Origin of the sequence: Citrobacter sp. Cpo091 (assembly GCF_030332645.1) — a bacterium.
In the GTDB taxonomy this organism is placed as follows: Bacteria; Pseudomonadota; Gammaproteobacteria; order Enterobacterales; family Enterobacteriaceae; genus Citrobacter; species Citrobacter portucalensis.
This window is the reverse complement of the sequence record NZ_JAOWHL010000039.1, coordinates 202018-259688: the sequence shown is the minus strand read 5'-3', so window position 1 is coordinate 259688 and position 57671 is coordinate 202018. Positions and strand designations below refer to the sequence as shown.

Here is a 57671-nt window from a genome sequence, read left to right as displayed (position 1 = left end):
AATCATCGCACTGTTCTATACCAGCGACCTCTCGCTGCTGTCGCTGGGCGTTGCCGCGTGCGCAATCCTTGTTTTGGCAGGATTGAATCTGTGCGGAGTGAGACGCACCGGTATTTATATTCTGGTCGGCGTAGTGCTGTGGACTGCCGTACTGAAGTCTGGCGTGCATGCAACGCTGGCGGGCGTGATCGTGGGCTTCTTCATTCCATTGAAGGAAAAACACGGGCGTTCACCGGCGAAGCGACTGGAGCATGTTCTGCATCCATGGGTGGCATACCTGATCCTGCCACTGTTTGCTTTCGCCAACGCGGGCGTTTCACTGCAGGGCGTCACTATTGATGGACTGACCTCGATATTACCGCTGGGGATCATTGCAGGTTTGTTGATCGGTAAGCCGTTGGGTATCAGTCTGTTTTGCTGGCTGGCGTTACGCCTCAAGGTGGCGCAATTGCCGGAAGGAACGAATTTCCAGCAGATTATGGCGGTCGGTATTCTTTGCGGTATTGGCTTTACGATGTCGATTTTTATTGCCAGCCTGGCGTTTGGCAACGTCGATCCTGAGCTGATTAACTGGGCAAAACTGGGGATCCTGATCGGCTCCTTGTTGTCGGCAGTGATAGGTTACTGCTGGTTACGTGCCCGGTTGAACGCATCAGCCTGACGGGATAACCCTTTCGTGACAATTTTCAGGGAGAGAGTATGTCTCATATAAATTACAACCATCTGTACTACTTTTGGCATGTCTATAAAGAAGGGTCAGTGGTTGGTGCAGCAGAAGCGCTTTATCTGACACCGCAGACCATTACCGGGCAGATTAAAGCGCTTGAGGAACGCTTACAGGGAAAATTGTTTAAGCGGAAGGGGCGTGGGCTGGAGCCCAGTGAGTTAGGCGAATTGGTTTTTCGTTACGCGGATAAGATGTTCACCTTAAGCCAGGAAATGCTGGATATCGTGAACTACCGCAAAGAGTCTAATTTGCTGTTCGATGTCGGCGTGGCGGATGCGCTATCGAAGCAGTTGGTCAGCAGCGTACTGGATGCCGCTGTGGTTGAAGATGAACAAATCCATCTGCGTTGTTTTGAGTCAACGCACGAGATGCTGTTGGATCAACTCAGCCAGCATAAGCTGGATATGATTATCTCCGACTGTCCGATTGATTCTACGCAGCAGGAAGGGTTGTTCTCAGTGCGGATAGGCGAGTGCAGCGTGAGTTTTTGGTGCACCAAACCGCTGCCTGAAAAACCATTCCCGGCCTGCCTTGAGGAGCGTCGGTTGCTGATCCCAGGACGTCGTTCGATGCTCGGACGTAAGCTGCTGAACTGGATCAACTCACAAGGATTGAATGTCGAAATCCTCGGTGAGTTTGATGACGCTGCGCTGATGAAAGCGTTTGGGGCAACGCATAATGCTATTTTTGTTGCACCTACTTTGTATTCGCACAATTTCTATGCCGATGATTCTATTGTTGAAATTGGACGCGTAGAAAATGTGATGGAAGAGTATCACGCCATATTTGCGGAAAGAATGATCCAGCATCCGGCGGTGCAGCGTATTTGCAATGCGGACTACTCGGCATTGTTCAAGCCACAGTAGACATACTTACCGTAATACTTCCGGCTGCGGTACTCACCCGCAGCCGGTTTCATGCTATAGCCTCAATAAGCTACGATACTGCCCACCTTCGCGGATAAATACCGGAATTTTGTTCAATGGCGCGGCATAGTGCAACGTTTGCCCTCCCGAATAACTCTCGCCGGTCGTAAGATCCGTCCATGTTTCCCCTTCCGGTAGCCAGATATCACGTTCGCGCATACCTTCATGCATTACGGGGGCAATCAGCAGGTCAGGACCAAAACAGTACTGGTCGGTGATTGCCCAACTTGTTTCCTGTTCGGGGAAATCAAAAAACAGGGGGCGCATCACTGGCGTATTGTGCTTATGGGTTTCCTCCATCAGCGCTTTGATATAGGGCTTCAGTTTCTCTCGCAACGCCAGGCAACCCGTCAGTACGTCGCACACGTCCTCACCGTAGCTCCAGACTTCGTTCGGTGCACCGGTAGGACACTGGGCGATACCATCCCGGTACGGTTGTTCCGGTAAAATCTGCGGATCGCGGTTGCCGTGCAGACGCATCACCGGGCTAAATACGCCCCACTGGAACCAGCGGATCAGCAGTTCATGGAAATGTGGGTCGTGAATATTACCGCCATGAAAACCACCGATATCCGTCGTCCACCACGGTATCCCCGCGATTCCCATATTGAGTCCGGCGGCAAACTGGTTGCGTAGCGATCTAAACGAGGAGTGAATATCACCTGACCAGACCAGTGCGCCGTACTTTTGACTGCCGGCCCAGGCGCAGCGTAGCAGGTTGATAACCTTGTCTTCACCATCGGCTTTCATACCATCAAAAAAGGTTTTGGCGTACATTCGCGGGTAGATATTGCCCACTTCCAGTACCGGCCCGGCATGGTAGCGATAGTTGTCATAGTCATAAACGCTGAACTCAGGTTCGGCTTCGTCTAACCAGAATAGCTTCACGCCCTTATCATAATAGTTGCGTTTGGCTTTGCCCCAGACGTAGTCCCGCGCACCCGGATGGGTAGCATCAAAGAAAGTGGTGTTGCCGAGGAAATCCATATTGATCGGCAAGCCACGTTCCGTCTGTACCAGCCAGCCGTTTTCGCGCATCTCCCGATAGCTTTCAGTGCGGTTATCCACCGTCGGCCAGACGGAGACCATCAACTCAATTCCCAGCGATTTCAGCTCGGCAATCATGGCATCAGGGTCGGGCCAGTCGCGCGCATCGAACATCCAGTCACCCTGATTCGGCCAGTGAAAGAAGTCGATAACGATCACCGAGATAGGCAGATTGCGGCGCTTATATTCGCGGGCAACCTCCAGCAGCTCTGCCTGCGTACGATAGCGGAGTTTGCACTGCCAGAAGCCCATGGCGTAGTCCGGCATCATCGGCGGTGTGCCGGTAGCCAGCGCATAAGCCCGGCTAATTTCTGCCGGGGTATCGCCAGCCGTGATCCAGTAGTCCAGCTGTTCGCTGACCTGTGCTTCCCATTCGGTAACGTTGTGGGCAAAGGTTACGCGCCCGACTGCCGGGTTGTTCCATAAAAATCCGTAGCCCAGACTGGAGAGCATAAACGGTACTGAGGCCTGGGAGTTACGTTGCGCCAGCTCAAGAACGCATCCTTTGAGATCCAGGTTAGCCTGTTGATACTGCCCCATACCATAAATTTTTTCCCCTTCGGTGGCTTCGAAGCGGGCTTTAAGTGAATATTTTCCACCCTGAATAGGGCGGAATTCGCGCCCTTCAAGGTTGAGTGCGCTGACGTACTGGCCGTGAGAAGATTCATCCTCGCCAATTTCGCCCCGCAGGCGCCAGAACTCCTGCAACAGAGGTTTGTGTGGATGGCGGTAAAAGGTAACTTGTCCTTTTTGATTGACGATAGCGATAATTTTGCCGTTGGTCAGCGTCGCCTGGTGGTGCTCATAATCAATGTGGCAGTGGCTTTCTGCGACTGGCTCAGTCAATGCCCAGTCTTCATTTCTCATTACCGGCAGATGACGGCCACTGCGTACGCGCAGGCTGTTCTCGCCCCAGGGTTCAATCCATAAATAGCGATCGTTTTGCTGCCAGACCAGGCGACGCGGGTCATGTTGCATAAATGGCATGGTGGTGCCTCCCATATTTCGAGGGTGAAGGTAAAGATCGTTCTTAGTTGATGGTTTCCAGATCGTGGCGAATCTTCTCTTCCATCGCTTCGTATTTACGAAAGAAAAGTAGTGGGATCGCTGCGAGCGCGAAGAGTAGGGCGGGTGCCCAGATAAAGGCCCAGGTAATTCCCTCCAGACCCGCAGCACTCTGGGCATGGTTGGGGACATAGCCAAAACTGTTCATGATCCAGGCAGCGAAAGCGGTACCGAGGCCACTACCCATCTTGATGCAGAAGGTGCTGCCGAAGGCGATAAGAATGCCGGTAGCCTTAATACCCGTCTTCCATGCGCCGAAGTCGACTGCGAAGCCCAGCATGGCAAACGGCATTGAGCAGGCGATACCGCTGCCGATATTGCCGAGTACCCAGGCGGCGATGAGAAAAGGAATGTTGTCCGCTGCCAGCCACATCATGATGCCGCCAAGCGTGGCGACCAGCAGACCGCCTACCCATATCCACGTTTTAGCCAGGTATTTGCTAAAGAAGGGGATAGCGATGATAAACAGGATCTGAATTGTCGCCAGGCTGTTAATCAGCGGAACCAGATCTTTGCGGTCGAGGTTGTAGGTAAGATAGTAGACAATCGTTGTGGAGCGTTGTTGTAGGGCAATCCAGAAGATCAGGTTTGCCAGCACCATCAGGATCCATGGCCAGTTGCCTTTCATTGCCGCAAAACTCTTTTTCATCGGCAATTTAGGTTCTTGTTGAATTTTATCCGTATTCATTTCTCGGATATTTTTAAAGGCGAAAAGCGTTAACGAACAGGATATTACGGCAAATATAATCGCCGTATAAATAAAACCCGCATGATCATTTCCGTTACCTAAAAAAGCAACTAACGGCAGTGCGGTCGCATTCATTAATAAAACCCCAATTTGCCCACCGGTCATTCGCCAGGAATTTAAAACCAGTCTTTCCTTAGGAGATAAGGTCATCAGGGGTAATATTGCACTGAGCGGTGTATTAAGTCCGGTAAATAGAACGCTGGCAATCATATAAGATATTGCTGCATAGATAGCTTTTCCGGTCATACTGATATCAGGAGACCAAAATGACAGGGCGCTGAATACGGCAAAAGGTAATGGCAACCATAAAAACCAGGGGCGGCATTTACCATAACGCGAACGTGTTTTATCGATGATGATCCCCCATATGGGGGCGTCTATGCCATCGACAATACGTGCCAGCAGCAGGATGACGCCTGCTACGGCGAGGCTAATACCTGCAACGTCTGTGTAGAAATATAAAATGTAAGTTGAACCGAAACAATACAGCAGATTACCCGCCACATCCAAAGAGCCGTAGCTAATACGCTGTAGTAAAGATAATGATGTTGACCCGCATGACTGGGTATCCTCAATAACAGAACTCATAATAATAACTCCGATACTGGAACGATACGCCCAGAAAAACAGCTTCTACTTTCCAAGCAAGTTTTAAATATTATTTTTATGTCGTTACTGAATTTAACCTCAGATTAAAATGAGTGAGTAAGGTGTACATGAAAAGTAGTTAACCCTACCGCAGCAATCAATTATCAAATCTTACATCAGGATTGCGTTTATTCGTTTTTGAATGAACGATGTTTCTATTTGCTAAGGTGGTCACAGTTTTTTTAATAATGAAATAAAAAAAGGAAAACAGTGAAAGAAAATAACTTTCACGTATTACGCGACGCGACTGAGGAAGGGATAGCTGAAAAAACAGGCTGGTCAGGAAGAGTGTGAACGAGCGAGAACAACATCAGTGGCTAAAGAGAAAAACGTCAGATAGCAGGCATAAAAAAACCCGCTTGCGCGGGTTTTTTCACAAAGCGACAACAAGCAGGCGATTAAGCCAGTTTGTTGATCTGTGCAGTCAGGTTTGCTTTATGACGTGCAGCTTTGTTTTTGTGGATCAGACCTTTAGCAGCCTGACGGTCCACGATTGGTTGCATTTCGTTAAATGCTTTCAGTGCAGTAGCTTTGTCGCCAGCTTCGATAGCTGCGTATACTTTCTTGATGAAAGTACGCATCATAGAGCGACGGCTAGCGTTGTGCTTGCGGGCCTTTTCAGACTGAACGGCGCGCTTCTTAGCTGATTTGATATTAGCCAAGGTCCAACTCCCAAATGTGTTCTATATGGACAATTCAAAGGCCGAGGAATATGCCCTTTTAGCCTTCTTTTGTCAATGGATTTGTGCAAATAAGCGCCGTTTAAATTGCAGCACTCGTTGCGTAGTGATGGCGCAGGATTCTACCAGCTTGCGTGCCGTGAATACAGCTTTTCCACGAGAAAAATTGCATTGGCGTGCCCGTGAAGGTCTGCAATTTGTTTCATAACAATGAAAACAATCCTCTTTCTGTTTCGTAGAAACAATCGCCGGTTAACGTTGACCGCGGTACAGGGTATACTTTCACGATTTTCACTGTTTTGAGCCAGACATGAAGCTGATACGAGGCATACATAATCTCAGTCAGGCCCCGCATGGGTGTGTGCTGACTATTGGTAATTTCGACGGCGTGCACCGTGGCCACCGTGCGTTGCTGCAGGGTTTACGGGAAGAAGGGCGCAAACGCAATTTACCGGTGATGGTGATGATTTTCGAGCCGCAGCCGCTGGAGCTGTTTGCGACCGACAAGTCACCTGCGCGCCTCACTCGCCTGCGCGAAAAACTGCGTTATCTGGCGGAATGCGGCGTGGACTACGTGCTGTGCGTGCGTTTTGACAGGCGCTTTGCGGCATTAACGGCGCAGACCTTCATCAGCGATCTGCTGGTTAAGCGCCTTGGTGTACAATTTCTTGCCGTTGGTGATGATTTCCGCTTTGGCGCTAGCCGTGCGGGCGATTTCTTGTTATTACAGGAAGCGGGCGCTGAGTATGGTTTTGATATCACCAGCACCCAAACCTTCTGCGAAGGCGGTGTGCGCATTAGCAGCACCGCGGTACGTCAGGCGCTGGCAGAAGATAACCTGCAACTGGCCGAAAGCCTGCTTGGGCATCCTTTTACTATCTCAGGACGTGTCGTTCACGGTGATGAATTAGGGCGCACCATCGGTTTTCCGACGGCAAACTTACCGCTGCGTCGCCAGGTTTCTCCGGTGAAAGGGGTTTATGCGGTTGAAGTGATGGGACTGGGCGATAAACCGTTGCCCGGCGTCGCCAACATCGGCACCCGCCCGACGGTAGCAGGCGTACGCCAACAGTTGGAAGTGCATCTATTGGACGTTGTAATGGACCTGTATGGTCGCCATATAGATGTAGTACTGCGTAAAAAAATACGCAGCGAACAGCGATTTGCCTCGCTGGATGAACTAAAAGCGCAGATTGCGCGTGATGAGTTGACTGCCCGTGAATTTTTTGGGCTAACAAAACCGGCTTAATGCCTATACGAGTTTTAAATACGGAACCGAGAATCTGATGAGTGACTATAAATCAACCCTGAATTTGCCGGAAACAGGGTTCCCGATGCGCGGCGATCTCGCCAAGCGCGAACCGGGAATGCTGGCGCGTTGGACTGATGATGACCTGTACGGCATCATTCGTGCGGCCAAAAAAGGCAAAAAAACCTTCATTCTGCATGATGGCCCTCCTTATGCGAATGGCAGCATTCATATTGGTCACTCGGTTAACAAGATTCTGAAAGACATTATCGTGAAGTCCAAAGGACTCACGGGTTATGACTCGCCTTACGTTCCGGGCTGGGACTGCCACGGTCTGCCGATCGAGCTGAAAGTAGAGCAGGAATACGGCAAACCGGGCGAGAAGTTTACCGCCGCTGAGTTCCGTGCCAAGTGCCGCGAATACGCAGCGACCCAGGTTGACGGTCAGCGTAAAGACTTTATCCGTCTTGGCGTACTGGGCGACTGGTCGCATCCGTACCTGACCATGGACTTCAAAACCGAAGCCAACATCATTCGTGCGCTGGGTAAAATCATCGGTAACGGTCACCTGCACAAAGGTGCGAAGCCGGTGCACTGGTGCGTTGACTGCCGTTCCGCGCTGGCGGAAGCGGAAGTTGAGTATTATGACAAAACCTCCCCGTCCATCGACGTGGCGTTCCACGCCGCCGATCAGGATGCGGTGAAAGCGAAATTTGGCGTTTCTGACGTCAACGGCCCGATCTCTCTGGTTATCTGGACCACTACCCCGTGGACGTTACCGGCGAACCGCGCAATCTCTCTGGCACCTGATTTTGACTATGCGCTGGTGCAGATTGACGGCCAGGCTGTGATTCTGGCGAAAGATCTGGTTGAAAGTGTTATGCAGCGTATTGGCGCGGCTGAATACACCATTCTCGGCACCGTTAAAGGCGCTGAGCTGGAACTGCTGCGCTTTACCCATCCGTTTATGGGCTTTGATGTGCCGGCTATCCTTGGCGATCACGTTACGCTGGATGCGGGTACCGGTGCGGTTCATACCGCTGGCGGTCACGGTCCGGATGACTACGTCATCAGCCAGAAATACGGTCTGGAAATCGCTAACCCGGTTGGCCCGGACGGCGCATACCTGGCGGGTACCTATCCGGATCTGGACGGCGTGAACGTCTTTAAAGCCAACGACAAAATCGTTGCGCTGCTGAGCGAAAAAGGTGCGCTGCTGCACGTTGAGAAGATGCAGCACAGCTACCCATGCTGCTGGCGTCACAAGTCACCGATCATCTTCCGCGCAACCCCACAGTGGTTCGTCAGCATGGATCAAAAAGGCCTGCGCGCACAGTCGCTGAAAGAGATCAAAGGCGTGCAGTGGATCCCGGACTGGGGCCAGGCGCGTATTGAATCGATGGTTGCTAACCGTCCTGACTGGTGTATCTCCCGTCAGCGTACGTGGGGTGTGCCGATGTCTCTGTTTGTTCACAAAGACACCGAAGAGCTGCATCCGCGCGCTATCGAACTGATGGAAGAAGTGGCTAAACGCGTTGAAGTTGACGGCATCCAGGCGTGGTGGGATCTCGATCCGAAAGATATCCTCGGTGACGAAGCTGACCAGTATGTCAAAGTCCCGGATACGCTGGACGTGTGGTTCGACTCTGGTTCAACCCACTCCTCCGTCGTGGACGTACGTCCTGAGTTTGCAGGCCATGCGGCAGATATGTATCTGGAAGGCTCTGACCAGCACCGTGGCTGGTTCATGTCATCTCTGATGATCTCCACCGCCATGAAAGGCAAAGCACCTTATCGCCAGGTACTGACTCACGGTTTCACCGTTGATGGTCAGGGCCGTAAGATGTCCAAGTCTATCGGTAACACCGTTTCTCCGCAGGATGTGATGAACAAACTGGGCGCGGATATTCTGCGTCTGTGGGTGGCTTCAACCGACTATACCGGTGAAATGGCCGTTTCTGACGAAATTCTGAAACGTGCTGCCGACAGCTATCGTCGTATCCGTAACACCGCGCGCTTCCTGCTGGCGAACCTGAATGGGTTCGATCCGGTTAAAGACATGGTGAAACCGGAAGAGATGGTGGTGCTGGACAGGTGGGCGGTAGGTTGTGCGCAAGCGGCGCAGGACGAAATCCTGAAAGCCTATGAAGCCTATGACTTCCACGAAGTGGTACAGCGCCTGATGCGCTTCTGCTCCGTCGAAATGGGTTCGTTCTACCTCGACATCATCAAAGACCGTCAGTACACCGCGAAAGCGGATAGCGTGGCGCGTCGTAGCTGCCAGACAGCGCTGTTCCATATCGCTGAAGCGCTGGTTCGTTGGATGGCGCCGATCATGTCCTTCACCGCCGATGAAATCTGGGGCTACCTGCCGGGCGATCGTGAGAAGTATGTCTTTACCGGTGAATGGTACGAAGGTCTGTTTGGCTTAGGCGAAACCGAAGCGATGAACGATGCCTTCTGGGACGAGCTGCTGAAAGTGCGTGGTGAAGTGAACAAAGTCATCGAACAGGCGCGTGCGGATAAGAAAGTCGGTGGTTCTCTGGAGGCTGCAGTGACCCTGTACGCTGAACCTGAGCTGGCGGCGAAACTGACCGCGCTGGGCGAAGAGTTGCGTTTTGTACTGCTGACCTCTGGTGCGACGGTTGCGGATTATGCGGCTGCTCCTGCTGATGCTCAGCAGAGCGAACTGCTCAAAGGTCTGAAAATCGTACTGAGCAAAGCCGAAGGTGAGAAATGCCCGCGCTGCTGGCATTACACTACCGACGTCGGCCAGGTGGCGGAACATGCAGATATCTGCGGACGCTGTGTCAGCAACATCGCCGGTGATGGCGAACAACGTAAGTTTGCCTGATGAGTAAGCCTCTTTGTTCAACAGGACTACGCTGGCTGTGGCTGGTGGTAGTCGTGCTGATTATCGATTTAGGCAGCAAATACCTGATCCTCCAGAACTTTGCTCTGGGGGATACGGTGTCGCTGTTTCCGTCGCTTAATCTGCACTACGCGCGTAACTATGGTGCGGCGTTTAGCTTCTTAGCCGACAGCGGCGGCTGGCAACGTTGGTTCTTTGCCGGCATCGCCATCGGTATTTGCGTCATCCTGATGGTGATGATGTATCGCTCGAAGGCGACCCAGAAGCTGAACAACATCGCGTATGCGTTAATCATTGGCGGTGCACTGGGCAACTTGTTCGACCGCCTGTGGCACGGATTCGTGGTTGATATGATTGACTTTTACGTCGGCGACTGGCATTTCGCGACCTTCAATCTGGCCGATACTGCTATCTGTATCGGCGCGGCATTGATTGTTCTCGAAGGCTTCCTGCCGTCGAAAGAGAAAAAAGCCGCATAAAAAAATGCCGGATGGCGCTATGCTAATCCGGCCTACAATATACTGCGATCCTTGTTGGCCCGGTAAGCGTATCGCCACCGGGCAAACAGGCGGCAGCAATTTTAAAGAGCAACCTGCATGTCTAAATCAGTACAGAGTAACAGTGCGGTGCTGGTGCACTTCACCCTTAAGCTCGACGATGGCTCAACCGCAGAGTCAACCCGCAATAACGGCAAGCCTGCGCTGTTTCGCCTGGGCGACGGTTCTCTGTCTGAAGGACTGGAACAACACCTGCTGGGGCTAAAAGAAGGTGATAAAACCACTTTTGCTCTGGAACCGGATGCCGCCTTTGGCGTGTCAAGTCCGGACTTAATTCAGTATTTCTCGCGTCGGGAGTTTATGGACGCGGGCGAGCCAGAAATTGGCGCTATCATGCTCTTTACCGCAATGGACGGCAGTGAGATGCCTGGCGTGATCCGCGAAATCAACGGTGATTCGATCACGGTTGATTTCAACCATCCGCTGGCCGGGCATACCGTTCATTTTGATATTGAAGTGCTGGAAGTCGAACCGGCACTGGAGGCGTAAAATGCAGATCCTGTTGGCCAACCCGCGCGGTTTTTGCGCTGGCGTAGACCGCGCTATCAGCATTGTGGAAAACGCGCTGGCTATTTATGGCGCGCCGATTTATGTCCGTCACGAGGTGGTGCATAACCGCTATGTGGTGGATAGCCTGCGCGAGCGCGGCGCTATTTTTATCGAGCAAATCAGCGAAGTGCCGGATGGCGCGATCCTGATTTTCTCCGCTCATGGCGTATCTCAGGCGGTGCGTAACGAAGCCAAAGGCCGTGACCTCACGGTTTTTGATGCGACCTGCCCGCTGGTAACGAAAGTGCATATGGAAGTTGCCCGCGCCAGTCGTCGTGGCGAAGAATCCATTCTGATTGGGCACGCCGGGCACCCGGAAGTCGAAGGCACAATGGGCCAGTACAGCAACCCGCAAGGGGGAATGTATCTGGTTGAATCACCGGATGATGTGCTGAAACTGAATGTGAAAAATGAAGGCAAATTATCCTTCATGACGCAGACAACGCTTTCCGTTGACGACACTTCTGACGTTATTGATGCGCTGCGTCAACGCTTCCCGAAAATTGTCGGGCCGCGCAAAGACGATATCTGTTATGCCACCACCAACCGTCAGGAAGCGGTTCGCGCGCTGGCGGAACAGGCTGATGTTGTGCTGGTGGTCGGCTCGAAGAACTCCTCTAACTCAAACCGTCTGGCTGAACTGGCCCAGCGAATGGGGAAAGCGGCGTATTTGATTGACGATGCGACCGACATCCAGGAAGCGTGGGTGAAAGAGGCGAAGTGCGTAGGCGTGACGGCCGGAGCCTCGGCGCCGGATATCCTGGTGCAAAACGTGATTGCTCGCCTGCAGGAGCTTGGCGGTGGGGAAGCTATTCCGCTGGAAGGCCGCGAAGAGAACATCGTTTTCGAAGTGCCGAAAGAGCTGCGTGTGGATGTTCGTGAAGTAGAGTAAGTCTTTCCGGTTACGATTATGAGAAGATGCCAGACTTAACGTCTGGCATTTTTTTATGGAGAAACCATGCGCTTACCGATCATTCTTGATACCGATCCCGGCATTGATGATGCCGCCGCCATTGCTGCTGCGCTGTTTGCCCCTGAGCTGGATCTGCAACTGATGACCACGGTAGCAGGCAATGTGTCGGTGGAAAAAACCACCCGTAATGCGTTGCAACTGCTGCACTTCTGGAATGCGGATGTTCCGCTAGCGCAGGGAGCATCAATGCCGCTGGTGCGGCCGCTGCGTGATGCCGCTTCCGTGCACGGCGAGTCCGGTATGGAAGGGTATGAATTTGTCGAACACGACCGCCAGGCGATGGCAAAACCCGCCTTCCAGGCGATTCGCGATGCGCTGATGCATGCCCCGCAGCCCGTGACGCTGGTGGCGATTGGCCCGCTGACCAACATTGCGCTGCTGCTGACCCATTATCCTGAATGCGTATTCAACATTCAGCGTCTGGTGATTATGGGCGGCTCTGCCGGGCGCGGGAACTTCACACCCAACGCCGAGTTTAATATTGCTATCGATCCCGAGGCCGCAGCGAAAGTCTTCCAGAGTGGGCTGGAGATTGTGATGTGTGGGCTGGATGTGACCAATCAGGCCATGCTCGCCCCGGACTATCTGGCGACGCTCCCCCAACTTAACCAGACGGGGAAAATGCTGCATGCGCTGTTTAGCCATTACCGTAGCGGCAGTATGAATACGGGGCTGCGAATGCACGACCTGTGCGCTATTGCCTGGCTGGTGCGCCCGGAACTGTTTACCCTGCAGCCGTGCTTCGTGGCGGTTGAAACCCAGGGCGAATATACCTCGGGTACGACGGTAGTGGACATTGAAGGACGCTTGGGGCATCCGGCAAATGCGCAGGTTGCGCTGGGTCTGAACGTTGAGGGGTTCCAGCAGTGGGTGGCAGAGGTATTTGCCCGCGCGCTGTAATCAGGTGTTGTGCAACGGCACCTTCTCGCTGAGATAATCAATCATCGCCCGCATTCTGGCGGGCATATGTTGATTGCGCGTCCATAGCAGCCACAGTTCCCCGCTGTAGTCGCTGATAAATTCCCATTCTGGCAGTACCTGGACAATCTCGCCATTGGCGAGTGCCTCGCTGGCGGTGAACAGTGGCAGGCTGCCGATTCCCAGATCCTTTTTTACCGCGTCCAGACGTACACCGGTGTGGTTGGCGGCGTAGCGGCCATGAGTCTGAATGGTCTCCATGAGCTCACCGCGTCGAAACTTCCAGCGTGAATCCGCAGGTGTCTCGCCAAGACTGATACAGCTATGCTCTCGCAGTGCCTGCGGGTGCTCGGGCGTACCGTGCTTGCGTAAGTATTCGGGGGTTGCGCATATCACATGGCTGACCGGCATCAGCGGTTTCCCGTACAGGCCCGGGGAGGGCGACTGACTGATGCGCAGTGCAAGGTCGACGCCGTCGTCGATTAAATCCATATACCGGTCTTCCAGCCGAAGGCAGACGTCCACTTGCGGGTAGCGCGTAAAGAATTCGGCCATCAGTGGATGAATGACAAATCGCCCCACCGCTTTCGGCACGCTGAGGGTCAGTTGCCCTTGCGCGATGGTTTGTCGACTGCTGCCTGAGTCGACGGCCATTTGTGCCGCATGCAGCATTTCCTGCGCGTGTGCATACACAATTTTGCCCGTTTCGCTGAGCGCCAGCTTGCGCGTCGTACGGTGCAGCAGCTTACTGCCCAACGCCTTCTCGAGGCGTGAAGCGCTGCGGCTAATAGCGGAAGGCGTAGCACCCGAGGCTTTGGCGGCGGCGGAGAAGCTCCCCTGGTCGATAATCAACACAAAGGTGGCAAGGTCGGGAAGAAGATTAGGGTTCATTTGTGCGTACCAGGCAAAGATGCATTGAACCAGCGCAGGATTATCGCCGTCAGTAAAGTGAATATACTCTTCCCATAAAGAGGAGAGCAATCATGACTGAACGTCTTTATTACACCAGCGATAACACTGAAGGCCAGGCTAACTTACTGAGTTGCTCGGCTGAGCCGGATGGACGGTACGCGGTGGTACTGGATAGAACCCTTTTTCACCCGCAGGGAGGCGGGCAGCCTGCGGATGCGGGCTGGATTGATGGTGAGCGGGTTGAAACAGTCCTCGCGCGCGGTGACGATGTGGTGCACATCCTGGCAAAACCGCTCCTCCCCGGCATCGTGAACCTGCGTGTGGATGCCGCGCTGCGTCAACTGCACGCCCGCCTGCACTCGGCAGGACATCTTATCGGCCTGGCGGGTACAGCGTTCGGCTGGCTCCCGGTGAAAGCACACCATTGGCCCAATGAGGGGCGCATTACTTTCGCCGCCGGTGAAAACGGTACGTTACCGGATACGCTATCGCTGCAGGAGAAAATCAACGCCTGGCAGGCAGACAATCTCTCCAGACAAGTGACGTTCACCGACGGGTTGCGGCAGGTTGGATTTGGTCATCTCCTCGCTTATCCCTGCGGAGGGACGCATGTTGCCCATCTCTCTGAGATTGGACCGGTGACGATTACTCAGGTGAAGATGAAAAAAGGGCAAATGATCGTCAACTATACACTCGTGCCATAAAACCACACTCGCGAAAATATCTACGCAGACTGGCTGGTTTCTGCTCGTATTTCCGTCGTTTTCCCATCATTTTGCGCCATACTGAGTAAGTTTGACTTCTTTCCTGTACTCCAGCAATGATTCATCCTGCGGGATGAATCATGTCTTTTACTGATATTCCCCTCTGTTTATCATTAAATTCTAATTATGGGTGTTTTCAGCTAGCGGCCTCCGGGCGCGCTGGTTACTCTGAAAACGGTTTACGCAATTTTTATAAAAGAGAATAGCTATGCATGAAGCACAAATCCGTGTCGCCATTGCCGGCGCCGGTGGCCGCATGGGACGGCAGTTAATCCAGGCCGCCATGGCGATGGAAGGTGTTCAATTGGGTGCCGCGTTAGAGCGCGAAGGCTCGTCCTTACTGGGAAGCGATGCCGGAGAATTAGCGGGGGCCGGAAAAACGGGCGTTACCGTGCAAAGCAGCCTTGACGCGGTGAAAGATGATTTCGATGTTTTCATCGATTTTACCCGCCCGGAAGGCACGCTGGCGCATCTGGCGTTTTGCCGCCAGCACGGTAAAGGGATGGTGATTGGCACCACCGGCTTTGACGATGCCGGCAAACAGGCTATTCGTGATGCCGCGCAGGAGATTGCGATTGTTTTCGCCGCGAACTTTAGCGTTGGCGTCAATGTCATGCTTAAGCTGCTGGAGAAGGCGGCGAAAGTGATGGGTGATTACACCGATATTGAGATTATTGAAGCTCACCACCGCCATAAAGTTGATGCGCCGTCAGGCACTGCGCTGGCGATGGGCGAGGCGATTGCCGGGGCGCTGGATAAAGATTTAAAAGAATGCGCGGTCTATTCGCGTGAAGGTTACACCGGCGAGCGCGTACCGGGCACGATCGGTTTTGCCACGGTGCGGGCGGGGGATATCGTCGGTGAGCATACCGCGATGTTTGCCGATATTGGCGAGCGTATAGAGATCACGCATAAAGCGTCCAGCCGTATGACCTTTGCCAATGGCGCAGTGCGATCGGCGATTTGGCTGAAATCAAAGTCAAATGGTCTTTTTGACATGAAAGATGTGCTTGATTTACGCAGTTTATAGCTTTCATTACCCTTCGTGATGTGGTTATTGTAATCATAATTATTTGATTACATAGGGCAATATTTTATTGCCCTTTTATTTTTGGCTTATGAATGTGTTTTTTCTTTTAATTGGTTATTTGTCTATGTTTTATTGGGTAATTCTGTTATCTCAATGTAAATTTTGACCAAGTGGTCCACTTTTTTCTCTCCCGCATTCTGTTTTTACACTCTTTGCCTACCGCAAGCGTTTTCTACCCTGAGTTAGCTGATCTTTTTGCCTGTTAAATCGTGTGTTTTATCCCAGTGGCGCAAAATAATAATAAAAAAAGCCCTTTTGGGTAGACTTTTGTGTGAGCTATCTCTAGAATGCCGCCGTTTGCCAGAAATCCATAGGTAAGCAAATTTGCATTGATTCATGAGGTGTTAATGAATTAATATGCAAATAAAGTGAGTGAATATTCTCTGGAGGGTGTTTTGATTAAGTCAGCGCTATTGGTTCTGGAAGACGGAACCCAGTTTCACGGTCGGGCCATAGGGGCAACAGGTTCGGCGGTTGGGGAAGTCGTTTTCAATACTTCAATGACCGGTTATCAAGAAATCCTCACTGATCCTTCCTATTCCCGCCAAATCGTCACTCTTACTTATCCTCATATCGGTAATGTCGGCACCAATGAAGCCGATGCAGAATCTTCTCAGGTACATGCGCAAGGCCTGGTCATCCGCGACCTGCCGCTGATTGCCAGCAACTTCCGCGATACTGAAGACCTCTCTTCTTACCTCAAGCGCCATAACATTGTGGCGATTGCTGATATCGATACCCGTAAGCTGACGCGTTTGCTGCGTGAAAAGGGCGCACAGAACGGCTGCATCATCGCGGGCGATAACCCGGATGCGGCGCTGGCACTGGAAAAAGCAAAAGCTTTCCCAGGCCTGAACGGTATGGATCTGGCGAAAGAAGTGACCACCGCGGAGCCTTATAGTTGGACGCAGGGGAGCTGGACGCTAGCCGGTGACCTGCCGGAAGCGAAATCTGCCGATGAAATGCCGTTCCACGTTGTGGCTTACGATTTCGGCGCCAAACGTAACATTCTGCGTATGTTAGCGGACCGCGGCTGCCGCCTGACGGTTGTACCGGCGAAAACCTCAGCAGAAGACGTTCTGAAGATGAATCCGGACGGTATTTTCCTGTCCAACGGCCCTGGCGACCCGGCACCGTGCGACTACGCAATTACCGCGATTCAGAAATTCCTCGAAACCGATATTCCGGTATTTGGCATCTGCCTCGGCCATCAGCTGCTGGCGCTGGCGAGCGGTGCGAAGACCATTAAGATGAAGTTTGGCCACCACGGCGGTAACCATCCGGTAAAAGATATTGATAACAATACCGTGATGATCACCGCACAGAACCACGGTTTTGCTGTAGATGAAGCCTCCATGCCTGCCAACCTGCGCGTGACCCACAAGTCACTGTTCGACGGCACCTTGCAGGGGATTCATCGTACCGATAAACCGGCGTTTAGCTTCCAGGGGCACCCTGAAGCGAGTCCGGGTCCGCACGACGCTGCACCGTTGTTCGACCACTTTATCGAGTTAATTGAGCAATACCGTCAGTCCGCGAAATAATCAGGAGTAAAAGAGCCATGCCAAAACGTACAGACATAAAAAGTATCCTGATTCTGGGCGCGGGTCCGATTGTTATCGGTCAGGCGTGTGAGTTTGACTATTCCGGCGCGCAGGCGTGTAAAGCCCTGCGTGAAGAGGGTTACCGCGTTATTCTGGTGAACTCCAACCCGGCAACCATCATGACCGACCCGGAAATGGCCGATGCCACTTACATCGAGCCGATTCACTGGGAAGTGGTACGCAAAATTATTGAGAAAGAACGCCCGGATGCAGTGCTGCCAACCATGGGCGGTCAGACAGCGCTGAACTGTGCGCTGGAACTGGAACGCCAGGGCGTACTGGCTGAGTTCGGCGTGACTATGATTGGCGCAACGGCGGATGCCATTGATAAAGCGGAAGACCGTCGTCGCTTCGATATCGCGATGAAAAAGATTGGTCTCGACACCGCACGTTCAGGCATCGCTCACACCATGGAAGAAGCGCTGGCGGTTGCCGCTGACGTTGGCTTCCCGTGCATTATCCGCCCTAGCTTCACCATGGGCGGCACCGGTGGCGGTATCGCCTATAACCGCGAAGAGTTCGAAGAAATCTGCGAACGCGGTCTGGATCTTTCCCCAACCAACGAGCTGCTGATTGATGAATCACTGATTGGCTGGAAAGAGTACGAGATGGAAGTGGTGCGTGATAAAAACGACAACTGCATCATCGTCTGCTCCATCGAAAACTTCGACGCGATGGGCATCCATACCGGTGACTCCATCACCGTAGCACCTGCCCAGACGCTGACCGACAAAGAATATCAAATCATGCGTAACGCCTCGATGGCGGTACTGCGTGAAATCGGCGTAGAAACCGGCGGCTCTAACGTCCAGTTTGCGGTAAACCCGAAAAACGGTCGCCTGATTGTCATCGAGATGAACCCGCGCGTATCCCGCTCCTCGGCGCTGGCGTCCAAAGCTACTGGCTTCCCGATTGCAAAAGTTGCCGCCAAGCTGGCCGTAGGTTACACCCTCGACGAACTGATGAACGACATCACCGGTGGCCGTACTCCGGCTTCGTTTGAACCGTCCATCGACTATGTTGTGACGAAAATACCACGCTTCAACTTCGAGAAATTCGTTGGTGCTAACGACCGCCTGACCACGCAGATGAAATCTGTCGGTGAAGTGATGGCGATTGGTCGTACCCAGCAGGAATCGTTGCAGAAAGCGCTGCGCGGTCTGGAAGTGGGCGCGACCGGCTTCGACCCGAAAGTAAGCCTGGACGACCCGGAAGCACTGACTAAAATCCGTCGCGAGCTGAAAGACGCTGGCGCTGAGCGTATCTGGTACATCGCCGATGCCTTCCGTGCTGGCCTGTCCGTCGATGGCGTGTTCAACCTGACTAACATCGACCGCTGGTTCCTGGTGCAGATTGAAGAGCTGGTACGTCTGGAAGAAAAAGTCACCGACCTTGGCATCAACGGCCTCGACGCTGACTTCCTGCGCGTACTGAAGCGCAAAGGCTTCGCCGATGCGCGTCTGGCGAAACTGGCCGGCGTTCGCGAAGCGGAAATCCGCAAACTGCGCGACCAGTACAATCTGCACCCGGTCTACAAACGCGTGGATACCTGTGCGGCAGAATTTGCCACCGACACCGCTTACATGTACTCCACCTATGAAGATGAGTGCGAAGCGAACCCGTCCGTTGACCGCGATAAAATCATGGTGCTGGGCGGTGGTCCAAACCGTATCGGTCAGGGTATTGAATTTGACTACTGCTGCGTACACGCCTCGCTGGCGCTGCGCGAAGACGGTTACGAGACCATCATGGTCAACTGTAACCCGGAAACCGTTTCAACTGATTACGACACCTCTGACCGCCTGTACTTCGAACCGGTCACGCTGGAAGACGTACTGGAAATCGTTCGTATCGAGAAGCCGAAAGGCGTCATCGTACAGTACGGTGGACAGACCCCGCTGAAGCTGGCGCGTGCGCTGGAAGCGGCAGGTGTACCGGTTATCGGTACCAGCCCGGATGCCATCGACCGCGCGGAAGACCGCGAGCGTTTCCAGCAGGCGGTTGACCGTCTGAAGCTGAAACAACCGGCGAATGCTACCGTAACGGCTATCGAACAGGCTGTTGAGAAGGCGAAAGAGATTGGCTACCCGCTGGTAGTGCGTCCGTCGTATGTTCTCGGTGGTCGCGCGATGGAAATCGTCTACGACGAAGCCGACCTGCGTCGCTACTTCCAGACCGCAGTCAGCGTTTCTAACGATGCGCCGGTACTGCTGGACCGTTTCCTTGATGACGCGGTTGAAGTGGACGTGGACGCTATCTGCGACGGTGAAATGGTGCTGATTGGCGGCATCATGGAGCATATCGAACAGGCGGGCGTGCACTCCGGTGACTCCGCATGTTCTCTGCCTGCTTACACCCTGAGTCAGGAAATTCAGGATGTGATGCGCCAACAGGTGCAGAAACTGGCCTTTGAACTGCAGGTTCGCGGTCTGATGAACGTCCAGTTTGCAGTGAAGAATAACGAAGTTTACCTGATTGAAGTGAACCCGCGTGCGGCACGTACCGTTCCGTTCGTCTCCAAGGCAACTGGTGTACCGCTGGCGAAAGTCGCGGCGCGCGTGATGGCCGGGAAAACGCTGGCACAGCAGGGCGTAACCAAAGAAGTTATCCCGCCGTACTACTCGGTAAAAGAAGTGGTGCTGCCGTTCAACAAGTTCCCGGGCGTTGACCCGCTGTTAGGGCCAGAAATGCGCTCTACCGGGGAAGTGATGGGCGTGGGCCGTACCTTCGCGGAAGCGTTCGCCAAGGCACAGCTGGGCAGTAGCTCCACCATGAAAAAACAGGGTCGTGCACTGCTCTCCGTTCGCGAAGGCGATAAAGAGCGCGTGGTTGACCTGGCAGCGAAACTGCTGAAGTTTGGCTTCGAGCTGGATGCGACGCACGGGACCGCGATTGTGCTGGGTGAAGCGGGTATCAATCCACGTCTGGTGAACAAGGTGCATGAAGGTCGTCCGCACATTCAGGACCGTATCAAGAATGGCGAGTACACCTATATCATCAACACCACCGAAGGTCGTCAGGCGATTGAAGACTCCAAGCTTATTCGCCGCAGCGCGCTGCAGTACAAAGTGCATTATGACACTACGCTGAACGGCGGTTTCGCCACAGCGATGGCGTTGAATGCCGATGCCACCGAGAAGGTAACCTCGGTGCAGGAAATGCACGCGCAGATCAAAAAGTAATAAACAAAAGGTCCGATGAATATTGCTCTAACCGGATCTGTAATATAATTTTGAAAGGGTTTCTGTAAAGAAACCCTTTTTTTGTCTTGCGTAAGGTCATTCCTGGACAGGTCCGTTTCCGTAACCACATTTTCAATGTAATAAGCACGATATTGCTCACACTAATCAACATTCAAGTCGCATACTATCCTTTATATCCACAATTTTAATATGGCTTAGTTTTTATTAATTTGGACAGGCCGTAGCCAGATTTTTAATTTGTGAAAATGGTGTGCTTATGTGTGAAAAATATGTTGAAAGACCGCTTTATTTGTTAATTGCTGACTGGATGATGGCCGAGGATCGTTGGATCACCGCAAAGGAAATTTCCCGCCATTTTGATATCGAGCACTGCAAAGCAATTAATACGCTCTCTTATATTCTGTCGGAAGTGGGAGAAATTGTTTGTGAAGTTAAGATGATCCCTAATCAGATTGCCGGTCGGGGTTGTCAGTGCCAGCGTCTGGTGAAAGTCGTGAGTATTGACTCTCATCTCTATAGCCGACTGAATCACAATTTGCAGGAGAAAAAGGTGAGCATGGCGAAAACGCCACGCCTGTCTGCCGTTCCTCCAACAGAGCTCAACCGTGAGCAGAAATGGCAGATGATGCTCTCCAAGAGTATGCGTCGCTAATAATCAGTTTGCCTGATGGCGGCATAAACGGTGATTGACGCGTAGGCCGGATAAGCGTGAGCGCATCCGGCATCAATTACTGTGCTGATTTGGGTTTTACGTCCGTTGTGCCTTTCAGGCGTGGCCGGTTTTCTTCGACCCGCGTTAAGGGCAGTGTTTCGTGTAGACCTGTGTGGCAGCGAGTTGCAAGATCCTGATACTCTTTGGTGTTTAGCCGTTTCCAGTGCAGTTCCTGGTCCGTGACTTCACGCAATACGCGAGCGGGTGAGCCAACCAGCATCTGCCTTGCCTCTCCCTGAAATCCGGCTTTGACAAAGCTCATGGCGGCGACAATGCTCTCTTCGCCAATCGCTGCGCCGTCCATAATGACGCTGTTCATGCCGATCAGCGCATCTCTGCCCACCACGCAACCGTGCAGGATTGCGCCATGGCCGATGTGTCCGTTCTCATGCACGATGGTGTCGGTGTCGCAGTAGCCGTGCATGATGCAGCCATCCTGCAAATTAGAACCTGCCTCCAGGATCAAGCGACCATAGTCACCGCGTAATGACGCGTGCGGACCAATATAAACTCCGGCACCCACAATGACATCGCCAATCAGTACGGCGCTGGGATGGACAAAGGCATCCGGATGTACCACCGGAATCAGGCCCTCAAAGGCGTAGTAGCTCATCGTTTTATCTCGGTTTTATTGCCGGATCAGCGAATCGCTATCCGGCATCGGCTCATTAACGACCTTTCCACACCGGGTCGCGTTTTTCGGCAAACGCCTGCGGACCTTCAAGCGCATCTTCCGAATGCAGTACAGATGGATAGTGTTTCAGCACGCCGCTGCGGATGTAGCGGTAGCCTTCTTCCACCGGCATTTCGCTGGTGGTGCGATAGATCTCTTTCAGTGCGGCGATAGCCAGCGGAGCGCTATTGACCAACTGCTGCGCCAGTTCACGCGCGCTATTCATCAGTTCGCCCTGGCTGACAACGCGGTTGACGATGCCCCAACGCAGCGCTTCTTCGGCGCTCATTCGCCTGCCGGTCATCACCATTTCGTTGACAATAGCCGGTGGCAACAGTTTAGGCAGACGCAGTACGCCGCCGCTGTCAGGTACGATCCCGAGCTTGGCTTCCGGCAGTGCGAAGCTGGCATTTTCCGCGCAGACAATAAAATCCGCCGCCAGCGCCAGCTCAAAACCACCGCCAAACGCATAGCCGTTTACCGCAGCGATGACCGGCTTATCGAGGTCGAAAATTTCGGTTAAACCGGCGAAGCCGCCTGGGCCAAAATCGGCATCTGGCGCTTCACCTTCAGCTGCCGCTTTTAAGTCCCAGCCCGCAGAAAAGAATTTCTCACCGCCGCCGGTGATAATCGCTACGCGTAATTCCGGGTCGTCACGAAAATTAAGAAACGCTTCACCCATGGCAAAGCTGGTTTTGGCGTCAATGGCATTGGCTTTAGGCCTGTCGAGGGTAATTTCCAGGATCGGGCCGTTACGGGTCAGATGTAATGAATCACTCATAGTTCATCTCCAGATAAATAGATTTCCCGGCAGGAGGAGTTCCTGTCGGAAGGGTTATTTCAGATTTTTTTTGATTATTTTTCCTGAACAATTGCGCGGCAGGTCGGTTCTTATCTCCATAAAAGAGGGAACCTTGAATTTCGCCATATTGTTTTCGCAGAAGCTGAAGAACTCGGCTTCGCTTAATGTTTCACCTTCATTAAGGACGATAAACGCTTTAATGGCTTCATCACGGATCGAATCTTTAATACCGACAACCACAATGTCCTGAATTTTGGGATGCGCAGAAATAATATTTTCCAGCTCGACGCAGGAGACATTTTCCCCGCCGCGTTTAATCATGTTGCAGCGCCTGTCGACGAAATAAAAATAGCCATCCTCATCCTGATAGCCCGAATCACCGGTATGCAACCAGCCCTCAGGTTCCAGCGCTTTGGCGGTAGCCTCCGGCTGCGCGTAGTACTCTTTGAAGATTGTTTTGCCCGGCACGCCTTTAATACAGATTTCGCCAATTTCTCCGGCGGGCAGGGGACTGTTGTGATCGTCACGGATTTCGGCTTCATAGCTAAATCCCACGCGGCCAATGGAGGGCCAGCGTCGTTTGTCACCGGGACGGTCGCCGATAATACCGACGATGGTTTCAGTCATACCGTAGGAGGTCAGCAGCCTGACGCCAAAGCGTTCGGTAAAATCGTCTTTTTCCTGCTCGGATAAATTGAGGTAGAACATCACTTCGCGCAGGTGATGCTGTCTGTCGGTTGGTGCAGCGGGCTGCACCATTAGCGTTCTGATCATCATCGGAATGCATTCGGTAACCGTAGCCTTATATCTATGCACCTGATTCCAGAACGCCCTGGCACTGTACTTCTCTAGCAGCACAAAGGTGCTGCCAGCGGAGAATGCGGGCATTGCGGCGGTACACTGACAGTCGATATGAAACGCGGGCATCACCGTCATGTAGACGTCATCATCGCGCAGGGCGATTTGCCAGGCAGAGTAGTAGCCTGCAAAACGCAGGTTGTAGTGGGTAATTACCACCCCTTTAGGCCGCGAGGTGGTGCCTGAGGTAAACAGAATTTCCGCCGTATCGTCAGTGGATAACGCGGGCGTATAGCACAGCGTGGTGGACTGGCGGGATTGCAGTTGGGTAAAGTGACTCACACCGTCGTCAGCCGGAAGCTGTTCGCCAATCAGACAGATATGATTAAGCGGGGTGCTATTTTCCAGTCGTATCTGGCGGTACATAGGATAAAACTGGGCGCTGGTGACCAGCAGACTTACCTGGCTGTTTTGCAGGATCCAGGCACTTTCTTCACCCAGCAAGCGGGCATTAATCGGTACCATGATGGCGCCAATTTTTGCCAGCCCAAACCAGCAAAAAATGAATTCCGGACAGTTATCCAGATGCAATGCGACCTTATCGCCCTTGCGGATCCCTAAGGAATGGAACAGGTTTGCCGTGCGGTTAATCTCTTCATTGAGCGAGGCATAGCTAAACTGCCGAACGATTCCTTCGCAGGATTCGAAAATTAACGCCGTTTTATCTCCGTACACCCCGGCCAGGTCGTCCCACATCTGACGTAAGTTTTGTCCGCCAACGATATCCATATTGCTTTATCCACTGAAATCAGGCGTGAGCGCTAACCATCGAGGGGTCAGCGCGTCGCGTTTATTCCTCAACTCTGGCCAGGCCTTTGCCGACCAGCTCATTTATGTCTGCTTCGCTATAACCAATATTTTTCAGAATGGCGGCAGTATCCATGCCATGTGACGGCATGCCACGCCAGATTTTCCCCGGGTTGTTTTTAAATTTCGGCATGATGTTTGGCCCTTTGCAGGTGCGGCCATCCATTGTTTGCCACTGAGTAATAGATTCACGGGCAACGTACTGCGGGTTGCCTTCCAGTTCAGGAATAGTCAGCACCTTCGCGCAGGCGATGTTCAGCTCAGCAAAGCGCGCCTGGACTTCGGCGATGGTGTGCGTTGCCAGCCAGGCGTCCAGTTTCTCTTCCACAAGCGGGCCGTAAGGGCATTCCACACGATGGATAAGCTGGGTGCCTTCCGGGACTTCCGGTGTGCCAAGAATGTGGGCGAGGCCAATATCCTTGAAGCATTCGTTGATTTGCGTGATGCCGACCAGCTCCATGACGATATAGCCATCGGCGCATTTATACAGGCCGCAGCCAGCGTAATACGGGTCTTTGCCTTTGGTCATGCGTGGGCAAATTTCGCCGCCGTTGAAGTAATCCATCATGAAATACTGACCCATGCGCAGCATCACTTCGTACATAGCGATATCGATGCTTTCACCTTTACCCGTTTCGCGCACTTTGTGCAGGGCCGCCAGCGCTGCTGTCGTTGCGGTCATCCCGGAGAAGTAATCGGCGGTGTACGGGAAGGCGGGCATTGGCTGATCCACGTCGCCGTTTTGGATCAGATAGCCGCTGAACGCCTGTGCGATGGTGTTATACGCCGGAAGATTGGTGTACTCCTCGGTACCAAACTGGCCGAAGCCGGAAAGGTGGGCGATAACCAGCTTCGGGTTATGTTCCCACAGCACTTCATCGGTAATACCGCGGCGGGCAAAGGCCGGGCCTTTACTGGCTTCAATGAAAATATCGGTGGTTTCCATCAGCTTCAGAAACGCTTCCCGGCCTTCATCTTTGAAAATATTCAGCGACAGGGCGTGCAGGTTACGGCGTGAGAGCTGCGGATAGTTAGGCTGTACGCGGATGGTATCGGCCCATGCGACGTTTTCAATCCAGATAACCTCAGCGCCCCATTCGGCGAACATCTGTCCAGCGAACGGACCGGCAATTTCGATCCCTGAAAAGACAACGCGTACCCCGGAAAGTGGGCCGAAGGCTGGCATTGGTAAATGATTCATCATTTTTCTCCTGGCATTTATGGGTGTCCATGTAGGCCGGATAAGGCGCTCGCGCCGCCATCCGGCATTGATTGCCTGATGGCGACGCTAAGGCGTCTTATCAGGCCTACAGGTTGCGTCGTTCTATCGGTATTGCTTGAGTACCGCACGACCCAACGTCAGGATCTGCATTTCGTCAGAACCACCAGAAACACGGTCAACGCGCAGGTCACGCCAGAAACGCGTGATGCGGTGGTTGCCCGCGATACCAACACCTCCCAGTACCTGCATGGCGGTGTCTACCACCTCGAACGCGGCGTTGGCGCAGAAGTATTTGCACATTGCCGCGTCACCCGAAGTAATGGTGCCGTTATCCGCTTTCCATGCGGCTTCCAACAGCATGTTTTTCATGGAATTCAGTTTGATCGCCATGTGCGCGAACTTCTCCTGGATCAGCTGGAAACGGCCGATCGTTTCGCCAAACTGTACGCGTTGGTTGGCGTAACGCGCGGCGTCTTCAAAAGCGCACATTGCCGTACCGTAGTTGGTCAGCGCGACGAGGAAGCGTTCATGGTCAAACTCTTCTTTCACACGGTTGAAGCCATTACCTTCCCGACCGAACATGTCTTTCTCGTCCAGTTCAACGTCATCAAAGGTGATTTCACAGCAGCTATCCATGCGCAGACCGAGTTTCTCCAGTTTGTTGACCTTGATACCCGCTTTGCTCATGTCAACAAACCACTCGGTATAAACAGGTTTATCCGGCGATGCACCATCTCTCGCCATCACTACGATGTACGGGGTATAGGCGCTACTGGTGATAAAGCACTTACTGCCATTAAGATAAACCTTACCATTTTTGCGTGTATAAGTGGTTTTCAGACTGCCAACATCCGATCCCGCTCCCGGTTCGGTGATAGCAGAGTTCCACATCTGCTTACCGGTGCCCTGGAACGCCATGATTTTATCAATTTGCTCCTGAGTCCCTTCACGCAGGAAAGTGTTAAAACCTCCCGGTAATTGGTACAACACGTAAGTCGGTGCGCCAAGACGTCCGAGTTCCATCCAGACGGCGGCAACGGTGACAAAACCGGCTTCCAGCCCGCCGTGTTCTTCCGGGATCAACAGGCTATCGATGCCCATATCCGCCAGCGCTTTTACAAAACGCTCAGGGTAGACGCTGTCGCGATCGCACTCGGCAAAATAAGCTTCCCAGTTCTCACTGGCCATCAGTTCACGAATACCGGCGACAAACAGTTCCTGCTCGTCATTTAAGTTGAAATCCATCTTTCAGCCTCTTGATCAATTGGGTTAATAAGAATTACTTGTCTTTCCAGTGCACTTTGGCGTCTTTAATAAAGGACAGCGTCACCATGATGTTGACGAAGAACAGCGGACATCCCCCGGCGATAATTGCGGTCTGAATGGGCTTCAGCCCACCCAGCGCCAGCAGAACGATGCCGATGACGCCGACCAGAACGGACCAACCGATACGCACCAACAGCGGCGGTTCTTCACCATCACGAACTTCGCGACAGGTGGACATCGCCAGGGTGTAGGAGCAGGCGTTAATCAGCGTGACGGTGGCAATAAAGCAGAGGATAAAGAATCCCCACATGGTGGCGGTGCTGAGCGGTAAAGCAGCCCAGGTTTCGATAATGGCGCGCGCCACGCCGTGTTGTTCAATCAGTTGCGGGATGTTGAGAATGTTTTTATCCATCAGCAGCAGCGTGTTGCTGCCAAGGACGGTCCACAGGATCCAGGTCGAAGCGGTCAGGCCCAGTACCATCCCGAAACACAGTTCACGTACGGTACGACCCCGAGAAATACGTGCCAGGAAGATACTCATCTGGATAGCGTAAATAACCCACCACGCCCAGTAGAAAACAGTCCAGCCCTGCGGGAAGCCGCCTTTGCCGATGGCATCGGTATAGAACAGCATGCGCGGCAGATGCATCAGCAGCATGCCGACCGAGTCGGTGAAGTAGTTCATGATGAAGCTGGCGCCACTGACGATAAACACCCAGCCGAGCATCAGGAAGCTCAGATAACTACGTACGTCGCTGGCGATTCTGACCCCTTTTTGCAGGCCGCAGGCCACGCAAATGGCGTTCAATATGATCCAGCAGGTAATGATGATGGCGTCGAGTTGCAGCGTATGCGGAATACCGAACAGCCATTGCATACACTCGGTTACCAGCGGGGTAGCGAGACCGAGGCTGGTGCCCATCGCGAAGATCAGCGCCACCAGATAGAAGTTATCGACGATGGTGCCGAACAAGCCCTTAGCATGCTTCTCGCCAACTAACGGTACCAGCGTGGAACTGGGGCGGATAACGTCCATTTTGCGTACAAAGAAGAAGTAGGCGAACGCGACTGAAAGGAAGCTGTAGGTCGCCCACGGCAGCGGTCCCCAGTGGAACAAGCTGTACGCCAGAGCTATCTCTTTTGCGCCAACGGAGTTGGGGGCGAGAGCAAACGGCGGGGTAGAGATATAGTAGTAGATCTCGATGGAACCCCAGAACAGCACCGCGGCGGATGTACAGGAAGCGAACATCATAAAAATCCAGCTGGCGGTACTAAACTCAGGTTTTTCGTCGCCTAATTTCTTTTTCGAATACGGGCCAAAGACCAACCAGAACCAGCCGAAGAGCATGACGACCATATACCATTCGAATGCCCAACCCCAGACGTTGGTGACATAACTGAATACCGCATTAATAACGACGTTAGCGGCATCAAGATCTCTTACTGTTAACCAACAAAGTATCCCAACAATTATTAATGGCGGAAAAAAAACCTTCGGTTCAATTCCCGACTTTCTCTTTTCATTTTTCATAAGTGAATTCCAGTGTGAAAACGAAATTTATTTAGCGTGCCCGTATGTGATCGTTTGTTTATTTATTATTAATGATTTGTTGATAACCTTTTAACCTCTGGGCGCCTCAGTGAGTAACTCATAATGGGTATTCATTTCCGGCTATTCTGTTATCTGTGTCACACTTTCTTATGCTGGTTATTTTGTCTGAAAATACAAATAATTATCTTATTAATCATAATGTTGATGTTGCTTTTTTAACTTTTTTAAGTGACTGACGTTCAATATTGTTGAACCAGCAAACAATATTGAAAATTTTCGTATTTGACATGTTTCTTTCAATATTGGTGAGGTGCATAACACTATTGAAAGTTACGAATATCAATGTGTGACATTTTCAATATTGGTGATTAATGTTTTATTTCCGAATTAAAGAGCGTGATATCTGTATTTAACACCGCCGATATAAATACGTTTCCTTCATGATTTCTGGAGATGCAATGAAGATAATTACTTGCTACAAATGCGTACCTGATGAGCAGGATATTGCGATTAATAATGCTGATGGAACACTCGATTTCAGCAAAGCAGATGGCAAAATCAGCCAATATGATCTGAATGCGATCGAAGCGGCTTGCCAGTTAAAACAGCAGGTGGGAGAGGCTCAGGTTGTGGCCATGAGCGTCGGCGGCAAAGCGCTGACCAATGCAAAAGGGCGCAAAGATGTGCTCTCCCGTGGCCCTGATGAACTGATTGTTGTCATTGACGATCAATTTGAACAGGCGCTGCCGCAACAAACCGCCACTGCGCTGGCTGCCGCCGCACAAAAATCAGGTTTTGATCTGCTTATTTGCGGCGACGGTTCTTCCGATCTTTATGCACAGCAGGTTGGTCTGCTGGTGGGCGAAATGCTGAACGTGCCGGCGATTAACGGCGTGAGTAAAATCCTCTCTCTTACCGACAGCACGCTGACGGTAGAGCGTGAACTGGAAGATGAAGTTGAAACCCTGAGTATCCCGCTTCCGGCGGTGATCGCGGTCTCTACCGACATCAACACCCCTCAAATCCCTTCCATGAAAGCCATTCTTGGTGCAGCGAAAAAACCGGTCCAGGTCTGGTCGTCTGCGGACATTGGGCTGAACGGCGCGCAAGCGTATTCCGAACAACAGGTTGCCGCACCGAAGCAGCGCGAGCGTCAGCGCGTTGTGATTGAAGGTGACGGTGAAGAACAGATTGCCGCGTTTGTCGAGAATCTTCGCAAAATCATTTAATTATCAGGGGATGTTATGAACAAATTTTCCAGTGTCTGGGTATTCAGCGATACCCCTTCTCGTCTGCCGGAACTGATGAATGGTGCGCAGGCTTTAGGTGAAAACGTTAACACGTTTGTGCTCAGCGATGAGGACAGCGCGGCGGCATGCCATTTAGGTGCGGATCATGTCTGGCTGCTCAGCGGCAAACCAGAAGACCGTATGGTTGAAGACTACGCCGATGCGATGGCCGAAACCATTCGTCAGCACAGCGAGGGCGGCGCGGTGCTGCTGCCGAATACGCGTCGGGGCAAGCTGTTAGCGGCAAAGCTGGGCTTTCGCTTGTCGGCTGCGGTCTCAAACGACGCCAGCGCAGTCGCGGTGCAGGACGGAAAAGCGGCGGTCAAACATATGGTCTACGGCGGCCTGGCGATGGGAGCAGAAACAATCGCTTCACCGTTTGCCGTGATCACTCTCAGCAGCGGAACGTTTGACGCGCAGCAACCGGATACCGCCCGCAGCGGCGAGGTGCACACCGTCCAGTGGCAGGCTCCGACTATCGCCGTGACCCGTACGGCAACGCAGGCGCGTCAGAGCAACAGCGTCGATCTCGACAAAGCCCGTCTGGTGGTCAGCGTGGGACGCGGTATTGGTAGCAAAGAAAATATCTCGCTGGCCGAAGCGCTGTGCCAGGCGATTGGCGCTGAGCTGGCCTGTTCCCGTCCAGTGGCGGAAAACGAGAAGTGGATGGAGCACGAACGCTACGTCGGCATTTCCAACCTGATGCTCAAACCAGAACTGTACCTGGCCGTGGGGATCTCCGGGCAGATCCAACATATGGTCGGCGCCAACGGCGCGCAGACGATTTTCGCCATCAACAAAGATAAAAATGCGCCGATCTTCCAGTACGCAGATTTTGGCATCGTTGGCGATGCGCTGAAGATCCTGCCTGCGCTGACGGCTGCTCTGGCGCGTTAAACCATTCGGGCAGGGTGCGAAAGTATCCTGCCACTGACAGGAGTACGTATGTCCGAAGATATCTTTGATGCCATCATCGTGGGTGCAGGTCTGGCCGGTTCGGTTGCGGCGCTGGTGCTGGCTCGGGAAGGTGCACAGGTGCTGGTCATCGAGCGCGGCAATTCTGCTGGCGCGAAGAATGTCACCGGTGGGCGCATGTATGCCCATAGCCTGGAACGCATCATTCCCGGCTTTGCTGAGCAGGCCCCCATTGAACGCATAATCACCCACGAAAAACTCGCCTTTATGACCGATAAAGGGGCGATGACCATCGACTATTGCAATGGTGAAGAGGCTGCATCGTCGCAGGTTTCTTATTCCGTCTTACGCAGCAAATTTGACGCTTGGCTGATGGAGCAGGCCGAGGAGGCGGGAGCCCAGCTTATCACCGGTATTCGGGTGGATAACGTTGTGCAGCGCGAAGGCAAAGTCGTGGGTGTGGAAGCCGACGGCGATATTCTGGAAGCCAAAGTGGTGATCCTCGCTGACGGGGTGAATTCTCTGTTGGCAGAAAAACTGGGCATGGCAAAGCGCGTTGAGGCATCGCATGTTGCCGTTGGCGTAAAAGAGCTGATCGAATTGCCAAAATCGGTGATTGAAGATCGTTTCCAGTTACAGGGGAACGAAGGTGCAGCTTGCCTGTTTGCCGGTTCTCCAACCGATGGGTTGATGGGCGGGGGCTTCCTCTATACTAATGAAACGACCCTTTCTCTGGGGCTGGTCTGCGGTCTTCATCATCTGAAAGATGCTAAAAAATCGGTCCCACAAATGCTGGAAGATTTCAAACAGCATCCGGCGGTTGCCCCACTGATCGCCGGTGGCAAGCTGGTGGAATATGCCGCGCACGTCGTACCGGAGGCCGGTATGAATATGCAGCCTGAACTGGTGGGTGACGGTGTGCTGATTGCCGGTGATGCTGCCGGAATGTGTATGAACCTCGGCTTTACCATCCGCGGTATGGATCTCGCCATATCCGCAGGCGAAGCGGCGGCGAAAACGGTGCTTTCCGCAATGAAGCGCGACGACTTCAGCAAACAGTCGCTGGGCGAATACCGTCAGCATCTCGATGATGGTCCAATGCGCGATATGCGCATGTATCAGAAGCTTCCCGCTTTCCTTGATAACCCACGCATGTTTACCGCCTATCCCGAAATGGCGGTCAGCATCGCGCGCGACCTGTTCACCGTGGATGGCTCTGCTCCGGTGCCAATGCGCAAAAAAATCCTGCGTCATGCGAAGAAAGTGGGCTTCATCAACCTGATGAAAGATGGCCTGAAAGGAGTGACCGTATTATGACATCTCCCGTCAATGTGGACGTCAAACTGGGCGTCAATAAGTTCAATGTGGATGAAGACAGCCCGCACATCATTCTCAAAACCGATCCTGATAAACAGGCGCTGGAAGTGCTGATTAAGGCCTGTCCGGCCGGACTGTATAAAAAACAGGACGACGGCAGCGTCCGTTTTGATTACGCCGGATGCCTGGAGTGCGGAACGTGCCGCATTCTCGGACTTGATACAGCGTTGGAAAAATGGGAATACCCGCGCGGGACATTTGGCGTGGAGTTTCGCTACGGCTAATAAGTACGAGGTTGTGCACCCGTAGGTCGGATAAGACGTGGTAGCGTCGCCATCCGGCAATCATGTGGCGCCAATGCCGGATGGCGGCCTAAACGCCTTATCCGGCCTACAGATGACGCTTTGCCCGTGTTGAAACAGGAAGTCGCTATGCAGCAGCCCAGGAACTTTGATGACATCAAATTTACCTCTATTCACCGCCGGATAATGCTGTGGGGAAGCGGTGGGCCATTTCTGGATGGTTATGTGCTGGTGATGATTGGCGTGGCGCTGGAACAACTCACGCCAGCGTTGAAACTGGACGCTCAGTGGATTGGTCTGCTGGGGGCCGGCACGCTCGCCGGTCTGTTTGTGGGGACGTCGCTGTTTGGCTACATTTCCGATAAGGTCGGGCGGCGAAAAATGTTTATCATCGATATTATTGCCATTGGCGTGATATCGGCGGCAACCATGTTTGTTTCCTCACCCATTGAGCTGTTGGTAATGCGTGTGCTGATCGGCATTGTGATTGGTGCCGATTATCCGATTGCTACCTCGATGATTACCGAGTTCTCCAATACCCGCCAGCGCGCTTTCTCCATCGGTTTTATCGCCGCGATGTGGTATGTCGGCGCCACCTGTGCCGATCTGGTCGGTTACTGGCTGTATGATGTTGAGGGAGGATGGCGCTGGATGCTGGGCAGCGCGGTGATCCCCTGTATTTTGATCCTGATTGGGCGCTTCGATCTTCCTGAATCGCCGCGCTGGCTGCTGCGTAAAGGTCGGGTGAAAGAGTGTGAAGCGATGATGATCAAGCTGTTCGGCGAACCGGTGGTGTTCGACGAAGAGGCGCCGCAGGAGACGCGCTTCCTACAGCTGTTTAACCGCCGTCATTTCCCGTTTGTCCTGTTTGTCGCCGCTATCTGGACCTGTCAGGTGATCCCGATGTTCGCCATTTATACCTTTGGTCCGCAGATTGTTGGACTGTTGGGGCTTGGTGCCGGGAAAAGCGCGGCGTTGGGCAATGTGGTGATAAGCCTGTGCTTTATGCTGGGGTGCATTCCGCCCATGTTCTGGCTCAATAGCGCGGGCCGTCGGCCATTGTTAATTGGCAGCTTTATTATGATGACGCTGGCGCTGGCCGTGCTGGGGTTAATTCCTGATATGGGAGCGTGGCTGGTGGTGCTGGCGTTTGCCGTGTACGCCTTTTTCTCGGGGGGACCGGGAAATCTTCAGTGGCTGTACCCAAATGAACTGTTCCCTACCGACATTCGCGCATCTGCCGTCGGGGTGATTATGTCCTTAAGCCGCATCGGCACCATTGTTTCAACCTGGGCGCTGCCGGTGTTCATTACCAAATACGGGATCAGCAATGTCATGCTGATGGGCGCAGGAATTTCGCTGATTGGCCTGCTGGTGTCCATCGCTTTCGCCCCGGAAACGCGAGGTCTGACGCTGGCTCAAACCAGTCAAATGACGATTCGCAGTAAGCCCGTGACCAGAGCGAGTTATTAGGAGTGTTCTGTATTTTCCCTGCAACTCAGTCAGTTAGCCTACAGTTAACTGGGTATATCACTGAAAACAACTGAAAAGCAGGGAGAACACCATGCAAAAACATATCCTGATCACCTCAATTTTTACCGCAGCAGCACTGTTTACCGTGGCCGGTTGTTCCTCAAACCAGGCGGTTAAAACCACCGATGGCAAAACAATCGTCACTGACGGCAAACCGCAAGTCGATGATGATACTGGCCTGGTGTCGTATAAAAATGCGCAAACGGGTAAGACGGAACAGATTAACCGCGATCAGGTTAAAGATATGAGTGAACTGGATAACTAGTTCAGTTTTCTCCATTCAGCCACTCAATAATATTGACTGTTAGCCTGTGGATTAAGTGACTAAACTCACTGTTATTACAATAATGCAGTGAAACAGGCTAATCATGATCCTCATCATTTATGCGCATCCCTATCCGCAGCATTCGCATGCGAATAAGCGGATGCTTGAACAGGCAAGGACGCTGGAGGGCGTGGAGATCCGCTCGCTCTACCAGCTCTACCCCGACTTCAATATCGATATTGCCGCTGAACAGGATGCGCTGGCACGCGCTGATTTGATCATCTGGCAGCATCCGATGCAGTGGTACAGCACACCTCCATTACTCAAACTGTGGATGGATAAAGTCCTTTCGCACGGCTGGGCGTATGGCCATGGCGGTACTGCGCTGCACGGTAAACATCTGCTGTGGGCGGTGACGACCGGCGGCGGTGAAAACCACTTCGATATTGGCTCCCATCCCGGATTTGATGTGCTTTCTCAACCCTTACAGGCGACGGCACTTTATTGTGGCCTCAAATGGCTACCGCCGTTTGCGATGCACTGTACGTTTATCTGTGATGATGAAACCCTGCAAGCGCAGGCGCGTCACTACAAACAGCGTCTGATGGAATGGCAGGAGGCACACCATGGATAGCCATACGCTGATACAGGCGCTGATTTATCTCGGATCGGCGGCACTGATTGTCCCCATCGCCGTACGGCTGGGACTCGGGTCGGTACTGGGGTATCTCATCGCCGGATGCATTATCGGCCCATGGGGCCTGAGGCTGGTGACGGACGCTGAATCCATCCTGCATTTTGCGGAGATCGGTGTGGTGCTGATGCTGTTTGTCATTGGTCTGGAGCTGGATCCGCAACGTTTGTGGAAACTGCGAGCCTCGGTGTTCGGCGGCGGCGCATTGCAAATGGTGGTCTGCGGAGGCCTGATTGGTGTGTTCTGTATGTTCCTCGGCCTGCGCTGGCAGGTAGCGGAGCTGATCGGCATGACGCTGGCGCTTTCCTCTACGGCTATCGCTATGCAGGCAATGAATGAACGCAACCTGATGGTGTCGCAAATGGGTCGCAGCGCGTTTGCCGTGCTGCTGTTCCAGGATATCGCTGCTATTCCACTGGTGGCGATGATCCCATTACTGGCAGCGAGTGGTGCATCAACAACGCTTGGGGCGTTTGCATTGTCTGCCCTTAAGGTAGCGGGCGCACTGGTGTTGGTGGTGCTGTTAGGTCGTTATGTCACACGTCCTGCCTTGCGTTTTGTCGCCCGTTCGGGCCTGCGGGAAGTGTTCAGTGCCGTTGCGCTGTTCCTCGTGTTTGGCTTCGGTCTGCTGTTGGAAGAGGTTGGATTGTCGATGGCGATGGGGGCATTCCTGGCCGGGGTGCTGCTGGCAAGCTCTGAATATCGCCACGCGTTGGAAAGCGACATTGAACCATTTAAAGGACTGCTGCTGGGGCTGTTTTTCATCGGTGTAGGGATGTCTATCGACTTTGGTACGCTGATTGATAATCCCTTGCGCATTATCATTCTACTGGTCGGTTTCCTGGTTATCAAAACCGTCATGCTGTGGTTGATAGCGAAACCGTTGCAGGTGCCGAACAAGCAGCGTCGCTGGTTTGCCGTATTATTAGGGCAGGGCAGTGAGTTTGCCTTTGTGGTGTTTGGCGCGGCGCAAATGGCAAATGTGCTCGATCCTGACTGGGCGAAATCGCTGACGCTGGCGGTGGCGTTGTCGATGGCGGCTACGCCGATTTTGCTGGTGATTTTGACGCGTCTGGAAAAATCGGCGACTGAGGAAGAGCGCGAAGCCGATGAAATCGATGAGGAACAACCTAGGGTGATCATCGCCGGGTTTGGGCGATTTGGCCAGATAACCGGTCGTTTGCTGTTGTCGAGCGGGGTCAAAATGGTGGTTCTTGATCATGACCCGGATCATATCGAAACGCTGCGTAAATTCGGGATGAAGGTTTTCTATGGCGACGCGACCCGGATGGATCTGCTGGAGTCTGCCGGGGCGGCGAAAGCTGAAGTCATTATTAATGCCATTGACGATCCGCAAACCAGTCTGCAATTAACCGAAATGGTGAAAGAGCATTTCCCGCATCTGCAAATTATTGCTCGTGCGCGCGACGTGGATCATTACATCCGCCTGCGCCAGGCGGGAGTGGATATGCCGGAACGTGAAACCTTTGAAGGTGCACTGAAGAGCGGACGTCTGGCGCTGGAAGGTCTCGGGCTTGGGCGCTATGAGGCACGTGAGCGGGCTGACGTATTCCGCCGATTCAATACCATGATGGTAGAGGAGATGGTGAAAGGGGAAAATGACGCGACTTCCCGCGCGGCCGTTTATAAACGCACCAGCGCAATGCTGAGTGAAATTATTGCGGAAGATCGTCAGCACTTATCGTTAATTCAGCGCCATGGCTGGCAAGGCACGGATGAAGGTAAGCATACGGGCGACGTCGCCGATGAGCCGGAAGTGAAACCGTCAGCATAGGGTAAAAAATGTGATGTTCTGCAAACTTTACTGCTAATTGGCTGTTTTTGAACTACTGTAATGCTGGCGTACCACCTTAAATAGGTCGGTTCGCCAGCAGAACGGAAAATTTTCCTGTTCATCCTCTTTCCGCCAGTCGACGAAAGATTGCGCTTTCCGTATAGTGGCGACAATTTTTTTGTATCCGGGAAATATTCAATGATCAGTCTGATTGCGGCGTTAGCGGTAGATCGCGTCATCGGTATGGAGAACGCCATGCCGTGGAACCTCCCTGCCGATCTCGCCTGGTTTAAACGTAATACCTTAAACAAACCGGTTGTCATGGGACGCCACACCTGGGAATCCATCGGGCGACCGTTACCTGGGCGTAAAAATATCGTCATCAGCAGTAAGCCTGGCACCGACGATCGCGTGCAGTGGGTGAAGTCTGTGGATGAAGCAATTGCGGCCTGCGGCGATGAGCCTGAAATTATGGTAATTGGCGGTGGGCGTGTGTATGAGCAGTTCCTGCCAAAAGCGCAGAAACTGTATCTGACGCACATTGATGCGGAAGTGGAAGGGGATACGCATTTCCCGGACTACGAACCGGATGACTGGGAATCGGTGTTCAGTGAATTCCACGATGCCGACGCGCAAAACTCTCACAGCTACTGCTTCGAGATTCTGGAACGTCGTTAATACTGTAAGTGCCGGATGGCGGCGAAACGCCTTATCATCCAGCTAATGTAGGCCGGATAAGGTGCGAGCACCGCATCCGGCAAACGACTATCAGGCGTTGACCGCTTCGCCAGGATCCAGATTCAGATGGCGATTTGACGGCTGCACGAAGTACTGTTTGTCTTCCCAGCGCAGACAGGTGAGATCGCCTCCCCAGCAACACCCCGTATCCAGCGCGTAAATGCCTTCTGGCGTGCCTTTACCCTCCAGCGATGCCCAGTGCCCGAATGCAATGTTGTATGCTTCACTGACAGGTCCAGGAATGGCAAACCACGGCTTCAGCGGAGCAGGTGCGTCTTCTGGTGACTCTTTGCTGTACATATCCAACTGACCGTTAGGGAAGCAGTAACGCATGCGGGTAAAGGCGTTGGTAATAAAACGCAGGCGCGCCAGCCCGGTGAGTTCCGGGGTCCAGTTATTCGGCATGTCGCCGTACATCGCATCAAGGAAGAAGGGATACGAGTCGCTCGACAACACGGCTTCAACATCGCGAGCACAGTCTTTTGCTGTCTGCAGGTCCCACTGTGGGGTGATACCGGCATGCGCCATCACCAGCTTCTTCTCTTCATCTACCTGCAACAGCGGTTGACGGCGGAGCCAGTTAAGTAATTCGTCGGCATCCGGTGCTTCGAGCAGCGATGTGACCCTGTCTTTAGGTTTATTACGACTGATACCAGCAAATACGGCCAGCAGGTGTAAATCGTGATTACCCAATACTAACCGCACGCTGTCGCCCAGTGATTTCACGTAGCGCAAAACGTCCAGCGAACCCGGTCCACGAGCGACCAGATCGCCGGTGAGCCATAGGGTGTCTTTTTCGGAATTAAAGTCTACCTGATGCAGCAAGGCTACCAGTTCATCGTAACAGCCGTGAACGTCGCCAATAAGGTATGTCGCCATAGTTATTGTTTTAATGAATGAGTGTTGGAACGGCGAGTCGGAATACGGGAATATCGATGGTAAAGGCGATGCCTTGTTCATCGATCATTTCGTAATGACCCTGCATGGTGCCCAGCGGTGTTTCAATCACCGCACCGCTGGTGTACTGGTACTCTTCGCCGGGTTCGATGTGGGGCTGGACGCCAACCACGCCTTCACCCTGAACTTCGGTTTCGCGGCCATGACCATTAGTGATCAACCAATAACGCCCCAACAGCTGCACAGGCGCTCGCCCCAAATTGCGGATAGTTACGGTGTAAGCAAAAACGTAACGTTCATCATCAGGTGAGGATTGCGCCTCAATGTAGACGCTTTGTACCTGAATGCACACTCGGGGCGAATTGATCATGTTTAACTCTCCTTCGATGGCGCGTTTTCTGACAGATAGTTAGCCATCCGGCAGTATTGCGCGACAGAGATATTTTCCGCTCGCATCGCCGGATCAATGCCCAGCTCTGTCAGTACTTCAACGCTAAACAGGTTGCCGAGACTGTTACGTACCGTTTTACGGCGCTGATTAAACGCTTCGGTGGTAATACGGCTCAGCACACGAACATCTTTAACCGGGTACGGCATCGTCGTATGAGGGACCAGACGCACAACGGCTGAATCAACTTTAGGCGCTGGCGTAAATGCGGAAGGCGGTACTTCAAGCACCGGGATCACATTGCAGTAATACTGTGCCATGACGCTTAATCGACCATACGCTTTACTGTTTGGCCCTGCAACCAGACGATTCACCACCTCTTTTTGCAACATGAAATGCATGTCGGCAATGGCATCAGTATAGGAAAAAAGATGGAACATGAGCGGCGTGGAGATGTTGTACGGCAGGTTGCCGAATACGCGCAGCGGCTGTCCCATCGTTTGTGCCAGTTCGCCGAAGTTCATGGTCATGGCATCTTGCTGATAAATCGTCAGCTTAGGCCCTAAAAACGGGTGTGTCTGTAGGCGTGCTGCCAGATCGCGGTCGAGTTCAATGACCGTGAGCTTGTCCAGACGTTCGCCTACTGGTTCGGTCAATGCCGCCAGGCCCGGGCCGATTTCGACCATAGCCTGACCTTTCTGCGGGTTGATAGCAGAGACAATACTTTCGATCACAAACTGATCGTTGAGGAAGTTCTGCCCGAAACGTTTACGGGCTAAATGGCCCTGATGGACTCGATTATTCATTGGTATTAACAATCATTTTGATGGCGAGATTAAGCGCCGTAATAAAACTGCCGACATCTGCTTGTCCACGGCCCGCGAGTTCAAGTGCGGTGCCGTGATCGACGGATGTGCGAATAAAGGGCAGGCCCAGCGTGATATTCACACCGCGACCAAATCCCTGGTATTTTAGCACGGGGAGACCCTGATCGTGGTACATTGCCAGCACGGCATCCGCGTGGTCGAGATATTTGGGCTGAAACAGCGTATCTGCGGGCAGCGGACCGTTTAATTTCATTCCCTGCGCACGCAGTTCATCGAGTACCGGAATGATGGTGTCTATCTCTTCCGTTCCCATATGTCCGCCTTCACCAGCATGCGGGTTTAGACCGCACACCAGAATATGCGGATCGGCAATGCCGAATTTGGTGCGTAAATCATGATGCAAAATGCCGATCACTTCCTGAAGCAGGGCGGGCGTAATGGCGTCGGCAACGGCTCTGAGCGGCAAATGCGTGGTTGCCAGGGCAACGCGCAGCTCTTCGGTCGCCAGCATCATAACAACTTTCTTTGCCTGTGAACGCTCTTCAAAAAACTCGGTATGTCCGGTAAACGGGACGCCAGCGTCATTGATAACGCCCTTGTGAACCGGGCCGGTGATCAGCGCCGCAAACTCACCTTGCAGACAGCCATCGCAGGCGCGAGCCAGCGTATCCACCACATATTGCCCGTTTTCTACCGCCAACTGACCCGCGACAACAGGTGCCCGCAGCGCAATCGGTAACAGCGTCAATGTGCCTGCTGATTGCGGTTTGGCTGGGGTATCTGGAGAGTAGGGGAGGAGTGAAAGCGGTAAACCGAGCATCGCTGCCCGGTCACTGAGGAGTGCTGCATCCGCACAGACAACGAGTTCTACAGGCCAATCGCGCTGGGCGAGCTGAACCACCAGGTCCGGGCCAATCCCGGCGGGTTCGCCGGGAGTGATAACAACGCGTTGAGCACGAGTCATTAGTTGCTCAGAACTTTAACGTAAGCGCTGGCGCGCTGTTCCTGCATCCAGGTTGCTGCTTCTTCCGAGAATTTACGGTTCATCAGCATACGGTAAGCTCTGTCTTTCTGCGCTGCGTCAGTTTTATCAACGTTACGCGTATCCAGCAGTTCGATCAGATGCCAACCGAAAGAGGAGTGCACCGGGGCGCTCATCTGGCTTTTGTTAAGTTTGGTCAGCGCATCGCGGAAAGCAGGGTCGAAAATATCCGCTGCAGCCCAGCCCAGATCGCCGCCCTGGTTGGCAGAGCCTGGATCCTGAGAAAACTCTTTAGCGGCTGCCGCGAAGGTAGTTTTACCGCTCTTAATATCTGCCGCGATTTGTTCCAGCTTCAGACGCGCCTGCTGATCGGTCATGATCGGCGACGGCTTAAGCAGAATGTGGCGAGCATGAACTTCAGTCACGGAGATGCTCTGGCTTTGGCCACGCATATCGTTGACTTTCAGGATGTGGAAGCCGACACCTGAACGAATTGGGCCGATGATATCGCCTTTTTTCGCCGTGCTTAACGCCTGGGCAAAGATACCCGGCAGCTCCTGAATACGTCCCCAGCCCATCTGGCCGCCTTTCAGCGCCTGCTGGTCAGCGGAATAAGTAATAGCCAGTTTGCCGAAATCACTACCGTTACGCGCTTCATCAACAACAGAGCGCGCCTGGCTTTCAGCCGCGTTAACCTGGTCAGACGTTGGGTTTTCCGGTAATGGGATCAGAATGTGGCTCAGGTTCAGCTCGGTGCTGGCATCGTTTTGGTTGCCCACCTGTTGCGCAAGGGCATCTACTTCCTGAGGCAGGATGGTGATGCGACGGCGAACTTCGTTGTTACGCACTTCGGAGATGGTCATCTCTTTGCGGATCTGGCTACGATAGGTTGAATAGCTTAAGCCATCCTGTGCCAGGCGGCTGCGCATCTGATCCAGCGTTATGTTGTTCTGCTTGGCGATGTTGGCAATAGCCTGATCCAACTGCTCGTCAGAGATTTTCACCCCCATCTTCTGACCCATTTGCAGGAGGATTTGATCCATGATCAAACGTTCCAGGATCTGATGACGCAGCGTAGCGTCATCCGGTAATTGCTGACCTGCCTGACCTGCATTCAGTTTTACTGACTGCATTAAGCCATCGACGTCGCTTTCCAGAACGACGCCGTTATTGACGACGGCTGCAACTTTATCGACTACCTGTGGGGCAGCGAAACTGGTATTCGCGATCATGGCGATACCGAGAAGCAGCGTTTTCCAGTTCTTCATACTTTTTCCATTTCAATTAACCGCAATGCGGATTACGTTGTAAATCAATCAGATCATAAAGAGCTTTGATACGGCAAAATGTTCGAACGCAGCATTTGGTTGGTGCCGAGACCGTAGTTGGAGCTCAGACCGCGCAGTTCGATATTAAAGCCGATCGTGTTGTCATAAATCGCGTGTTGCTGGGTATTATCCCAACCGTTCAGCTTACGCTCGTAGCCGAAGCGAATGGCGTAACAGCAGGAGTTGTACTGTAAGCCCAGCATTGAATCTGCTTCTTTGTTCACATTGGTATCGAAGTAGTAAGCGCCAACAATCGACCAACGCTCAGCAATTGGGAAGCTTGCCACCGCGCCCACCTGCGAAATCCCGTTTTTATACTGATCTGCCGTAGAGTAGTAAGACGGTAGAGTCGCCTGGATATATTCCGGGCTGGCGTAACGGTAATTCAACTGCAGCATCCGGTTTTCATCGCGACGGTATTCGATACTGCTGCTGCTGTTGGCGATACTATCCAGACGCGTGTCGTACTGGATCCCACTGCGTAAACCCCAACGATCGGAGATGCGCCAGTAGGTGTCGCCCGCCCATACCAGTGAACCCGTTTTGTCGTCATTCTCCCATTTAATGTTGTCATCGCCGGTGCGAGACTCGGTGAAATAGTAGATTTGACCCACAGAAATATTAAAACGTTCAACGGCAGCGTCATCATAAACGCGAGATGTGACCCCGGTCGTCACCTGGTTGGCAGAAGCAATACGGTCCAGACCGCCATAAGTACGGTCACGGAACAGGCCGCTGTAGTCAGATTGCAGCAAGGATGAGTCATAGTTATAGATATGACTCTGGTCGCGATACGGTACGTACAGGTACTGCGCGCGTGGCTCCAGCGTCTGGGTATAGCCCGGTGCCAGCATTTGCATGTCGCGCTCGAATACCATTTTGCCGTCAACTTTAAACTGCGGCATGACGCGGTTGGCTGACTCGTCGAGCTTGTTAACGTTACTCGGGTTGTTGTTGTACCAATCCAGATTGGTCTGCTGATAGTGTGTCGCCAGCAGCTTCGCTTCGGTATTGATACTGCCCCAGTTATTCGACAACGGCAGATTGATCGTCGGTTCCAGGTGAACACGCGTTGCTTCCGGCATGTTGTCATTGGTATTGACGAAATGGACCGCCTGGCCATAAATACGGGTATCAAACGGACCAACGTCGTTTTGGTAGTAGTTGACGTCTAACTGCGGCTGAGCAGAGTAGCTATTACTGTTTTGTGCGTCGAAGACCTGGAACTGCTTGGTCGATACCGTAGCGTCAAAGTTTTGTACCGCGTAGCCGACGCTGAATTTCTGCGTGGCGTAGCCGTCGGTACTGGAACCGTATTTATTATCGAAATCGTTAAAGTAGCTGGTGTCGCTGACCTTGGTGTAGTCGACGTTGAAACGCCACACCTGGTCCAGTACACCGGCGTGCTGCCAGTAGAACAGCCAGCGGCGTGAATTGTCATCCTTCGGATGTTCGTCCTCGTACACTTTATCGGAATTCAGATAGTCGAACTCCATCAAGCCCGCACCCGCCTGGGTGAGGTAGCGGAATTCGTTCTCCCACATGATCCCGCCACGACGGTGCATATAATGTGGCGTGATAGTGGCGTCCATATTGGGCGCAATGTTCCAGTAATACGGGAGGTAGAACTCAAAATAGTTATTGGTGGAATATTTTGCGTTCGGGATCAGGAAACCGGAACGGCGTTTATCGCCGACGGGTAACTGTAAATAAGGACTATAAAAGACCGGAACCGGACCCAGTTTAAAACGGGCGTTCCAGATCTCCGCGACCTGTTCTTCACGGTCGTGGATAACTTCGCTACCGACGACGCTCCAGGTATCGGAACCTGGCAGACAGGAGGTAAAGCTACCGTTTTCCAGAATGGTATAACGGTTTTCCCCACGCTGTTTCATCAGGTCGGCTTTCCCGCGCCCCTGACGGCCCACCATCTGGTAATCACCTTCCCAGATGTTGGTATCTTTGGTATTCAGATTGGACCAGCCCTTCGGTCCCTTCAGAATAACCTGATTGTCGTCATAATGGACATTGCCCAACGCATCGACGGTACGTACTGGCTCCGGCTGGCCTTCAGCCTGCTTCTGATGAAGCTGTACTTCGTCGGCCTGCAGGCGGCTGTTACCCTGTGCGATATCCACGTTGCCGGTAAACACCGCGTCATCGGGATAATTCCCTTTTGCGTTGTCGGCATTGATGGTGACGGGTAACTCATTAGTCTCGCCCTGTACCAGAGGACGGTCATAGCTCGGCACGCCCAGCATACACTGTGAGGCGAGATCGGCTGCCAGGCCCTGATGGCTATAGAGGGCGCTGGCAATCATGGTGGCCAGAAGAGTGGGAATACGTTTTTTCATACGTTGTATTTATTGTTCCATCATCAGTAGCGTCGCGCGTGACAAACGGTCACAGCCTAACTTATCTCATCTTCACTTCGCTAGTATTAATCCTGCCCATTTTATACCCGCCACCTTTAAAGCTGCATCTTCGTTGTCTTCCTCGTTCACCCCAGTCACTTACATGGGTAAGCTCCAGGGGACTCACTACGTTGCCGCCTTGCTGCAACTCGAAATCCAACGGGTATAGCGTTTGTGGTGTTAGGCACGGCATTGAATGACAGGTATGATAATGCAAATTATAGGCGATGTCCCACAATTGACCGCAGCCGTAAATCGGTAAAAGCACCTTATATTGTGGGACATAGCCTGGCTGAGAGCGGAAAGATTTGGGGAGTCTATGCAGTATTGGGGAAAGATAATTGGTGTAGCCGTGGCCTTAATGATGGGCGGCGGCTTCTGGGGTGTGGTTCTGGGGCTGTTAGTTGGCCACATGTTCGACAAAGCCCGCATGCGCAAAATGGCGTGGTTTGCCAACCAACGTGAACGCCAGGCGCTGTTTTTTGCCACCACTTTTGAGGTGATGGGACATCTGACCAAATCCAAAGGTCGCGTCACGGAAGCCGATATACATATCGCCAGCCAGTTGATGGATCGGATGAATTTGCACGGTGACTCGCGAACGGCTGCACAACATGCCTTCCGGGTAGGAAAATCGGATAATTACCCATTACGTGAAAAGATGCGTCAGTTTCGCAGCGTCTGTTTTGGTCGATTCGATCTGATCCGCATGTTTCTGGAGATTCAGATCCAGGCGGCATTTGCCGATGGGTCGTTGCATCCTAACGAACGTGAAGTGCTGTATGTGATTGCTGAAGAGTTGGGGATCTCACGCACCCAATTTGATCAGTTCCTGCGCATGATGCAGGGCGGCGCACAGTTTGGCGGCGGATATCAGCAGCAGTCTGGCGGCGGTGGCTGGCAGCAGGCGCAACGCGGCCCGACGCTGGAAGACGCCTGCAATGTGCTGGGTGTGAAAACGACCGACGATGCGACCACCATCAAGCGGGCTTACCGTAAGCTGATGAGCGAGCACCATCCGGACAAACTGGTCGCGAAAGGTCTGCCGCCAGAGATGATGGAAATGGCGAAGCAAAAAGCGCAGGAAATCCAAAAAGCTTACGAGCTGATTAAGGATCAAAAAGGATTCAAGTGATTGAATTGCCGGATGCGGCTAGCGCCTTATCCGGCCTACGTTAATGAATGTAGGCCGGGCAAGCGAAGCGCCCCTGGCATAAATTGGCTCAGAATTTAAAAATCTGCCGGGACTTTAAACGTCATACTGTTGCCGTATTCGGGATGCGTGATGGTTAACATCTCTGCATGCAGCAACAGGCGCGGCGCTAACGCCAGAGCTTCCGGCGGAGCATAGAAGCGGTCGCCCAGGATAGGATGCCCTAAAGCCAGCATATGCACACGCAGCTGGTGGGAGCGTCCGGTAATGGGCTTGAGCACTACCCGGGCGGTGTTATCCGCCGCGAACTCCACGACTTCATACTCGGTCTGCGCCGATTTCCCGGTCTCATAACACACTTTTTGCTTTGGCCTGTTCGGCCAGTCGCAAATCAGCGGTAAATCAACCAGACCCTCGGCCGGAGCAGGATGCCCCCAGACGCGTGCGACATACTGTTTTTTCGGTTCGCGCTCGCGAAACTGGCGTTTTAGCTCGCGCTCTGCCGCTTTGGTTAGCGCGACTACAATCACGCCGCTGGTTGCCATATCCAGACGATGCACGGATTCAGCCTGCGGATAATCGCGCTGAATACGCGTCATCACGCTGTCTTTGTGCTCATCCAGACGACCTGGCACAGACAACAAGCCGCTCGGCTTGTTGACCACCATAATGTGGTCATCCTGATACAGGATGACCAGCCAGGGTTCCTGCGGCGGATTGTAGTTTTCCATCCCCATGTATGGCTCCGTTACTGATGCGTCACGACGATCAGGCGCAGGGCATCGAGACGCCAGCCCGCCTGATCCAGGCTTTCCATCACCTGCTGACGGTTGCTTTCAATTGCGCTAAGTTCGTCATCACGGATGTTCGGGTTAACGGCACGCAGCGCTTCGAGACGGGAAAGTTCTGCCGTCAGCTTCTCGTCAGCTTCTTTACGCGCTGCGTCAATCAGCGCACGGGCTGATTTTTCCACCTGCGCTTCACCGAGTTGCAGAATGGCATGAACATCCTGCTGCACGGCGTTGACCAGTTTGCTGCCGGTGTGGCGGTTAACGGCGCTGAGCTGACGGTTAAAGGTTTCGAACTCAACCTGTGCAGCAAGGTTATTGCCGTTTTTATCCAGCAGCATGCGTACCGGCGTTGGTGGCAGGAAGCGGTTTAGCTGCAGTTGTTTCGGCGCTTGCGCTTCAACAACATAGACCAGCTCAACCAGCAGTGTACCAACAGGTAATGCTTTGTTTTTCAACAACGAAATAGTGCTGCTTCCGGTGTCGCCGGAGAGGATCAGATCCAGACCATTGCGGATCAGCGGATGCTCCCAGGTAATAAACTGGGCATCTTCACGCGACAGGGCGACATCGCGCTCGAACGTAATGGTGCAGCCATCTTCCGGCAGCCCAGGGAAATCCGGCACCAGCATATGATCGGACGGCGTCAGCACGATCAAATTGTCGCCACGGTCATCCTGATTAATACCGACGATATCAAACAGGTTCATGGCGAAGGCGATCAGGCTGGTATCGTCGTCCTGTTCTTCAATACTCTCAGCCAGCGCCAGTGCTTTTTCGCCGCCGTTAGAGTGGATCTCCAGCAGGCGATCGCGACCTTGCTCCAGCTGTGCTTTCAGCGCGTCATGCTGTTCGCGGCAGGTTTTGATCAGATCGTCAAAGCCCTCGGTATTTTCTGGTTCAGCCAGGTAGCCGATCAGATTGTTATAGACCGTGTCATAGATGGTACGGCCGGTCGGGCAGGTGTGTTCGAACGCATCCAGACCTTCGTGGTACCAGCGCACCAGCACAGATTGCGCGGTTTTTTCCAGGTACGGAACGTGAATCTGAATATCATGCGCCTGACCAATACGGTCCAGACGGCCAATACGCTGTTCCAGCAGATCCGGGTTGAACGGCAGGTCAAACATCACCAGATTGCTGGCGAACTGGAAGTTACGCCCTTCGGAGCCGATTTCAGAACACAGCATTACCTGGGCGCCGCTATCTTCTTCGCTAAACCATGCTGCGGCGCGGTCACGTTCAATGATTGACATCCCTTCATGGAATACGGCAGCGCGGATACCTTCGCGCTCGCGCAGAACCTGCTCCAGCTGAAGCGCGGTGGTGGCTTTTGCACAGATAACTAATACTTTTTGCGAGCGGTGGCTGGTCAGGTAGCCCATCAGCCATTCCACGCGCGGGTCAAAGTTCCACCAGGTGCCGGTGTCACCTTCGAATTCCTGATAAATCTGTTCCGGGTAAAGCATGTCGCGTGCCCGGTCTTCTGCACTTTTACGCGCGCCCATAATGCCGGAGACTTTAATCGCCGTCTGGTATTGGGTCGGCAGCGGCAGCTTGATGGTATGCAGCTCGCGTTTCGGGAAGCCTTTCACACCGTTACGGGTGTTACGGAACAGCACACGGCTGGTGCCATGGCGGTCCATCAGCATCGAAACCAGTTCCTGACGCGCGCTCTGGGCATCTTCGCTATCGCTGTTTGCCGCCTGCAATAGCGGCTCAATGTCCTGCTCGCCAATCATGTCGCCTAACATGTTCAGCTCATTGTTACTCAGCTTGTTGCCTGCCAGTAGCATGGCGACGGCGTCGGCGACCGGACGATAATTTTTTTGCTCTTCAACAAACTGGGCGAAATCGTGGAAACGGCTCGGGTCCAGCAGGCGCAGGCGTGCAAAGTGACTTTCCATGCCCAACTGCTCCGGTGTAGCGGTTAGCAGCAGGATGCCCGGCACACGTTCTGCCAGTTGTTCAATGGCCATATATTCGCGGCTGGGCGCGTCTTCGCTCCACACAAGGTGATGAGCTTCATCGACAATCAGCAGATCCCACTCGGCGTCACACAGGTGCTCCAGACGTTGTTTATTACGACGGGCAAAGTCCAGCGAGCAGATGACCAGTTGTTCGGTTTCAAACGGGTTGTAGGCGTCGTGCTGCGCTTCTGCATAACGCTCATCATCAAACAGTGCAAAACGCAGGTTGAAGCGGCGCAGCATTTCGACCAGCCACTGGTGCTGTAATGTCTCCGGGACGATGATCAGCACGCGCTCTGCGGCGCCGGACAGCAGTTGCTGATGCAGGATCATCCCGGCTTCAATGGTTTTACCTAAACCCACTTCGTCTGCCAGTAAAACGCGAGGAGCATGACGACGGCCAACATCATGGGCAATGTTAAGCTGGTGAGGAATCAGGCTGGTACGTTGGCCACGCAAACCACTCCACGGCATACGGTATTGTTCGCTCTGAAATTTACGGGCGCGATAGCGCAGAGCAAAGCGATCCATGCGGTCAATCTGGCCAGCAAACAGGCGATCTTGTGGTTTGCTGAATACCAGTTTGCTGTCGAGCAGTACTTCACGCAGCATGACACCGGTTTCTTCGGTATCCAGGCGGGTTCCGATATAGGCAAGCAGGCCGTTTTCTTCTTTTACTTCATCGACATGCAGCTGCCAGCCTTCATGGCTTGTTATCGTATCGCCAGGATTGAACATCACGCGGGTCACGGGGGAATCACTGCGCGCATACAGACGGTTTTCGCCCGTCGATGAGAAAAGTAAAGTGACGGTTCGCGCATCCATGGCGACAACAGTACCAAGTCCCAATTCGCTTTCTGTATCGCTGATCCAGCGTTGACCAAGTGTAAAAGGCATATATGTTCGGCTCTATATCTTTAATTGCAGGCAATACTCGTCATTTTCCGGGCTAATCCCCGTTATTGAGAGCATACGACCCCGCTACCAGGCTAATAAATCAGTGGTAGTGGTGTTAAATGGGTCCAGGAATGGAAAGGGCGCTATGGTACTGGATGGCGGCGGTTTCGTCACGCGTCAAAATAACCCCAGTTGTCCTGTGAGTAGTGTAGCAAAATTATCGTCAATAAAGGGAAGAATTCCCTCGGCAACGGGTTGGATCTGGCGGGTCAGATAATGCTCGTAGTCGAGCACAGATAGCTGATAATCAACAGGTTCTGGGCCATTGACCGTCCAGACATATTTTATGGTTCCGCGATTCTGATACTGCGGTGGACGCCCCAGTTTTACATTCTGCTCATCGGCAAGTCGCGCGGCACGAACGTGTGGTGGAACATTTCGCTGGTATTCGCTTAACGGGCGGCGCAGGCGCTTGCGGTACACCAGTTGTTCATCCATTTCACCGGCCATCAGACGGGCAATAGTCTCGCGAACAAACTCCTGATAAGGTTCGTTACGAAAAATTCGCAGGTATAGCTCCTGCTGAAACTGTTGGGCCAGCGGCGTCCAGTCGGTTCGTACCGTTTCCAGTCCCTTAAACACCATACGTTGCTCTGCACCGTCCTGAATCATCCCCGCATAGCGTTTTTTACTGCCGGTATCTGCACCGCGAATGGTCGGCATCAGAAAGCGACAAAAATGGGTTTCAAATTCCAGCTCCAGCGCGCTGGTCAGATTTTGTTGCTTCAGCGATTGCGCCCACCAGGTGTTGACATAGCTCACCAGTTCCCGACCAATTCGGGCTGCATCGTCTTCTGAGTGCGCCTTTTTCAGCCAGACAAAGGTGGAATCGGTATCGCCATAAATGACATCGTAACCCTGAGCCTCAATTAACGCTTTGGTCTGGCGCATGATCGCATGGCCGCGCATGGTAATGGACGAGGCCAGTCTCGGGTCGAAAAAGCGACAGGCGGTGGTGCCCAGCACGCCGTAAAATGCGTTCATGATGATTTTCAACGCCTGCGAGAGTGGCTTATTGCCACGGCATTTTGCTTCTTCGCGCCCGCGCCAGATCTGAGTAACGATTTCCGGCAGGCAGTGCTTTTCGCGTGAAAACCAGGCGTCAAGGAAACCTTCGGTGCTGTGTTCCGGATCCGGCTGCGCCATCCCTTCGATAAGCCCCACCGGATCGATTAAAAAAGTACGAATTATTGAGGGATACAGGCTTTTGTAATCCAGCACCAGTACGGAGTCGTATAAGCCTGGGCGCGAGTCCATCACATAGCCGCCGGGACTGGCGTGCGCGGGGACTTCACCGAGATTCGGCGCCACATAACCCGCCCGGTGCATGCGCGGAAGGTAGAGGTGGCCGAAGGCGGCAACCGAACCACCGTGACGGTCGACCGGCAGACCGTTGACCGTCGAGCGCTCCAGCAGAAATGGCATGATCTCGGTTTTATGAAAAATGCGCGTGACCAGCTCACAGTCTTTGAGATTGTAGGTGGCGAGCGCGGGTTTATCCTGGGCAAACCGACGGTCAATTTCGTCCATTCTGTCCCACGGATTATCAATCGACTTCCCTTCGCCAAGCAGCTCTTGCGATACCGTTTCCAGTGAAAATGACGAGAAATTCCAGAACGCGGATTTGAGCGCCTCAATACCGTCGATAATCAGGCGCCCCTTAGCCTGAGCGAAGAATACGCCGTTCTTGAAGCCATGCTCGCGCCACTCAAGCTCGCTGCTATCACGACCAAAACGCAGGGGAATGCGGTAACGTTCGGCGTGCTTTTGCAGGACGCGTAAATCGAATTGCACGACGTTCCAGCCGATTATCACATCAGGATCGTGACGGGCAATCCAGTCATTGAGTTTTTCCAGCAACTGCGGGCGGCTTGCTACGTACTCAAGTTCAAAATCAAGCGTAGAGGCGTCGCCGTTTGGCGGGCCGAGCATGTAGACAATACGCTGCCCGCAGCCTTCAAGACCGATGCAATAGAGTTCGCCGTGGCGCGTGGTTTCAATATCCAGCGATACCCATTTTAGCGGTGGTCGATAGTCAGGGTTCGGCTTCAGGCGGGCATTCACCAGCATGTCATTATGTCTGTCGCCTTCGACCCAAACAGGGGAGGTGATAAAGCGCTCCATCAGATACCGCTCAGGTGGGCGTACGTCGCCCTCATAGACGGTGACTGCGTTTTCGCGCAGCAGTTTTTCCAATCGCATGAGCTGGCGATGTGAGCGGCAATACAGTCCGGAAACAGGCTGGCGGTGGAAGTCTTGCAATTGCAGCGATTTCAGGCGATAGCCGTTTTCAGTGCGTAATAATGACATTACGCGAGGAACCTGACTGGTGGGAATAAACGCGACCGACTCCTGAGGCGCGAGCGTGACCAGCAGCGGCCCATCGTCTGTAGCCAGCCAGAATGAGACCTCAGTTCCCTGCGGGGTGTCCCGCCAGTGCCGGGTTAAAATAAAACCTGCTTGCGCCACGCTGCGTATCCGTCAAAAAACCAGGCATTATTATAGCCTGGTTCTGATAGATTAGCTGTGATTTTATACAGTTGTCATGCTCAGAAGAGGTTACTGCCCGAAATACGCTTTCCTGAGTAAAATAATTATTCCTACCTGACAATGTTATCTTCATATGCAATATATGAATAAAATAGCTTTGATAGGCTACAGATAGATATGTTATAGCTGGTATTTGTACATTAGTTTCCATTAATTACGCTGTTTATGTTTTAATTGTTAATTACAAGTTCGTTTTCATACTTTTTATGATTTTTAGGAATAGTGCTCATTTGATTTTGCTACATATTTCTCGGATTAGTGAAAAAATTATATTTTTATTTGTTTTTATTAGCTGTTAGTGTAAAACTTTCATTCGAAATGTTTGGGTCATTATCTTAAGTATAATATATTTAAATGGGATTGTTATTGTTCTAAATAAACAATTTCAATTCAATTTTGTCGGGAAATTCTCTGTGAATATAATTTTATTTTTTTTCGATGGCTTGTGCATTTTTTTGTCCTTTTGATATTATTTTTGAAAAAATGGAGTTTTTATGAACGTACTTTCCAAACATCAGCTTGGCATTAAATATCAGAACTATATGTTTGTTAACACAATGATTTCTAATCCAGCGATTAAAACTGTGAGCAAGTATATTTTATATAAAACATGGGACGGTAAGTTGTGGAATGCTGAAATTATTGAAAATGGTAGCGCTTTTTTTCACTGGCAGGGTAATGACAAAAGTAAGGGACACAAAGATACAGTGATTAATTATCTGCTGAACGGGCAGAAGTGGCAGGCGACGATTACAGATTATATCTTTTTCCATTGTCTGGAAGGAAATAAGGCTCATGGACACTATGATAATGTAATTGATTATATCTGTTCAAATGATTGTGTATACCAAGGTTCATTCGCCGAATATTATAGCGAATAACTATAAAGGAGCGCGTAGATTATCTGCGCGCTTATTTCTTTTACTGCCCGTAATACGCTTTTGCACCGTGTTTGCGCAGGTAGTGTTTATCTAGCAGGGTTTGCTGCATATCCGGTAATTGCGGCGCGAGCTGGCGGCAGAAAATCCCCATATAGGCTACTTCTTCCAGCACGATGGCGTTATGCACCGCATCTTCGGCATTTTTTCCCCAGGCAAATGGACCGTGAGAGTGCACCAGCACGCCAGGCATCTGTGCGGCGTTAATACCTTGTTTTTCAAAGGTTTCAACGATTACGTTACCGGTTTCCCATTCATATTCGCCGTTGATTTCTTCGTCGGTCATTTTGCGTGTGCAGGGAATCGAACCGTAGAAATAGTCCGCATGGGTGGTCCCCGTTGCAGGAATCGACTGACCCGCCTGCGCCCAGATGGTTGCATGACGCGAATGGGTGTGAACAATGCCGCCAATGGTCGGGAATGCCTGATACAGCAAACGGTGTGTTGGGGTATCTGAGGAAGGTTTCTTCGTACCTTCTACAACTTCACCCGTGGCGATACTGACTACCACCATATCGTCGGCGGTCATTACGCTGTAATCGACTCCCGAAGGTTTAATCACAAACACGCCGCGCTCGCGATCGACGGCGCTAACGTTTCCCCAGGTCAGCGTCACCAGGTTGTGCTTTGGCAGCGCCATATTCGCTTCCAGTACCTGACGTTTAAGATCTTCTAGCATGTTAACTCCTGAATGCCGGATGGCGCTTCGCTTATCCGGCCTACGTAATTTGTAGGCCCGGTAAATGAAATGCCACCGGGCAATCCGTTTCACCAATTAACGTTTGAACCCGTAATACACTTCGTTCCAGCGCAACGCGTCCTTAAAGGCCGGCAGACGGGTATCGTTATCGATCACTGCGATCTCGATATCATGCATTTCAGCGAGCTGGCGCATATCGTTCAGATCCAGCGCGTGGCTGAAGACGGTGTGGTGCGCGCCACCGGCAAGGATCCAGGCTTCAGAAGCGGTTGGCAGATCCGGTTGAGCTTTCCACAGTGCGTTAGCGACAGGCAGTTTTGGCAGGGAGTGCGGCGTTTGTACCGTGTCGATGCAGTTAACCAGCAGGCGATAGCGATCGCCGAGATCGATCAGGCTGGCAACCACTGCCGGGCCGGTTTTGGTGTTGAAGATCAGACGGGCAGGATCGTCTTTACCACCAATGCCGAGGTGCTGTACGTCGAGGATCGGTTTCTCTTCCACCGCGATGGACGGGCACACTTCCAGCATGTGCGAGCCGAGCACCAGATCGTTGCCTTTCTCGAAGTGGTAGGTGTAATCCTCCATAAATGAGGTGCCGCCCTGCAGACCGGTTGACATCACCTTCATGATGCGAAGCAGAGCGGCGGTTTTCCAGTCGCCTTCGCCCGCAAAGCCGTAGCCTTGCTGCATCAGACGCTGTACGGCCAGACCAGGGAGCTGTTTCAGGCCGTGTAAATCTTCAAATGTGGTGGTGAAGGCGTGGAATCCGCCCTGTTCCAGGAAGCGCTTCATCCCCAGTTCAATACGGGCCGCTTCCAGGACATTCTGACGTTTTTCACCGTGGACTTGCGTCGCCGCCGTCATGGTATAGGTGCTTTCGTACTCATCGATTAGCGCGTTGATTTCACCGTCGCTAATTGCGTTCACTACCTGCACCAGATCGCCCACGGCCCAGGTGTTTACCGAGAAGCCGAACTTGATCTGCGCAGCGACTTTATCGCCATCGGTGACCGCAACTTCACGCATGTTGTCGCCAAAACGGCAGACTTTCAGGTGGCGGGTATCTTGTTTGGACACGGCCTGGCGCATCCAGGAGCCAATGCGTTCGTGCGCTTGTTTATCCTGCCAGTGACCGGTGACCACGGCATGCTGCTGACGCATACGCGCGCCGATGAAGCCGAACTCACGACCGCCGTGCGCAGTCTGGTTCAGGTTCATAAAGTCCATATCAATGCTGTCCCACGGCAGGGCGGCATTGAACTGGGTGTGGAACTGCATCAGCGGCTTGTTGAGGATAGTCAGGCCGTTAATCCACATTTTGGCTGGGGAGAAGGTATGCAGCCAGACCACCATCCCTGCACAGCGATCGTCGTAATTCGCGTCACGACAGATAGCGGTAATCTCATCAGGGGAAGTGCCCAGCGGTTTTAATACCAGTTTGCAGGGCAGTTTGGCTTCAGTATTCAGTGCGTTAACGACGTGCTCGGCATGTTGGGTTACCTGACGCAGGGTTTCAGGGCCATACAGATGCTGGCTACCAATCACAAACCACACTTCATAGTTATCAAAAATCGTCATTGTCGTGTCCTTAATGTGTCAGGGTTGCCAGGTCTACCGGGGCTTGTTGCGCCGGAGCGGCAGTCGGAAGGTATTGCTGTTCAGCGCTTATCGCCCATTGCTGATAGCGGCGGTAAAGCTGTTCAAAACGTTGAGCCTGCTCTGGGCGAGGTTGCAGCGTGTTTTCCACGGCGCTTGCCATCTGCTGTTGAGCGGCAGGGATATCGGCGTGTACTTTCGCGGCAACGGCGGCGAAGATAGCCGCACCGAGTGCGCAGCACTGGTCTGAAGCGACAATCTGTAGCGGACGGTTCAGCACGTCACAGCAGGCCTGCATGATGACCGGGTTCTTGCGCGCGATACCGCCAAGCGCCATCACGTTGTTAACCGCAATGCCTTGTTCGGTGAAGCATTCCATAATGGCGCGCGCGCCAAAGGCGGTGGCGGCAATCAGGCCACCGAACAGCGCTGGCGCGTCGGTTGCCAGGTTCAGATCGGTAATCACACCTTTCAAACGCTGGTTGGCATTGGGCGTACGGCGACCGTTGAACCAGTCGAGCACGACCGGCAGATGCTCCAGTGATGGATTTTTCGCCCATGCTTCGGTGAGTGCAGGCAGCAGCTGTTTTTGACTGGCTTTAATCTGGGTCTGCAGTTCCGGATGCTGTGCGGCAAGCTGTTCCAGCGGCCAGCTCAGCACGCGGCTAAACCAGGCATAGATATCGCCGAATGCAGACTGACCAGCTTCGAGACCAATAAAATTAGGTACCACGCTGCCATCAACCTGGCCGCAAATGCCTTTCACCGCACGCTCGCCAACGCTTTGCTTGTCGGCAATCAGAATGTCGCAGGTTGACGTGCCGATGACTTTCACCAGCGTGTTAGGCTGTGCACCTGCGCCGACCGCGCCCATATGGCAGTCAAAAGCGCCGCCTGCAATCACCACACTCTCCGGTAGCCCCAGACGCTGTGCCCACTCGGCGCACAGGGTGCCAACCGGCAGATCCGCGGTGAAGGTATCGGTAAACATTGGGTATTGCAGATGGCGGTTGAGGATGGGGTCGAGTTCGTCAAAGAAACTGGCTGGCGGCAGACCACCCCAGCTTTCATGCCACAGGGATTTATGCCCGGCGCTGCAGCGACCGCGACGAATATCCTGTGGGCGTACGGTGTTGGAGAGCAGGGCTGGAACCCAGTCGCATAGCTCAATCCACGAAACCGCAGCTTCGGCAACTGCCTGGTCCTGACGAGTGACATGCAGGATTTTGGCCCAGAACCATTCGCTGGAATAAATGCCACCGATATAGCGGGAGTAATCGATCATGCCCGGTGTATGGCACAGGCGGGTGATTTCTTCGGCTTCTTCTACTGAGGTGTGATCTTTCCACAGGACAAACATCGCATTCGGGTTTTCCGCGAACTCTGGACGCAGCGCCAGTACATTACCGTCTGCATCGATGGGGGCCGGGGTTGAGCCGGTACTGTCAACGCCAATCCCGACCACTTCCGCGCGCTGCTCAGCGCTCAGTTCGGCCAGTACGGTTTTCAGCGCCGCCTCCATGGATTCAATGTAGTCGCGCGGATGATGGCGAAACTGGTTGTTTGGGCCATCGCAATACTGCCCTTCCTGCCAACGTGGGTACCACTCAACGCTGGTGGCGATCTCTTCTCCGGTGGCACATTCCACCGCCAAAGCGCGTACTGAATCACTACCAAAATCGAGGCCAATTGCAATCGCCATCGTCTTACTCCATCCAAAAATACGGGTATGGATAAACAGTAGTGAGTAGCGATAAAAACCGTCAGGCAGGATCCGCTAATCTTATGGATTAAAATGCTGTGGCATCACAAAGTGTGACGCTGTGCAAATAATCAATGTGGACATTTCTGCCGTAGTTATAGACACTTTTGTTAGCCGATTTTGACGTTGGCGTAGTACATGTTTTTTACAAAGAGCTTTTCACAAGCGGGGTTGGTGGTCCATTGCCGCAAATACAGCGGCCCGCAGGGGCGACAGCGACGATGTCTGGCGTAATATGGACAAATTGTTTCTTGGCAGGACGTAGGGAGTATTGAAATTATGGCTGAAACGCAAAACGATCCCCTGTTGCCTGGTTATTCGTTTAACGCGCATTTGGTGGCCGGATTAACCCCCATTGAGGCGAACGGATACCTGGATTTTTTTATCGACAGGCCGCTGGGTATGAAGGGTTATATCCTCAATCTCACCATCCGTGGCGAAGGGGTTATCAATAATCAGGGCAAGCAGTTTGTCTGCCGGCCTGGCGATATTCTGTTGTTTCCACCTGGAGAAATTCACCACTACGGGCGCCATCCTGATGCCAGCGAGTGGTATCACCAGTGGGTTTACTTTCGTCCGCGCGCCTACTGGCAGGAGTGGCTGACCTGGCCGGCCATTTTTGGCCAGACCGGTTTTTTCCGCCCGGATGAAGCGCATCAGCCGCATTTTAACGAACTGTTTGGGCAGATAATTAACGCCGGGCAGGGAGAAGGTCGTTATTCCGAACTGCTGGCGATTAATTTACTGGAGCAGTTGTTGCTCCGACGTATGGAAGCCATCAATGAATCGCTACACCCGCCCATGGACAACCGCGTCCGCGATGCCTGCCAGTACATCAGCGATCACCTGGCGGACAGCAATTTTGATATCGCCAGCGTCGCGCAGCACGTCTGCCTGTCGCCTTCCCGTTTGTCGCATCTGTTCCGTCAGCAGTTGGGGATCAGCGTATTAAGCTGGCGCGAGGACCAGCGCATCAGCCAGGCGAAGCTACTGCTGAGTACCACACGTATGCCTATCGCCACCGTAGGTCGCAATGTTGGTTTTGACGACCAGCTCTATTTCTCTCGTGTTTTCAAAAAATGTACCGGTGCCAGTCCGAGCGAGTTTCGCGCTGGATGTGAATAAATTTAGCTTGTGCGCTGCGAGTAT

47 protein-coding genes and 1 pseudogene (1 of these 48 running past the window's edge) are annotated in these 57671 nt (G+C 52.9%); 26 read left to right on the top strand and 22 right to left on the bottom strand.

The genetic code is table 11. The features are described from left to right. Positions 1-661 carry the 3' portion of a Na+/H+ antiporter NhaA gene (gene nhaA / locus OGY04_RS17615; protein ID WP_008786152.1) on the top strand. The gene continues 506 nt to the left of window position 1, outside the view, so only the last 661 of its 1167 coding nucleotides appear in the window; its start codon lies off the left edge, out of view; it ends in the stop codon at positions 659-661. 38 nt (positions 662-699) lie between these two features. After that, on the top strand, positions 700-1593 hold the full coding sequence (gene nhaR / locus OGY04_RS17610) for a transcriptional activator NhaR (RefSeq protein WP_032942332.1): 894 nt from the start codon (positions 700-702) through the stop codon (positions 1591-1593). Positions 1594-1647: 54 nt separating this feature from the next. Here the strand turns inward: nhaR and OGY04_RS17605 are convergent, their stop codons facing one another. The 3 genes from OGY04_RS17605 to rpsT all read right to left on the bottom strand — a co-directional run bounded on the left by OGY04_RS17605 (position 1648) and on the right by rpsT (position 5823). Then, entirely contained in the window at positions 1648-3687 is a 2040-nt protein-coding gene (locus OGY04_RS17605; RefSeq protein WP_286585745.1) for a glycoside hydrolase family 31 protein, read from the bottom strand. Positions 3688-3730: 43 nt separating this feature from the next. Then, on the bottom strand, positions 3731-5101 hold the full coding sequence (locus tag OGY04_RS17600; protein ID WP_286585743.1) for an MFS transporter: 1371 nt from the start codon (positions 5099-5101) through the stop codon (positions 3731-3733). Positions 5102-5559: 458 nt separating this feature from the next. Continuing rightward, on the bottom strand, positions 5560-5823 hold the full coding sequence (gene rpsT, locus OGY04_RS17595; RefSeq protein WP_003018940.1) for a 30S ribosomal protein S20: 264 nt from the start codon (positions 5821-5823) through the stop codon (positions 5560-5562). A gap of 105 nt (positions 5824-5928) precedes the next feature. Between rpsT and OGY04_RS17590 the strand changes: the two are divergent. From OGY04_RS17590 to rihC, 7 genes and pseudogenes are all read left to right on the top strand, one after another. Beyond that, a pseudogene (locus tag OGY04_RS17590) lies at positions 5929-6144 on the top strand (DUF2575 domain-containing protein). 7 nt (positions 6145-6151) lie between these two features. Continuing rightward, on the top strand, positions 6152-7090 hold the full coding sequence (gene ribF / locus OGY04_RS17585) for a bifunctional riboflavin kinase/FAD synthetase (RefSeq protein ID WP_003829725.1): 939 nt from the start codon (positions 6152-6154) through the stop codon (positions 7088-7090). 37 nt (positions 7091-7127) lie between these two features. Then, the gene (gene ileS / locus OGY04_RS17580) at positions 7128-9944 is read left to right on the top strand and encodes an isoleucine--tRNA ligase (RefSeq protein WP_003829724.1); all 2817 of its coding nucleotides are present in this window, start codon (positions 7128-7130) and stop codon (positions 9942-9944) included. After that, positions 9944-10441, top strand: a complete 498-nt coding sequence (gene lspA / locus OGY04_RS17575) for a signal peptidase II (protein ID WP_003018932.1) — start codon at positions 9944-9946, stop codon at positions 10439-10441. The genes ileS and lspA overlap by 1 nt, the downstream gene beginning before the upstream one ends. A 117-nt stretch (positions 10442-10558) precedes the next feature. Continuing rightward, positions 10559-11008: an FKBP-type peptidyl-prolyl cis-trans isomerase gene (gene fkpB, locus OGY04_RS17570; protein WP_003018929.1), complete on the top strand. Its 450-nt coding sequence runs from the start codon at positions 10559-10561 to the stop codon at positions 11006-11008. Between the two features lies 1 nt (position 11009). Next, positions 11010-11960 carry a 4-hydroxy-3-methylbut-2-enyl diphosphate reductase gene (gene ispH / locus OGY04_RS17565; RefSeq protein WP_003018925.1) on the top strand — a complete coding sequence of 317 codons (951 nt, stop codon included), beginning with the start codon at positions 11010-11012 and terminating at the stop codon, positions 11958-11960. Between the two features lie 66 nt (positions 11961-12026). Further along, positions 12027-12941 carry a ribonucleoside hydrolase RihC gene (gene rihC / locus OGY04_RS17560; RefSeq protein ID WP_003829716.1) on the top strand — a complete coding sequence of 305 codons (915 nt, stop codon included), beginning with the start codon at positions 12027-12029 and terminating at the stop codon, positions 12939-12941. On the opposite strand, the gene OGY04_RS17555 is transcribed toward rihC, so the two are convergent. Then, a complete protein-coding gene (locus tag OGY04_RS17555) occupies positions 12942-13850 on the bottom strand; it encodes a LysR family transcriptional regulator (protein WP_008786157.1) in 909 nt (302 codons plus the stop codon). A 92-nt stretch (positions 13851-13942) separates the two neighbouring features. Between OGY04_RS17555 and OGY04_RS17550 the strand changes: the two genes are divergently transcribed. From OGY04_RS17550 to caiF, 5 genes are all read left to right on the top strand, one after another. Then, positions 13943-14575 (top strand): alanyl-tRNA editing protein, encoded by a 633-nt coding sequence (locus tag OGY04_RS17550; RefSeq protein ID WP_103285786.1) that lies wholly within the window; start codon positions 13943-13945, stop codon positions 14573-14575. Between the two features lie 268 nt (positions 14576-14843). Beyond that, positions 14844-15665, top strand: a complete 822-nt coding sequence (gene dapB / locus OGY04_RS17545; protein ID WP_008786159.1) for a 4-hydroxy-tetrahydrodipicolinate reductase — start codon at positions 14844-14846, stop codon at positions 15663-15665. Positions 15666-16120: 455 nt separating this feature from the next. Continuing rightward, entirely contained in the window at positions 16121-17269 is a 1149-nt protein-coding gene (gene carA, locus OGY04_RS17540) for a glutamine-hydrolyzing carbamoyl-phosphate synthase small subunit (RefSeq protein ID WP_003829709.1), read from the top strand. A 17-nt stretch (positions 17270-17286) separates the two neighbouring features. After that, positions 17287-20511 (top strand): carbamoyl-phosphate synthase large subunit, encoded by a 3225-nt coding sequence (gene carB / locus OGY04_RS17535; protein WP_003829707.1) that lies wholly within the window; start codon positions 17287-17289, stop codon positions 20509-20511. A gap of 277 nt (positions 20512-20788) precedes the next feature. Beyond that, a complete protein-coding gene (gene caiF / locus OGY04_RS17530) occupies positions 20789-21184 on the top strand; it encodes a carnitine metabolism transcriptional regulator CaiF (RefSeq protein ID WP_003829705.1) in 396 nt (131 codons plus the stop codon). A 76-nt stretch (positions 21185-21260) separates the two neighbouring features. Here the strand turns inward: caiF and caiE are convergent, their stop codons facing one another. From caiE to caiT, 6 genes are all read right to left on the bottom strand, one after another. Next, positions 21261-21857 carry a carnitine operon protein CaiE gene (gene caiE, locus OGY04_RS17525; protein ID WP_008786161.1) on the bottom strand — a complete coding sequence of 199 codons (597 nt, stop codon included), beginning with the start codon at positions 21855-21857 and terminating at the stop codon, positions 21261-21263. A gap of 55 nt (positions 21858-21912) precedes the next feature. Next, complete coding sequence (caiD, locus tag OGY04_RS17520; protein WP_071446579.1) at positions 21913-22698, bottom strand: crotonobetainyl-CoA hydratase; 786 nt, start codon at positions 22696-22698, stop codon at positions 21913-21915. A gap of 54 nt (positions 22699-22752) precedes the next feature. Next, the gene (gene caiC, locus OGY04_RS17515; protein ID WP_286585741.1) at positions 22753-24306 is read right to left on the bottom strand and encodes a crotonobetaine/carnitine-CoA ligase; all 1554 of its coding nucleotides are present in this window, start codon (positions 24304-24306) and stop codon (positions 22753-22755) included. A gap of 61 nt (positions 24307-24367) precedes the next feature. Further along, positions 24368-25585: an L-carnitine CoA-transferase gene (caiB, locus tag OGY04_RS17510; RefSeq protein ID WP_003018901.1), complete on the bottom strand. Its 1218-nt coding sequence runs from the start codon at positions 25583-25585 to the stop codon at positions 24368-24370. 123 nt (positions 25586-25708) lie between these two features. Next, a complete protein-coding gene (gene caiA, locus OGY04_RS17505) occupies positions 25709-26851 on the bottom strand; it encodes a crotonobetainyl-CoA dehydrogenase (protein WP_003018898.1) in 1143 nt (380 codons plus the stop codon). A gap of 34 nt (positions 26852-26885) precedes the next feature. Next, positions 26886-28403 (bottom strand): L-carnitine/gamma-butyrobetaine antiporter, encoded by a 1518-nt coding sequence (gene caiT / locus OGY04_RS17500; protein WP_008786165.1) that lies wholly within the window; start codon positions 28401-28403, stop codon positions 26886-26888. Positions 28404-28882: 479 nt separating this feature from the next. On the opposite strand from caiT, the gene OGY04_RS17495 reads away from it, so the two are divergent. From OGY04_RS17495 to folA, 9 genes are all read left to right on the top strand, one after another. Continuing rightward, positions 28883-29653: an electron transfer flavoprotein FixA gene (locus OGY04_RS17495; protein WP_032942343.1), complete on the top strand. Its 771-nt coding sequence runs from the start codon at positions 28883-28885 to the stop codon at positions 29651-29653. Between the two features lie 15 nt (positions 29654-29668). Then, positions 29669-30610, top strand: coding sequence for an electron transfer flavoprotein subunit alpha/FixB family protein (locus OGY04_RS17490; protein ID WP_008786167.1), 942 nt, complete (start codon positions 29669-29671; stop codon positions 30608-30610). Positions 30611-30658: 48 nt separating this feature from the next. Further along, positions 30659-31945 (top strand): FAD-dependent oxidoreductase, encoded by a 1287-nt coding sequence (locus OGY04_RS17485; protein ID WP_003018887.1) that lies wholly within the window; start codon positions 30659-30661, stop codon positions 31943-31945. Next, a complete protein-coding gene (fixX, locus tag OGY04_RS17480) occupies positions 31942-32229 on the top strand; it encodes a ferredoxin-like protein FixX (protein WP_000203736.1) in 288 nt (95 codons plus the stop codon). Before OGY04_RS17485 ends, fixX begins: the two co-directional genes overlap by 4 nt. Positions 32230-32376: 147 nt before the next feature. Further along, positions 32377-33720 carry an MFS transporter gene (locus OGY04_RS17475; protein WP_020996234.1) on the top strand — a complete coding sequence of 448 codons (1344 nt, stop codon included), beginning with the start codon at positions 32377-32379 and terminating at the stop codon, positions 33718-33720. A gap of 91 nt (positions 33721-33811) precedes the next feature. After that, positions 33812-34045, top strand: coding sequence for a YgdI/YgdR family lipoprotein (locus tag OGY04_RS17470; RefSeq protein ID WP_003018880.1), 234 nt, complete (start codon positions 33812-33814; stop codon positions 34043-34045). A 103-nt stretch (positions 34046-34148) separates the two neighbouring features. Then, on the top strand, positions 34149-34679 hold the full coding sequence (gene kefF, locus OGY04_RS17465) for a glutathione-regulated potassium-efflux system oxidoreductase KefF (protein ID WP_003829618.1): 531 nt from the start codon (positions 34149-34151) through the stop codon (positions 34677-34679). Continuing rightward, positions 34672-36534, top strand: a complete 1863-nt coding sequence (gene kefC, locus OGY04_RS17460) for a glutathione-regulated potassium-efflux system protein KefC (RefSeq protein WP_286585739.1) — start codon at positions 34672-34674, stop codon at positions 36532-36534. The genes kefF and kefC overlap by 8 nt, the downstream gene beginning before the upstream one ends. Positions 36535-36732: 198 nt before the next feature. Beyond that, positions 36733-37212, top strand: a complete 480-nt coding sequence (gene folA, locus OGY04_RS17455; RefSeq protein ID WP_003018873.1) for a type 3 dihydrofolate reductase — start codon at positions 36733-36735, stop codon at positions 37210-37212. 90 nt (positions 37213-37302) lie between these two features. Here folA and apaH read toward each other — a convergent pair whose 3' ends face one another. From apaH to lptD, 6 genes are read right to left on the bottom strand one after another with little or no spacing between them, the layout of a single operon-like run. Further along, positions 37303-38151, bottom strand: coding sequence for a bis(5'-nucleosyl)-tetraphosphatase (symmetrical) ApaH (gene apaH / locus OGY04_RS17450; RefSeq protein WP_234692549.1), 849 nt, complete (start codon positions 38149-38151; stop codon positions 37303-37305). Between the two features lie 10 nt (positions 38152-38161). Continuing rightward, positions 38162-38539, bottom strand: coding sequence for a Co2+/Mg2+ efflux facilitator ApaG/CorD (gene apaG / locus OGY04_RS17445; protein ID WP_003018867.1), 378 nt, complete (start codon positions 38537-38539; stop codon positions 38162-38164). Between the two features lie 2 nt (positions 38540-38541). Next, on the bottom strand, positions 38542-39363 hold the full coding sequence (rsmA, locus tag OGY04_RS17440) for a 16S rRNA (adenine(1518)-N(6)/adenine(1519)-N(6))-dimethyltransferase RsmA (protein ID WP_003829609.1): 822 nt from the start codon (positions 39361-39363) through the stop codon (positions 38542-38544). Further along, complete coding sequence (gene pdxA / locus OGY04_RS17435) at positions 39356-40348, bottom strand: 4-hydroxythreonine-4-phosphate dehydrogenase PdxA (protein ID WP_286585735.1); 993 nt, start codon at positions 40346-40348, stop codon at positions 39356-39358. Before pdxA ends, rsmA begins: the two co-directional genes overlap by 8 nt. After that, entirely contained in the window at positions 40348-41634 is a 1287-nt protein-coding gene (gene surA / locus OGY04_RS17430) for a peptidylprolyl isomerase SurA (RefSeq protein ID WP_286585733.1), read from the bottom strand. Before surA ends, pdxA begins: the two co-directional genes overlap by 1 nt. Positions 41635-41687: 53 nt before the next feature. Beyond that, positions 41688-44048 (bottom strand): LPS assembly protein LptD, encoded by a 2361-nt coding sequence (gene lptD, locus OGY04_RS17425; RefSeq protein ID WP_071446585.1) that lies wholly within the window; start codon positions 44046-44048, stop codon positions 41688-41690. Positions 44049-44427: 379 nt separating this feature from the next. Here lptD and djlA point away from each other — a divergent pair, with 379 nt between their 5' ends. After that, positions 44428-45243 (top strand): co-chaperone DjlA, encoded by an 816-nt coding sequence (djlA, locus tag OGY04_RS17420; RefSeq protein WP_008786173.1) that lies wholly within the window; start codon positions 44428-44430, stop codon positions 45241-45243. A gap of 95 nt (positions 45244-45338) precedes the next feature. Here the strand turns inward: djlA and rluA are convergent, their stop codons facing one another. The 3 genes from rluA to polB all read right to left on the bottom strand — a co-directional run bounded on the left by rluA (position 45339) and on the right by polB (position 51445). Further along, positions 45339-45998, bottom strand: a complete 660-nt coding sequence (gene rluA, locus OGY04_RS17415; RefSeq protein ID WP_008786174.1) for a bifunctional tRNA pseudouridine(32) synthase/23S rRNA pseudouridine(746) synthase RluA — start codon at positions 45996-45998, stop codon at positions 45339-45341. A gap of 11 nt (positions 45999-46009) precedes the next feature. After that, positions 46010-48916, bottom strand: coding sequence for an RNA polymerase-associated protein RapA (gene rapA / locus OGY04_RS17410; protein WP_048236149.1), 2907 nt, complete (start codon positions 48914-48916; stop codon positions 46010-46012). Positions 48917-49093: 177 nt separating this feature from the next. Next, the gene (gene polB / locus OGY04_RS17405) at positions 49094-51445 is read right to left on the bottom strand and encodes a DNA polymerase II (protein WP_286585731.1); all 2352 of its coding nucleotides are present in this window, start codon (positions 51443-51445) and stop codon (positions 49094-49096) included. A gap of 575 nt (positions 51446-52020) precedes the next feature. On the opposite strand from polB, the gene OGY04_RS17400 reads away from it, so the two are divergent. Continuing rightward, the gene (locus tag OGY04_RS17400; protein ID WP_048214956.1) at positions 52021-52407 is read left to right on the top strand and encodes a DUF4751 family protein; all 387 of its coding nucleotides are present in this window, start codon (positions 52021-52023) and stop codon (positions 52405-52407) included. Between the two features lie 40 nt (positions 52408-52447). Here the strand turns inward: OGY04_RS17400 and araD are convergent, their stop codons facing one another. From araD to araB, 3 genes are all read right to left on the bottom strand, one after another. After that, entirely contained in the window at positions 52448-53143 is a 696-nt protein-coding gene (gene araD / locus OGY04_RS17395; RefSeq protein WP_286585729.1) for an L-ribulose-5-phosphate 4-epimerase, read from the bottom strand. A 96-nt stretch (positions 53144-53239) separates the two neighbouring features. Beyond that, a complete protein-coding gene (gene araA / locus OGY04_RS17390) occupies positions 53240-54742 on the bottom strand; it encodes an L-arabinose isomerase (protein ID WP_286585728.1) in 1503 nt (500 codons plus the stop codon). A gap of 10 nt (positions 54743-54752) precedes the next feature. Then, a complete protein-coding gene (gene araB / locus OGY04_RS17385) occupies positions 54753-56462 on the bottom strand; it encodes a ribulokinase (protein ID WP_286585726.1) in 1710 nt (569 codons plus the stop codon). Positions 56463-56801: 339 nt separating this feature from the next. Between araB and araC the strand changes: the two genes are divergently transcribed. Next, positions 56802-57647: an arabinose operon transcriptional regulator AraC gene (gene araC / locus OGY04_RS17380; protein WP_003829586.1), complete on the top strand. Its 846-nt coding sequence runs from the start codon at positions 56802-56804 to the stop codon at positions 57645-57647. Positions 57648-57671 lie beyond the last annotated feature (24 nt).

Excerpts from the sequence above, each read along its gene's own strand:
- ribF (WP_003829725.1), top strand. The coding sequence starts at position 6,152 with ATGAAGCTGATACGAGGCATACATAATCTCAGTCAGGCCCCGCATGGG.
- ispH (WP_003018925.1), top strand. The coding sequence starts at position 11,010 with ATGCAGATCCTGTTGGCCAACCCGCGCGGTTTTTGCGCTGGCGTAGAC.
- OGY04_RS17605 (WP_286585745.1), bottom strand. The coding sequence starts at position 3,687 with ATGCCATTTATGCAACATGACCCGCGTCGCCTGGTCTGGCAGCAAAAC.
- rapA (WP_048236149.1), bottom strand. The coding sequence starts at position 48,916 with ATGCCTTTTACACTTGGTCAACGCTGGATCAGCGATACAGAAAGCGAA.
- kefF (WP_003829618.1), top strand. The coding sequence starts at position 34,149 with ATGATCCTCATCATTTATGCGCATCCCTATCCGCAGCATTCGCATGCG.
- dapB (WP_008786159.1), top strand. The coding sequence starts at position 14,844 with ATGCATGAAGCACAAATCCGTGTCGCCATTGCCGGCGCCGGTGGCCGC.
- apaG (WP_003018867.1), bottom strand. The coding sequence starts at position 38,539 with ATGATCAATTCGCCCCGAGTGTGCATTCAGGTACAAAGCGTCTACATT.
- caiB (WP_003018901.1), bottom strand. The coding sequence starts at position 25,585 with ATGAATCATTTACCAATGCCAGCCTTCGGCCCACTTTCCGGGGTACGC.
- caiT (WP_008786165.1), bottom strand. The coding sequence starts at position 28,403 with ATGAAAAATGAAAAGAGAAAGTCGGGAATTGAACCGAAGGTTTTTTTT.
- caiD (WP_071446579.1), bottom strand. The coding sequence starts at position 22,698 with ATGAGTGATTCATTACATCTGACCCGTAACGGCCCGATCCTGGAAATT.
- caiC (WP_286585741.1), bottom strand. The coding sequence starts at position 24,306 with ATGGATATCGTTGGCGGACAAAACTTACGTCAGATGTGGGACGACCTG.
- caiE (WP_008786161.1), bottom strand. The coding sequence starts at position 21,857 with ATGAGCTACTACGCCTTTGAGGGCCTGATTCCGGTGGTACATCCGGAT.
- OGY04_RS17475 (WP_020996234.1), top strand. The coding sequence starts at position 32,377 with ATGCAGCAGCCCAGGAACTTTGATGACATCAAATTTACCTCTATTCAC.
- OGY04_RS17400 (WP_048214956.1), top strand. The coding sequence starts at position 52,021 with ATGAACGTACTTTCCAAACATCAGCTTGGCATTAAATATCAGAACTAT.
- nhaR (WP_032942332.1), top strand. The coding sequence starts at position 700 with ATGTCTCATATAAATTACAACCATCTGTACTACTTTTGGCATGTCTAT.
- OGY04_RS17495 (WP_032942343.1), top strand. The coding sequence starts at position 28,883 with ATGAAGATAATTACTTGCTACAAATGCGTACCTGATGAGCAGGATATT.
- OGY04_RS17555 (WP_008786157.1), bottom strand. The coding sequence starts at position 13,850 with ATGAACCCTAATCTTCTTCCCGACCTTGCCACCTTTGTGTTGATTATC.
- carB (WP_003829707.1), top strand. The coding sequence starts at position 17,287 with ATGCCAAAACGTACAGACATAAAAAGTATCCTGATTCTGGGCGCGGGT.
- surA (WP_286585733.1), bottom strand. The coding sequence starts at position 41,634 with ATGAAGAACTGGAAAACGCTGCTTCTCGGTATCGCCATGATCGCGAAT.
- rsmA (WP_003829609.1), bottom strand. The coding sequence starts at position 39,363 with ATGAATAATCGAGTCCATCAGGGCCATTTAGCCCGTAAACGTTTCGGG.
- OGY04_RS17485 (WP_003018887.1), top strand. The coding sequence starts at position 30,659 with ATGTCCGAAGATATCTTTGATGCCATCATCGTGGGTGCAGGTCTGGCC.
- lptD (WP_071446585.1), bottom strand. The coding sequence starts at position 44,048 with ATGAAAAAACGTATTCCCACTCTTCTGGCCACCATGATTGCCAGCGCC.
- rihC (WP_003829716.1), top strand. The coding sequence starts at position 12,027 with ATGCGCTTACCGATCATTCTTGATACCGATCCCGGCATTGATGATGCC.
- rluA (WP_008786174.1), bottom strand. The coding sequence starts at position 45,998 with ATGGGGATGGAAAACTACAATCCGCCGCAGGAACCCTGGCTGGTCATC.
- djlA (WP_008786173.1), top strand. The coding sequence starts at position 44,428 with ATGCAGTATTGGGGAAAGATAATTGGTGTAGCCGTGGCCTTAATGATG.
- caiA (WP_003018898.1), bottom strand. The coding sequence starts at position 26,851 with ATGGATTTCAACTTAAATGACGAGCAGGAACTGTTTGTCGCCGGTATT.
- lspA (WP_003018932.1), top strand. The coding sequence starts at position 9,944 with ATGAGTAAGCCTCTTTGTTCAACAGGACTACGCTGGCTGTGGCTGGTG.
- kefC (WP_286585739.1), top strand. The coding sequence starts at position 34,672 with ATGGATAGCCATACGCTGATACAGGCGCTGATTTATCTCGGATCGGCG.
- pdxA (WP_286585735.1), bottom strand. The coding sequence starts at position 40,348 with ATGACTCGTGCTCAACGCGTTGTTATCACTCCCGGCGAACCCGCCGGG.
- OGY04_RS17600 (WP_286585743.1), bottom strand. The coding sequence starts at position 5,101 with ATGAGTTCTGTTATTGAGGATACCCAGTCATGCGGGTCAACATCATTA.
- folA (WP_003018873.1), top strand. The coding sequence starts at position 36,733 with ATGATCAGTCTGATTGCGGCGTTAGCGGTAGATCGCGTCATCGGTATG.
- caiF (WP_003829705.1), top strand. The coding sequence starts at position 20,789 with ATGTGTGAAAAATATGTTGAAAGACCGCTTTATTTGTTAATTGCTGAC.
- araC (WP_003829586.1), top strand. The coding sequence starts at position 56,802 with ATGGCTGAAACGCAAAACGATCCCCTGTTGCCTGGTTATTCGTTTAAC.
- OGY04_RS17490 (WP_008786167.1), top strand. The coding sequence starts at position 29,669 with ATGAACAAATTTTCCAGTGTCTGGGTATTCAGCGATACCCCTTCTCGT.
- fixX (WP_000203736.1), top strand. The coding sequence starts at position 31,942 with ATGACATCTCCCGTCAATGTGGACGTCAAACTGGGCGTCAATAAGTTC.
- ileS (WP_003829724.1), top strand. The coding sequence starts at position 7,128 with ATGAGTGACTATAAATCAACCCTGAATTTGCCGGAAACAGGGTTCCCG.
- araD (WP_286585729.1), bottom strand. The coding sequence starts at position 53,143 with ATGCTAGAAGATCTTAAACGTCAGGTACTGGAAGCGAATATGGCGCTG.
- araB (WP_286585726.1), bottom strand. The coding sequence starts at position 56,462 with ATGGCGATTGCAATTGGCCTCGATTTTGGTAGTGATTCAGTACGCGCT.
- araA (WP_286585728.1), bottom strand. The coding sequence starts at position 54,742 with ATGACGATTTTTGATAACTATGAAGTGTGGTTTGTGATTGGTAGCCAG.
- OGY04_RS17550 (WP_103285786.1), top strand. The coding sequence starts at position 13,943 with ATGACTGAACGTCTTTATTACACCAGCGATAACACTGAAGGCCAGGCT.
- fkpB (WP_003018929.1), top strand. The coding sequence starts at position 10,559 with ATGTCTAAATCAGTACAGAGTAACAGTGCGGTGCTGGTGCACTTCACC.
- apaH (WP_234692549.1), bottom strand. The coding sequence starts at position 38,151 with ATGGCGACATACCTTATTGGCGACGTTCACGGCTGTTACGATGAACTG.
- OGY04_RS17470 (WP_003018880.1), top strand. The coding sequence starts at position 33,812 with ATGCAAAAACATATCCTGATCACCTCAATTTTTACCGCAGCAGCACTG.